Origin of the sequence: Mesorhizobium sp. L2C084A000 (assembly GCF_000502875.1) — a bacterium.
Lineage (GTDB): Bacteria > Pseudomonadota > Alphaproteobacteria > Rhizobiales > Rhizobiaceae > Mesorhizobium.
The window spans coordinates 1-55077 of sequence record NZ_AYWX01000005.1; the positions used below are offsets into that span (position 1 = coordinate 1).

Genomic DNA, 55077 nt, shown 5'->3' on the forward strand with positions numbered 1-55077 from the left:
GCCGGCCAGCACGCCGACCGCGTGCGCGGCGTCGGCATGCAGCGAGGCGGCGCTGCGCCCAAGTGACGGACGCCCTTGGCCGGCAAGCACGGCAAGTTGCGCGAAAGCCGAGGCCCGGCCGGCTTGATGGGGCGCATCCGGCGACGGTGCTTGGAAAGCCACCGGTTCCGGCAGAGCCCAGAGCACTGCGGCGGCTTCTTCCAGTGTGGCGTGCCCGGAGAGCACCGCGGCGTCCTGCCCGCGATAGATGAGCCGACCGTGCGAGACGGTCGAGATCGCCGTTGCGATCGAGGGCTCGCCCCAGGCAATGGCGCTTTCAGCGATGGCTGATGGGCTCCGTCCGCGCGCCCTCCGCGTTGCCAGCGCTTCTATGTCGTCGGCACGATACTGGCTGCGGCGCGGATCGGCGCGGTCGGGCCGCATGCCGATGCGCCCACGGCTGACATAGGCGTACAGCGTCTGCGCCCGCACCTTGAGCCTCTCCAGCGCTTCTTCCCTGGACAACCACTCGGACATATCGAACCCTGATATTGATTCTATTGATCAAGATTGATGGAAACGTTGCCCATCTCTATCTCCGATCCGGAAATGCTTCAAGGAGACAAGGCTATGGCGAATGGGCTCGATGACGTGGTGGCGGCGGAAACAATACTGTCGGACGTGGATGGTCTTGGCGGCCGTCTGACGATCCGGGGTCATTCGCTGCCGGAGTTGGCCGGCCGGTGGAACTATGCCCAGGTGGTTGGGCTGCTGCTCGATGGCTTCTTCGACGACCTTCCCGATGATGCGCAACTGACGCGGGCGCTGGGCCAGGCGCGTGCGGACGTGTTCGAACGGCTCTTGCTCACGCTGCCCTTGTTGGCGTCGCTCGATGTCTACAGCGCCATGCGCGCCGGCATGGCGCTGCTGCCGGACGGCGACACATCGACGAACGCCTTGCTGCTCATCGCAGCGCCCGCCGTGCTGACGCCGGCCCTGTTGCGCCTGCAGCGCGGCGAGGAGCCGATCGCGCCGGACAGCCGGGCCGATCATGCCGCCGACATGTTGAGGATGCTGAACGGCAGCGTCGCCTCGCCGGCGCTGGCGAAGGCGCTCGACACCTATCTGGTGACCGTCTGCGACCACGGCCTCAACGCATCGACCTTCGCCACCCGCGTGGTCGCTTCGACACTGGCCGGCCTGACATCGTCCGTGCTGGCCGGGCTTGGCGCGCTCAAGGGGCCGCTGCATGGCGGTGCGCCAGGCCCGGTGATCGAGATGCTGGATGCGATCCAGGCGCATGGCGATGCCGCCGGCTGGCTGCGCGACGAGATCGCGCATGGCGAGCGCATCATGGGTTTCGGTCATCGCATCTACCGCGTGCGCGATCCGCGCGCTGATGTGCTGAAGGCGGTCGTGCGGCAACTCGGCGGCGAGGGCGAAACCGGCCGCCGGCTGGCCTTCGCGGAGACAGTGGAGCAAGCCGCACTCGACGTGCTGCGGATTGCCAAGCCGTCGCGCTCGCTGCAGACCAATGTCGAGTTCTACACCGCGCTGCTGCTGGAGGCGGCGGGCTTTCCGCCACAAGCTTTCAGCAATGTCTTTGCCACCGGGCGCGTCGCCGGCTGGATCGCGCATGCGCGCGAGCAGCAGACGATCGGGCGGCTGATCCGCCCGCAGTCGCGCTATGTCGGGCCTGTGCCGGAGCTGGCTGCCTGAGGCTTATCGGCGCCTGGCGAGCGACCGGCGATCCAAACGATATCCTCCTGGTGAGCGGCCGTGTGGCCGCTTATGACGAAAATTTCATCTCGCCCACAAATCTGGCCGCTGTTATTGCGTCGTATTGAGCATATATGCTGCACTGCAACATAGATGCATTCTTGCCGTAACCAGAGGATTCCGCCCTTGGCCGCCAGAAAAACCGCAGTCATCACCGGCTCCACATCGGGCATTGGCCTGGCCATCGCCCAGGCGCTGGCGGCCGAAGGCCGCAACGTCGTCGTCAACTCTTTCTCCGACACGACCGCCGACCACGCCATGGCCGACGCAATTGCCAAACAGTATGGAGTGAAGACCGCCTACATCAAGGCCGATATGTCGAAACCGGCGGAATGCCGGGCGCTTGTCGCCAAGGCGGCCGAAACATTCGGTTCGGTCGATATCCTGGTCAACAATGCCGGCATCCAGCATGTCGCGCCGGTGGAAGAGTTCCCGATCGAGAAATGGGACGCCATCATCGCCATCAACCTGTCGTCGGCATTCCACACCATTGCAGCCGCCATTCCGCTGATGAAAAATGCCGGCGGCGGGCGGATCGTCAACATCGCCTCGGCACACGGCCTGGTCGCGTCGCCGTTCAAGTCGGCCTATGTCTCGGCCAAGCACGGCATCATGGGATTGACGAAGACCGTCGCGCTCGAACTGGCGCGCGAAAAAATCACCTGCAATGCCATCTGCCCGGGCTATGTGCTGACGCCGCTGGTCGAGGCGCAGATCCCCGATCAGATGAAAGCCCATCAGATGGACCGCGAGACCGTCATCCGTGAGGTCATGCTGGACAAGCAGCCGACCAAGGAATTCGTCACGGTAGAGCAGATCGCGGCAGCGGCGGTGTTCCTGTGCTCGGACGCGGCAGCGCAGATCAACGGCACGCATCTCTCGGTAGATGGCGGCTGGACCGCCGCGTGAGGCGCGAAATCTTCTCATCTACCCAAAACGCACCAAGGACGACGCCATGACCAAAAACGGCAAGGCGGAGGAGACGAAGAAGACGATCAACATCGCGCTTCAGGGCGGCGGCTCGCACGGGGCCTTTTCCTGGGGTGTGCTCGACCGCCTGCTGGAGGACGGACGGCTGGAGATATCAGCAGTGTCCGGCACCAGCGCCGGCGCCATGAACGCGGTGGCGCTGGCCGACGGATATGTGCGCGGCGGTGTCGAGGGAGCGCGGCAAAAACTTGAGGATTTCTGGCGCGCGGTGGCGGCCAAGGGCCGGTTCAGCCCAGTGCAGCGCATGCCGTGGGATGTCGCCTGGGGCAACTGGTCGATCGAGAATACGCCTGGCTATGTCTTCTTCGACACCATGTCGCGGGTGTTCTCGCCCTACGTCGCCAATCCGCTCGGCCTTAACCCGCTGCGCGACGTGGTGGAGCAGGAGATCGATTTCGACAATGTCCGCGCCTGCAAGTCGATGGAACTGTTCATCTCGGCGACCAATGTCGAGACCGGACAGTTGCGCGTTTTTTCCGACGGCGAGATCGACCTCGACGTGGTGATGGCTTCGGCCTGTCTGCCGCAATTGTTCCGCGCCGTCGAGATCAAGGGCGTGCCCTACTGGGACGGCGGCTATGGCGGCAACCCGGCGCTCTATCCGTTCTTCAAGACCGCGGCGACCGAGGATGTGCTCCTGGTGCAGATCAATCCGGTGGTGCGGGAGGGAACGCCAAGGAGCGCCAACGAGATCCAGAACCGCATCGACGAGATCACCTTCAACGCCGGGCTGCTGCGAGAATTCCGCTCGATCGCCTTCGTCAAGGAACTGATCGCCGCCGGCCGTCTGCCGCATGGCGAATATCGCGACATCCGCATGCACCGCATCGATGCCGACGAGGCGTTCAAGGACCTGTCGGCGTCATCAAAGGTCAATGCCGAATGGGCGTTCCTGACGTATCTCAGAGACCTCGGCCGCACAGCCGCCAGCGACTGGCTGGAAGAGAATTACGACGCCGTCGGCAAGCGACCGACGCTCGATCTCTCCGGCGAACTCGATGACGGCTTCAAGCCGGTGCGCGGTCCGGCACCCGGCCGGCGGGTCAAGGAATTCCTCGCTGTGCGCAAAAATCCGGAGGTGGTTCGCCGTCGGGCCTGAACTGAAACCCGATACAGCTGGTTTCATCGAGCTTTCAAGGCGAGGTCGATCACCCTGATCAGGGCAGCGGCCGCCTGCCGCTGTCCCTCCGGATCTCTGATCCGCGCCTTCATGCCTTCCAGCCCGTCGAGCAGCATGTCGGTGAGCAGTTGCGCCGACAGGCCCCTGGCCGCCAGGTCGACGCCGTTCCTGGCTGCCTCCCCCTGGATCGCGGCGGCAATATGTTCGCCAAGCCCGCCGCGCCAGCAGCCGACCAGATCGCCAAGGCTCGATTTCATATCCAGCAATTCGGCGCCGTGCGGCGAGGCAACGACCGCGCCCATCATCGAGATGAATGCCTCATCGATGGCCCGCATCATGCGCTCGGTGAAAGGGCCATCGCCGGATAGGGCAATCTTTGCCGCCTCGACCGAGCGCGACAGGATCATCATGGCGATGGCGCGGAAAATGTCGGTCTTGTTCTTGAACAAGAGATAGAGCGCCGGGCGCGACATGTCTGCGGCGCGGGCGATGTCGTCCATGGTGGTGCGGGTGAAGCCATAGGCCAAAAACACCTTCATCGCGCCATCCAGGATACGGACGCGTTTGGGATCTGTGGCGGCGATGTCTTCGATCTGGTTCATGGAGCAATTCTATCCTGCAAAATCCTATTTGACAAAATGACGAAATTTGTCAATCTGTATTGGGCCAAACGGCCGAGGGGACGCTTCGCCCTTGGCAGTGGACGACAACAAAGGGTATCCCCATGCGCCTTACCGTCGACGGTCAGTCTTTCGATATCGATGCCGATCCTGACATGCCGCTGCTGTGGGCGCTGCGCGATCTCATTGGCAAGACCGGGCCGAAATTCGGCTGCGGCATCGCCGCCTGCGGCGCCTGCACGGTTCATGTCGACGGTCAGCCGGTGCGTTCCTGCTCACTCCCGGTTGGCCAGGTCAGCGGCGCTGTCACGACCATCGAAGGCATCGGCACAGCAGGCGGACTGCATCCGGTGCAGCAGGCATGGCTGGAGGAACAGGTCGCGCAATGCGGCTACTGCCAGGCCGGCCAGATCATGAGCGCGGTGGCGCTGCTCGACGAAGTCGCCAGCCCAAGCGACGCCGACATCGACAACGCCATGGGCGGCAATCTCTGCCGCTGCGGCACCTATCCCAAAATCCGCTCGGCCATCAAGAAGGCCGCGGCGCTCAAGACGGCGGGGCTCTGACCATGGCCAGTGTCGGAAAGATCGCCCGCCGCACGTTTCTGATCGGCGCTGCCGCCGTCGCGGGCGGCGTTGCCGTCGGCTACTACTATTATCGCAAGCCTTTTCCGAACCCGCTCGAGGCCGAGCTCGGCAAGGGCGAGGCGACCTTCAACCCCTATGTGAAGATCGGCGCCGACAACACCATCACCATCGTCGCGCCGCGGGCCGAGATGGGGCAAGGCATTTCGACGACGCTCGCCGTCATGGTCGCCGAAGAACTCAATGTGAGCCTCGACCGGGTCAAGGTCGAGCACGGCCCCGCCTCCCATGCCTATTACAACGCCGCGATCCTCGAAGAGGGCGGTCCGTTCGCCTTCTTCGACGAGAGCATGACCGCGCAGGCGGTGCGCTCGGGTCTCGGTGTGGTCGGCAAGTTCCTTGCCCTGCAGGGCACCGGTGGTTCGGCTTCGACACGCGACGGTTTTGACAAGATGCGGCAAGCGGGTGCAGTCGCCCGGCAGATGCTGATCGCGGCTGCGGCGCAAAAACTCGGTGTCGCCGCCGCCGATCTGGAAACGGCCGACGGTTCGATCCTGCACAAAGCGTCCGGCAAGTCGCTGACCTATGGCGCGGTCGCCGCGGCCGCCGCCGCGATGGCGCCGCCGGCCGAAGTCAGGCTCAAGGACCGGGCCGACTGGAAACTGCTGGGAAAGCCGCAAAAGCGCATCGACATGCTGGCCAAGGTGACCGGGGCGCCGATCTTCGGCATCGATGTCAGGCTGCCGGACATGGTCTACGGCACGGTCAAGATGAGCCCGCGCTTCTGGTCGGCGCCGATCAAGGCGGACCTCTCGAAAGCCGAGAAAATGCCCGGTGTGATCAAGATCGTGCCGCTGGAGACGAATTACGGCCATGGCTTCGGCATCATCGCCGACAACACATGGGCGGCATTCAAGGCGGCCGAGGCGATCGATGCCCAGTGGTCCGATCCCGAATACCCGCTCAGCAGCGCCGCTATTTCAGATGTCCTGAAGCAGGCGCTCGGCACCAAGGGGTCGGTGATGCGCGACAATGGCGACGTCGACACCGCCTTTGCCGACGCGCCGCGTGAAAGGATCGTCGAGGCCGACTATGCGGTGCCCTATCTGGCGCATGCGACGATGGAGCCGATGAACGCCACGGCGCAGCTCAGGGACGGCGCGCTCGACATCTGGTGCGGCAACCAGGCGCCGACCCTGGTGCGGCAGCTTTGCGCCAACGCGGTCGGCATCGAGCAGGACAAGATCACTGTGCACACCACCTTCATGGGCGGCGGTTTCGGCCGGCGCGTCGAGGTTGACTACGCGCTGTGCGCCGCGCTGATGGCGAAGGAGACGGGCGGGCGCCCGATCAAGGTGACCTGGACGCGTGAAGAAGACATGCGCCACGACGCCTACCGGCCGGCCGCTATCGGCAAGTTCCAGGCGCGGCTCGGCGACGATGGCATGCCGGTCGCCGTCGACATGAGGATGGCCTCGCCATCGGTGATTGCCGGCATGCTGCGCCGGCTGTTTCCTTCGATATCGCCGCTCGGTCCCGACAAGAGCATCGTCGACGGTGCCTATGACCAGCCCTACACCATTCCGAACTACCGGGTCAGCGGTATCGCGGCGCCGGTCTCCATCCCTGTCGGCTCCTGGCGCTCGGTCGGCAGTTCGGTCAACGGCTTCTTCCATGAGGGTTTCATGGACGAGATCGCCATTGCCGGAAAAATCGATCCGGTCGAGATGCGCAAGAGACTGATGGCCGCTTATCCCTCGGCGGTGAAGGTGGTGGAGAAAGTCGCCGCGATGGCGAAATGGGGCGAGGCGCTGCCCGCCGGCAAGGCCAGGGGTATCGCCTTCACGCTGTCCTTCGGCAGTTGGGTCGGCGAGATCGTCCAGGTGGCGGACACGCCGGCCGGCATCCGCATCGAGAAGGTGTGGATCGCCGCCGATGTCGGCACCGCGCTCGATCCCGGCATCATCGAGGCGCAGCTGATTTCGGCCGCCATCTACGGACTCTCCGCAGCTATGGGTCAGGAAATCACCTTCGCCGACGGCATGGTCGAACAGTCGAACTTCCACGATTTCGACGCCATGCGGATCTTCCAGTGCCCGGTCTTCGAAGTCGCCATCCTGGAAAACTTCCACAAGATGGGCGGCGTCGGCGAGGTCGGCACACCGCCGGCGGCTCCGGCGCTCGCCAACGCCATCTTCGCGCTCACCGGAAAGCGCGTCCGCACGCTGCCGCTGTCGAAAACGGTGGCCTTCGCATGAAGAAGCTCCTCATCATGCTGACGCCTGCTGCCATGCTCGTGCTCGCAGCGCCGTTTGCGATCGCGCAAGAGAGCCAGATGCCGGCGCCGGCGACCGTCGACGCGGCGAAAGGCCTGTCCGAATGGGACAAGGTCTATGCGGTGTTCTCGCATCCGCGCTGCGCCGACTGTCATGTCGCGGACGAGCGGCCGCGCTGGTCGGGTGCGCATTACGGCGGTACGCGCGTTCACGCCTTCAATGTCCAGCGGGGTGCTGACGGGTCGGGCTTCGGCAATCCGGGCCTGCGCTGCACGACTTGCCATTTCGCCAGCAATTCCAAGGCATTGCACGGTCCGCCCGGGGCCGAGAACTGGCATCTGGCGCCAGCCGAGATGGCCTGGTTCGGCAGATCCTCGGCCGAAATCTGCGCCCAGATCAAGGATCCCCTGCGCAACGGCAACCGTAGCTTGAAAGATATCGCGCTGCATGTTCGCGACGACAGATTGGTCGCCTGGGGCTGGGCGCCAGGATCGGGTCGTGAACCAGCCCCGGGCTCCGCCGAAGCAACCTATCAAGCGATCGAAAACTGGGCAGCGGCCGGCGCATCTTGTCCGCCGGCGCAATGATCTTGCAACTTTCAGACTATATTGCGGTGCAACTTTGATGTAGAAGCGCGCTTCGCCGATCACGGCAAATTGAACACGGCTCGGCGCGCACCCATATCGGCGACGCGCCCGCGTTATGAGGACGCTGGCCGAACCCGCAGTGGAAAAAACGACGATGAGAATCAGGTTTCACAAGCTTGCAGCCGTTGTTGTGCTCATTGGTTTCGCGGCGTGGATGGCGACAGGCGAGTTTTCGTCGGTCGGCAGCGTAGCCGCCAACAAAGCCAAAGCAGCCGAAGCCGAACAGGCCAAGGCGCCGGACGCGAGCAAGCCGAAGACGGCGGAAGCCGAGCCGAAGGCACCGCTGCGCACGGTCGCGGTGGTGACACCGCCTCGCAAGACCTATGCACGCGCCATCCGCATTTCCGGGCTGACCGAAGCCGACAAGCGGGCGGTGCTGGCGACGCGCGTCGCCGGTGTCATCGACAAGCTACCTGTCAAGCAAGGCGATCACGTCAAGACGGGGGATCTGGTGCTGATGCTTGCGGCGGAAGAAAAGATCTCGATGGTCGACAACGCCAAGCAGTTGGTGGTGCAGCGCCAGGCCGAGCTGGACGCAGCCTTGCGGCTGATGAAGACCGGCAATCTGCCGAAGCTGCAGCTCGACACCGCGCGCTCGAACCTGACCTCGGCGCAGTCGCTGCTGGAAACGGCACAGGCCGAACTCGACCGCAACGAGGTGAAGGCGCCTTTCGACGGCGTTATCGACCGGGTGCCGGTGGAACTTGGCAGTTCCGTCATGCAAGGCGGCGAGGTGGCAACCATCCTCAAGCTCGATCCGGTGATTGCCCGTGGCGAAGTCAGCGAGCGCGATCTCGGCTATCTCAAGCTCGGCGACAAGGCCACCATACGGCTGGTCAGCGGCCAGACGGTCGAAGGCACCGTGCGCTACATCAGCCGCGACGCCTCGTCGGCGACCCGCACCTTCCGCGTCGAGGTTGCCGTCCCCAATGCCGACGGCTCCGTGCCGGCCGGCATGACGGCGGAAATCGCGCTCAACGCACAGCCGACCGACGCGGTGCTGCTGCCGCGCTCGGTTGTGACGCTCGGCGACAAGGGCGACCTCGGCATCCGTGCCGTCGGCAAGGACAACAAGGTGGCGTTCTTCCCGATCGACCTCGTTGACGACACGCCGACCGGCCTCGTCCTCGGCGGCATACCGGCCGACGCCCGCATCATCGTCGCCGGCCAGGAACTGGTGAAGGAAGGCGATCTGGTCAATCCGGTCGAGGCCGACCAGGCGATCATCAAGAAGCTGCTCGGCGAGGCGACGACCGGCACCCAGTAGCGTAGCACAAGTCGCGACGGACTAGCCCTGGGCGGGGACAATCGGCTGCGACGCAGCTCGTGGAAATTCAAGAACAGGCGTTAGCCATGGATATCGTCAGACTCGCAATCAACAATGCCCGCCTGACCATTTCGGTCCTCGTCTTCCTTCTGCTGGCGGGCTGGGTCGCCTATCAGGCGACGCCAAAGGAAGCGGAGCCCGACGTTCCGATTCCGATGATGTATGTCAGCCTGATCTATCAGGGCATTTCGCCCGAGGATTCGGAGCGGCTTCTGCTGCGGCCGATGGAAAGCAAGCTGAAAAGCCTGAAGGGCCTCAAGGAGATGCGTTCGGCCGCCTTCCAGGGCGGCGGCTACGTGCTGGTCGAGTTCCAGCCGCAGACCAATCTGGCCACCGCGCTGCAGGACACGCGCAGCAAAGTGCAGGACGCCAAGGCCGACCTGCCGCAGGCGGCGGAAGAACCCGTCGTCACCGAAGTCAACATTTCCGAATTTCCCGTGCTCGTCGTCACGCTCTCGGGAAATCTGCCCGAACGCGTGCTGACCGCCGCCGCGCGTGAACTGCGCGACCGCATCGAGGAGGTTCCCGGTGTTCTCGAGGGCTCGCTGCAGGGTGCGCGCGATGATCTCGTCGAGGTCGTCATCGATCCGATGAAGCTGTCTTCCTATGGATTGCAGCTCGATCAGTTGATCGGTGCGGTCGGCAACTCCAACAGCCTGGTCGCCGCCGGCAACATCGAAGGCTCGGAGGGCAAATACGCCGTCAAGGTGCCGTCGCTGATCGAAACGCCGGAGGATGTCGCCGCACTGCCTGTGGTCGCCGGCCCCAATGCCGTGGTGCAGGCCAAGGACATCGCGACGATCCGTTCGACCTTCAAGGATGCCGAGACGGTGACCCGTCTCAACGGCAAGCCGGCCATCGCCATCGAAGTCAAGAAGCGCATCGGCTCCAACCTGATCGACACCGTCGCCAAGGTGCGAACGGTGTCCGACGAGTTCGTCAAGTCGATGCCCGAGGGCATGAACGTCACCTACACGCAGGACAAGTCGGTCTTCGTCAACCAGCTGCTCGGCGACCTGCAGAACCATGTGATGATCGCCGTCATCCTGGTGTTCATCGTCATCCTCTACGCGCTGTCCGGCCGCGCCTCGCTGCTCATCGGGCTTGCGATTCCGTCGTCGTTCCTGATCGGCATCCTGCTGCTGGCGATGATGGGCTACACGATCAACATGATCGTGCTGTTCAGCCTGATCCTGGCCGTCGGCATGCTGGTCGACGACGCCATCATCGTCACCGAGTTCGCCGAACGGCGGATGAGCAAAGGCATGCCGAAGGAGGAAGCCTTCGCGCTCGCAGCCAAGCGCATGGCCGGTCCGGTCATCGCCGCGACGATGACGCGCATCGCCGCCTTCTCACCGCTGCTGTTCTGGCCGGGCATCATCGGCGACTTCATGAAGTACATGCCGATCACGCTGATCGTCACGCTGTCGGCCTCGATGCTCTATGCGCTTGTCTTCGCGCCGACGCTGGGTGCGATCTTCGCCAAGGCGCCGCCGCATCATGAGGATGACAATCGCGACGGCTGGTACATGGCGATCGTCAAGCAGGCGGTGCGCTTCCCCATCACCGTGCTGGTGCTGACCGTCGCGCTCTTGTTCGGCGTCGGCTTTGCCTATTCGAAATACGGCGCCGGCGTCGAGTTCTTCCCGAATGTCGAACCGGATTACGGCCTGCTCTACGTGCATGCGCGCGGCAATCTTTCGCTGGCCGAAATGGATACCGCGACCAAGATCGCGGAAGACAGGCTGCTCGGCTGGCCGGGCGTGAAGTCGGTCTACACCCGCGTCGGCAAGACGCAAGGCGGCGGCCAGGATATCCCCGAAGACGTCGTCGGCGTCATCCAGTACGAATTCATCGACTGGCGCGAGCGCAAGGCGGCGAACCACATCCTGGACGATCTGCGCGGCGTCATGGCCGGCATTCCCGGCGTCGATGTCGAGGTGCGCGTGCCGGAAGCCGGTCCGCCGACCGGCAAGCCGATCCAGATCAGGCTTTCGGCCGTCGACCCCAAGGGGCTCGACGACAAGGCCCGTGAGGTTGCGGCGCGCATCGGCAAGGTGCCCGGCGTCATTGATATTTCCGACGGCCTGCCGCCGCCCGGTGTCGACTGGGCGCTCGAGGTCGACCGTGCCAAGGCGGCGCAGTACGGCATCAGCCCAACCTCGGTCGGGACGGTGGTGCAACTGGTGACCAACGGGCTGAAGCTCTCGGAATACCGGCCTGCCGGAGCCGACGACGCGGTCGACATAAGGCTGCGGCTGCCCGAAGACCGGCGCACGCTGTCGACGCTCGACGAACTCAGGGTGCAGACCTCACAAGGCTCGGTGCCGATCTCGAACTTCGTCGTGCGCAAGCCCGAGCCGACGGTCGGCATCCTCAACCGCATCGACGGCGCGCGTACGGTGGTCGTCCAGGCCAACGTCGCCGCCGGCGCTCAGGTCGCGGCTGTGCAGGAGCAGGTCACCAAAGCCGTCTCCGACATGGATCTCGGCAGCGGCATCCGCTGGAAGCTGGCCGGCTCGAACGAGGACAGCGCCGAAGCCAGCGCCTTTCTTAGCAAGGCCTTCGGGGCGGCGATCTTCCTGATCTTCCTGGTGCTCTTGGCGCAGTTCAACAAGTTCACCAGCGTCTGGCTGGTGCTGTCCTGCGTGGTCATGGCGACGATCGGCGTGTTCCTCGGCCTGCTGATAACAGGCGAGACGTTCGGCATCGTCATGTCGGGCATCGGCGTCATCGCTCTGGCCGGCGTGGTGGTGAACAACAACATCGTGCTGATCGACACCTATGACCGGCTGCGTGAAGAAGGCTGGGACAAGGTCGAGGCGGTGCTGCAGACTTGCCGCGAGCGCGCCCGTCCGGTGGTGCTGACGGCTGTTTCGGCCATTCTCGGCGTGCTGCCGATCGCCTTCGGCCTCGGGTTGGAAATCTTCCATCACGAGACGACGATCAACGCGCCGTCGACGCAATGGTGGATTTCGCTGTCCTCGGCGATCGTCTTCGGCCTGTCCTTCGCCACCGTGCTGACGCTGGTGGTGACGCCGTCGATGCTGATCGTGTTCACCCGCGCCAAGGTCAAGCCGGGCGCACGGCGCGGTTGGTTCAGCCGGCTGTTCCGGCGTGGCAAGGGCGAGATTTCCTCGACCGATGCGCAGGGGCAGGATACCGGAGCCGAGCCGGATATCGCCTTTCCGAAAGCCGCCGAATAGACCAATGCCGATTTGACCGCAAAAGGCCGCCCGGAACAACCGGGCGGCCTTTTGCATTGTTCTTGGGCGAAACGTCGAATTGCGGGGTTCTCATGCCGATCACCACCATCGTCATCATCGTCCTGGTCCTTATCCTCATCGGCGCGGTGCCGGCCTGGCCACATTCGCGCTCCTGGGGCTATGGGCCCTCGGGTATTGTCGGCGTGGTGCTGGTGGTGCTTATGGTGCTGCTGTTGATGGGACGGCTCTGAGGCGCCCTCTCAGTCCGCGGAGATTGTCAATGTGCGGAGGAGCATCGCCCGCCATCGCGGACGTCAGGCAGCTTTCGCAACGCCGGTCACGGTGGCAATGCCGATATCCCCGAGAGCTTCAGTGACGGCCTGATCCAGCGGCGTGTGCGGGATCGCACCGATGATGCCTTCCAGCCTTGCCGACGCCAGTTGGTGCGGTTCGAAGCGCAGATAGGACATCGACACGATCTCACGCCACATCGCCACGAACGGGCTACCGGCGCGCAGCACCCACCAGGCCATCGAGGTCATCTTGAGCGGACGCCCAAGCGCCTTCTCTGCGGCTGCCTTGATCTCCAGGTCGGTGACGGGATGGCCGGGGAAGTTGAAGGCTTCATAAGCGCCGAGCTTGTCCAGGTTCTGCGCCAGTCCGACGAAAGCCCTGGCCAGATCCGGTAGGTAGGCCCATTCATGTACGAGGTCGACCGGGCCGGGCGCCGTATAGATACCCTTGTTGATCTTGGCAGCGACGACCAAGTCGAACCACGAGCCGCTGCCGGTGCCGCCGAAGAAGTCGCCGGCCCGCAAAATGATGGTGCGGACGCGGCGTGCTTCGGCCTCGCGGTGAAACAGGTCCTCCATGGCGACGCGGATGCGCCCCTTGTCGGTCGTCGGGCGGAACGGCGTGTCTTCCGTGATCACCTCCGGCATCGGCGATCCGTAATTGTATACGGTCCCGGGAAAGAGATGCAGTGCGTTGTTGGCATGGCAAGCGGCCATGACATTCTCGGCGATCGGCAGGCACTTGACCCATTCGGTGTAGATCGGGTTGAGGCCGTTGAAGATGATATCGACACCTTCCGTGGCGCGGATCAGCGCTTCCCGGTCGAGCGCGTCACCGGCAACGGCCGTAGCGCCTTCAAGTTCAGTTGGCAGTTTGCCGTTGCGGGTGACGGCGCGGACCTCGTAGCCCACGTCGATGAAGGCCTTGGCGACCACGCGGCCGAGCCGGCCATTGGCACCGAGAATTGCGATACTGGTCATTGGAAGCACTCCTGGGTTGGGATTTGCGTGGCCGGTCTGGACGCGCGATCGGGATCAGCGACAAGCGCGATCGAGATCAGCGGCTGCCGAAGAGGTCGCGGTTGCTGCCTTGCGTGACCGGCTGCCGGACGGCCGCATCCGGGTTGTGGATCGAAGCGGTGGTCGTGTTGTCGGTGCTGGTGACAGTCGGCTGGCTGGCGTCGTTCGACCCAAACTTGTCGCTGCCGGCAAAAGCGGCGCTGACGGAAATGAGGATGGCGGCGGTGGTGAGAGCGATCTTGGTCATCTGAGTTCTCCTGGTTGGTGTTTGCAGTCCGTGTTGGTGTCTGCAGCCGGAATATGGTCGCTCCGAACGCGAATGGAAATTGACTACAGATGGCGATCTGATATTCATAAATGAATGGCTGAAATCGACTGGAACCTGATCAAGAGCTTTGTCGCCGTGGCGGAATCCGGCAGCCTGTCGGCCGCCGCGCGAAAGCTTTCGGCCAGCCAGCCGACGCTTGGCCGTCACATCGGCGAGTTGGAACAGGCGCTGGGCGTCACACTGTTCCGTCGAGGACGGCACGGCTACGAACTGACGGAGGCCGGCAGCACGCTGTTCGAACGCGGCAAGGCGGTCAGTGAGCAGGCAAGCGCCTTCTCATTGCTGGCGCTGGGTTCGGTAGAGGCCATCGAAGGCACGGTGCGCATCGCCGCCAGCGAGGTGGTGGCGGCCTATGTCCTGCCTGAAATGACGATGCGGCTGGGGATCGAGGAGCCCGGCATCGAGGTCGAGATCGTCGCCTCCAACCAGGTCGAAAACCTGCTGCGTCGAGATGCCGACATCGCCATCCGCATGGTCAAGCCGGCGCAGAACGAGCTGATGGCACGCAAGGTCTGCGATATCGAGCTCTGCGCCTGCGCCGCCAAATCCTATCTCGACAGGCGCGGCCCTCCGCTGAAGCCCGCCGACCTTGTCGACCACGACCTGGTCGGCTTCGACCGCGGCGACGAGATCATCAGGGGCTTTACCCAGCATGGTATCCCCGTCACCCGGAGCAGCTTCCGCTTCAGGGCCGACAACCAGATCGTTTTGTGGGAAGCGGTGCGGGCGGGAAACGGCATCGGCCTCGGTCAGGAGCCGCTGGCCGACAGGGATCCTTTGATAGAGAAGGTGCTGCCTGACCTGCCGCTGCCAGTTCTGCCGGTGTGGCTGGCGATGCATCGCGATGTGCGTACCAGCGTGCGCATCCGCCGGGTGGTGGATTTTCTGCATGAGGAGCTGAAACGCTATTCGGCGGGTGCTGGCGCGAATTCGGCGCGGTGAGCCAGCCCGGCCATCAGCAACACGATGATCAGCAGTCCCGACATGGTGATGAAGATCGGGCCGAAGCTGGAATGCTCGGCAACGAAGCCGATCGCCGACGGCGCCACCAGTATGCCGCAGTATCCGATAGTGGTGACCACGCTCATGCCGGTGCCGGAAGACATGCCTTCCTGGTTGCCGCCGGCCGAAAAGATGATTGGCACCATATTGGCGATGCCGAAGCCGCAAAAGGCAAAGGCTGCAATAGCGAGCCAGGGCGAGGGCGCCAGGCCAGCCACCAGCATGCCGACCGCGGCTACGAGGGCCGACACGCGCAGCGTCGTCACCGCGCCGAAGCGATTGCGTATGCCGTCGCCGAAGAACCGCGTAACCGCCATGACGCCCGAAAATCCGGCGTAGGCGAGGCCGGCAACGGCGAGATCGGCGCCGAGTTCCTGGCGCAGATACAGGGCTGCCCAGTCGAGCACCGCGCCTTCGGAGATCATCGCCAGCAGCGCCATCAGTCCGATCAGATAAACCAGCGGGTTTGCCGGCAGTGCGAATTTGTGGTGCTCGGCTGCCTGCGGTCTGTCTTCGGTGAGGAGATGGCGAACGGCCACCGCGATCACCGCGAAGGCAAACACCGTTACCGCCACCGCGTGGGCGAGGTGGCCGTAGTGCTGGATGGCAAAGCCGCCGAGGCCGCCGCCGGCGAAGCCGCCGAGACTCCAGAAGCCGTGCGAGGACGACATGACGGCGCGGGAGAGCCGCCGTTCGACCACCACGGCATTGGCATTCATGGCAACGTCCATGCCACCGATCGAGCCGCCGAAGATGATCATGGCCGCGGCCGCCAGCGGTACGTTGGGCGCCAGCGCCACGACCATCAGACCGAGGCTGCCGCACAGGGCGAACCAGCGCAGTACGGTGCGCGAACCATGTCTGGAGATCAAATGGCCGCACCAGGTCATCGCGACGACGGCACCGACCCCGAATAGGAGAATCAGCAGGCCGAGCGTGAACTTCGAAATTTCCAGCCGCGTCAGGAACACCGGAATCTGCGGCGCCCAGCTGCCCGTCAGGAAGCCGTTGGCGAGGAAAATGGCCGCGAGCGCCCATCGTCCGCGAATGGCAGTCAGCTTGGCAGTTGACGCGTTCATGAGGCGAATCCCGCTGAAAATGGCTTCGCGCGGCAAATTAGATCGATTCAATTTTCAGTCAAGGCTCTTTCGGGAAGCGTTTTGGGCCAAACACAGCCTTAAGCGATCGCTGGGGCGACGGCGTCAATGGTCGTGGGGGCGCCTTGCCTCGAATTCGGCCTTCTTGGCGTCGGAGGCCTCGGTCTGGTTGAGCGCCTGCCACTCCCCATAAGGCATGCCGTAGACGATCTCGCGCGACTGATCCTTGCTGAGTTCGACGCCCTCGGCATTGGCTGCCTCGCGATACCAGTTCGACAGGCAGTTGCGGCAGAAGCCGGCGAGGTTCATCAGGTCGATGTTCTGCACATCGTTGCGCTCGCGCAGATGCTCGACCAGCCGGCGGAAGGCGGCCGCCTCGAAATCGCGTTGCTGCTCGTCGCTGAGTTCGTTCATCGAAACCTCCGTCATAGCGGCCCGGTGCGCGAGCCGAACATCTTCACCACATGTATATCGGGACGGCGGTCTATCGCGTCAACGATCGGCGCCAGCCGTTCGGCCCAGGCGAGCGCGCCCTTCTGGTCCGATATCAGATCCTGTCTGATCTCGATCAGCGCATGGGCGAAGCCGTTGACGATGGCGTGCTTGTACATGGTGTCGCCGCGCAGCGCGCCGTCATAGGGTTCGTTGTCGCCGACGACGAGGTTCTTGTCCTGCGCCAGCATGTCTATCAACGGCCGCGCCACGCGGTCGTCGAGGTCCCACAGGATGCCGACGTGCCAAGGACGCTGGATTCCTTGCATGGCAGGGGTGAAGGAATGCACCGAAAAGATGAAGGGCGCCTGGGCGGAAGCCTGTGCGACCGAGGCGATCATGGCGCCGACGGCGTCGTGATAGGGTCGGTAGAACCCGTCGAGCCGCCTCTCGCGCTCATCGGCAGCGATGGGGTAATTCCCAGGTACGACAGTGCCGTCATAAAGCTGGCGAATGAGCGTCGGGTCGTCTTCGCCGCGATTGGGATCGATCAGCAGCCGCGAAAAATTGGCAAGCACCGCCGGCACGCCGAGCAGGGCAGCCAGTTCGCGCGTCACCGCCTCGACGCCGATGTCATAGGCGATGTGCCGGTCGAACTCGGCCGAGGGCAGGCCGAGGCTGCCGTAGTCGTCGGGCAGGTCGCGACGGGCATGATCGCCCAACAGCACGATGCCTCGCTTGCGGTCGCCCTCGATGACGTCGAAAGGCGCGAAAACTGTGGATCGGGTCATTGGCGGGAAATGGTCTGTTCGCGGGCTTCCGGGGAGGGTGCTATCGTCATTCCACGAAGACGACGCTTGCGCAATGCCGTTGTTTGGCCAAGGTTTCCCGGGAAATCTGGCACACGTCGGCGAATTGTGCGCCGGAGCCTTTCTAAATCGATTGGAATTGGACAAAACGGTGCGTTGACATGCGCCCGGACTTTTCCGAAAAGGGCGCAGAGAGATGCTGATGTGGTTTTTGAGGGGTTTTCGGATGAGTTCCGCCGGCGGGCAGCGCATGCGTGCTGCCTTTGCCATGCCGCTCCTCACGCTTGCCATCGGCCTGTCGGCGGTGGTCGTGGCTTCGCCGGCGCGTGCCGATTTCCGCGTCTGCAACGCCACGCAGAACCTGGTCGGCGTCGGCATCGGCTATCGCGCCAAGGCCGGCTGGATCACCGAGGGCTGGTGGCACATCGAGGGATCGAGTTGCAAGACGCTGATCGAAGGGCCGCTGTCATCAAGGTTTTACTATCTTTATGCAGAAGACGCCGAACGCGGTGGACGCTGGGACGGCCCGATCAACATGTGCGTGGCTGAAAAAGAGTTCAAGATCGCAGGCGTAACCGACTGCGTCGCCCGGGGCTTCCAGCGCGCCGGATTCCAGGAATATGACACGGGCGAACAGGCAAGCTGGATGGTCCAGCTGACCGATGAGTCCACAACGGGAGGCGCTCCAGCCGCCCCGGGAACAAACAGTCAATGAGACGTAGCCGCAAGGTCAAGATCCTAGCCACCATCGGTCCAGCCTCCTCCTCGGAGGAGATGCTGAAGAAACTGTTCGAAGCGGGCGCCGATGTGTTCCGCATCAATATGAGCCATACCGATCACGAATTGATGCGCACGCTGGTCGGACGCATCCGCGCTGTCGAGGAAGCCGTTGGCCGGCCGATAGGCATCCTCGCCGATCTGCAAGGGCCAAAGCTGCGCGTCGGCAAGTTCGCCAACGGCAAGGAAGTGCTGACGCAAGGCCAGACCTTCACCCTCGATGACAATCCCGAGCCCGGCACCTCGACCAGGGTCTATCTGCCGCATCCGGAAATCCTGAGCTCGGTCGAAGCCGGCCATCGCCTGCTGATCGACGATGGCAAGCTCGAGCTGAAGGCGGTGAAGAGCGACGGCAAGTCGATCGTCTGCACCGTCGTCGCCGGCACCACGATTTCCGACAAGAAAGGCGTCAGCCTGCCCGACACCGATCTGCCGGTCGGCGCGCTGACCGAGAAGGACCGCAAGGACCTCGATGCCGTGCTGGCCACAGGCGTCGACTGGGTGGCGCTGTCCTTCGTGCAACGGCCGGAGGATCTGGCCGAAGCGCGCAAGATCGCACGCGGCCGGGCGCTGATCATGGCCAAGATCGAGAAGCCGCAGGCTGTCGCCCGGCTGGCCGAAATCATCGAACTGTCCGACGCGCTGATGGTCGCCCGCGGCGATCTCGGCGTCGAGATGCCGCTCGAGGCGGTGCCCGGCATCCAGAAGCAGATCACGCGCGCCGCACGCCGCGCCGGCAAGCCGGTGGTGGTTGCGACGCAGATGCTGGAATCGATGATCACGGCACCGGTGCCGACCCGCGCCGAGGTGTCCGATGTTTCGATCGCCGTCTTCGAAGGCGCCGATGCCATCATGCTGTCGGCGGAATCGGCGGCGGGTGCCTATCCCGTCGAGGCCGTGGCAATGATGAACCGTATCGCCACCAAGGTCGAAACCGATCCGACCTATGCCGGCATCATCAACGCCCAGCGCTCCGAGCCGGAGGCGACTGGCGCCGATGCCATTTCGCTGGCCGCGCGCGAGATCGCCGAAACGCTGAAGCTGGCGGCGATCATCACCTACACCGCATCAGGCACCACAGGCCTGCGCGCCGCCCGCGAGCGGCCGCAAGTGCCTGTTATCGCGCTGTCGCCGATCCTCAACACGGCGCGGCGGCTGTCGCTTTTGTGGGGCACGCATTGCGTCGTCTCACCCGACGCCGTCGACCTCGACGACATGGTCAATCGCGCCTGCCGCATCGCCTTCGACGAAGGCTTCGGCAAGCCGGGCGACCGCGTCATCATCACCGCGGGCGTACCGTTGCGGACACCGGGTTCGACCAACATGCTGCGCATCGCCTATATCGGATCGGACACACAAGTCAGCCGCTAGATTCCTAAAGCGTGTCGCCTCTGAACGGATTCAGGCGATCCGCTTTAGGTCGGCGCGAGTTCGGCCTGCGGTACCTTGATATCGGCGCATCTGCCGGCGCCGTAGGCGTCGCCGGCGATGCGCGCCTCCACTGCCGTTGCCATCGCCTGCAGGTCTATACTCTTCCCGGCGACCTTCTCGATGGCGCCGACGGTCAGGTCGGGCGCGATCCAGTCTGGCTTGTGGCCGAGATTGTGCACCCAGACGAGTTCGGCACCGGCAATGTCGCGCGCCAGGCCGACCGAATGGATATGTGCATAGACCACCTTGTCGCGATCGCCTGAAATGACCACGGTTGGCGCCTTGATCTCGTTGTAGCGCGGTGCGGCGCCGAGGGCATAGCGATAGAGCCCGGCGACATCGGTGGCGTTGGCACGAAAGGCTGTTGGTCGCAGCACCAGCGGGATAGAGGCCGAGCTGAGATAATTGTCCGGCACCTTGTTGGGCGAAAAGACGCAGGTGGTGGCGTCAGCCATCTGCAGTGTACCGGCCGGATAGGTCAGCATCTCGGAAAACAACCAACCGAGCACCGGCATGGTGGTCAGATTGTAGTACCAGGCGGTTGCGCCGCCCGGCCATGGGTGGGTCGCCGGTGCGAGGAAGACCAGCCCGAGCGTCTTGTCGGGATGCTCCCGGCCAAAGGCCGATGTCACCACGCCGCCGAAGGAGTGGCCGACGATGATAGCCTTCTTAATGCCGAGATGGTCCATCAGTGCGGCAATGGTGTTGGCCTGCGCCGACGGGTTCTCGTTGTTGGTGCCGCGACCCGACCAGCCATGGCCTGGCCGGTCGAAGAACAACATTTCGGCGCGGCCTTCGAGCAAGGGGCGCAGCGGCAGCATCTGGTCCCTGAGGTTGGCGCTGGCGCCGTGGATGAAGACGATCGGCGGCAGCTCGGCATTGGCGGGTGCCGAGACATGGACATAATGGATGCGGGCGCCGTCGATTTCGGCGAACTCGCCGATCGGCGGATTGCGGCGCTCGATCAGCCATGATCCGACGCGGGTGACGCCGACAAAGCCGAAGACAAGCGCCATCAGGAAGGCAAGGGCGGCGTAGATCAGGTTCATGGGGGGAGATACGGAGGTGGAGGGGGATGAGTTGTAGGGGAGTAGGGGAGTAGGGGAGTAGGGGAGTAGGGGAGTAGGGGAGTAGGGGAGTAGGGTGTGTGTTCCGCAGGTACAATCTGCCCCTACTGCCTTATTCTCCCCACTCCCCTAGAGCAATCAAATGCCTTCACCGGCAAGTTCCTCCGAAATCGTGCCGACCTGGTCCTGGGCGCTGCGCATCATCGGATAGATGGCCAGCACCTTTTGCCAGGCCTCGAGCGCCGATTGCTTGTGGCCGGTCAACGCCATGATCTGCGCCAGGCCGGACAGCGCACCGAAATGGCGCGGCTCGAGCTGCAGCGTATGGTCGATGTCGGACATCGACTTGCCGTAGTTCTTCATCATGAAATGCACGGTGGCACGCCGGTTCCAGCCTTCGGCATAGGTCGGCTGCAAAGTCACCACTTGGTCGAGGAAATCGAGCGCGACGTCGAATTTCTGGCTTTCGACGGCTTTTTGCGACCATTGCATCATCAGGCCGATCGAGGCGCTGCCGGATTGCGACCACTCGCTCCAGATGTTGCCGGCGATGCGCTCCGCCGCCTTTTCGTTGCGCTCGCGTTTCAGATCGCTGAACAACTGGTCGAGGCGGGCTTGTTTCGTCGTTGCGGCGGGCGGGGCGTCCTGAGTGGCCGGCGGCGCGACAGCATCATCCGCCCATGCCGGGCCATAAATGGCGCCGGAAACAAGCAGAGATGTCAAAAATGCAAAAAGAATCCGCATCACCGGACTCTAGTCCCGGGCGGCGGAACGTCAAACTGAATTTGGCGTGAAAGGCCGGCAGGCGGCAACAAGCATCAAATGGGCGGAGGCAACAGCCTCCTGCCCGAAAGCTCAGCCCTGGCGTGCCTTGTAGCGCGGGGCGGTCTTGTTGATGATGTAGACGCGGCCCTTGCGGCGAACCAGCTGGTTGTCGCGGTGACGCGCCTTCAGCGCCTTGAGCGAATTCTTGATCTTCATGGTCTTGCCTGTCGGTGTGGACCCGGTCCGGGTCGAAATTTTAAGGCGCGCCAGAAGACGCGCCTTTGAACTGTGGGTGGCTCATAAACGAGGAGCCTTGTCCCTGTCAACCGCAAGCGTGCTCCATTGCGGCTGTGAATCATCCCTGTCATCAATTATCCGCCATATCGGCCTGGCGCATTGCGCGGCCCTGGGCCGGCTGGGATGATGCGGTCGCCGTGAAGTGATTTGGAGAGAACCATGCGCCGAATGTTCCTGTCCGCCTGCCTTGTCCTGCTGGCGGCAGCTTCGGTTGCGCGCGCGCAGGAATGCGACCGCAGCGATGATAGCCAGCAGATGATGAACATCTGTGCCGGCGAAGACTATCAGGCCGCCGACGCTAGGCTCAACAAGGCCTATCAAAACCTCACCAGCTCGGATGGTGCCGACGGCAAGAGATTGCTGCAGGTGGCGCAACGCGCCTGGATCACTTTTCGCGATGCCGAGTGCGCGCATTCCACTGCCGCCAGCGACGGCGGATCAATCCATTCGATGGAAGTCTCGCAATGCCTGACCAGATTGACCAATGATCGCGTCAAGCAGCTCGCTGCCGCGGCCAATTGCGAGGAAGGCGATGTGAGTTGCGCCAATCCAGGCGAGGACGAGAGCGACGACGTGCAGTAGGCAACCTTATGAGGCGCGACGGCTGATCCGAGTGAAGTGGCCCATCTTGCGGCCGGGCCGCGCTTCGGCCTTGCCGTAGAGATGCAGCATCAGATCGGGCTCGGCGAGAAGCTCAGGGACGCGCAGCACATCGTCGCCGATCAGGTTCTCCATCACGCAGTCGGAGTGGCGGTCCGGGCTGCCGAGCGGCAGGCCGGCGATGGCGCGGATATGCTGCTCGAACTGCGAAACGATACAGGCGGCTTCCGTCCAATGGCCGGAATTGTGCACGCGCGGCGCGATCTCGTTGGCCAGCAGCGAGCCGTCCGCCAGCACGAAGAACTCGACACCGATGACACCGGCATAGTTCAGCGCCGACAGGACCTTCGATGCCGCCGTTCGTGCCGCTTGCGCCGTTTCGAGCCTTACGCGGGCCGGCAAGGTCGACGTATGGAGAATGCCGTTGCGGTGGACATTCTCGGCCGGATCGTAGGCGACGACCGCACCGTCCAGCCCACGCGCCGCGATCACCGAGATCTCGCGCTCGAACGGCACGAAGGACTCCAGGATCAGCGGCACATTGCCCATCGCCTCGCAGGTGCCGGCAAGACCGCCGGCTTCCATGTTGCTGAAGACGCGCTGGCCCTTGCCGTCATAGCCCATGCGCCGAGTCTTCAGGATGCCGCTGCCGTCGAACGCTTTCAGCGCCGCCGTCAGCTCGTCATCATTGTCGACGGCGTGGAAATTCGCGGTGGCAATGCCGATGCCGTTGAGGAATGTTTTTTCGTCCACCCGGTCCTGCGCCACTTCCAGCGCACGCGCCGGCGGATAGACCGGAACCTTGGCGGCCAGAGCGCTGGCGGCCGCGACCGGGACGTTCTCGAACTCGTAGGTGATGACGGAACTCGACGCTGTCAGTTCGGCAAGGGCGGCCGAGTCGTCATAGGCAGCTGTTATTTGCCGGTTGGCGACCTGTGCCGCGGGGCAATCCGCTTGCGGCTCCAGCACCACGGTGCGGTAGCCGAGGCGGGCGGCGGCAACAGCCAGCATGCGGCCGAGTTGGCCGCCGCCAATGATGCCGATGGTCGATCCGGCGGGCAGGCTCACGGCGTATCCGTCGGTTCTGCCGCGACCTTAGCGGTCTGCGCGGCGCGCCAGGCATCCAGACGGACGGCAAGGCTATCATCGTTCAGGGCCAGCACGGCAGCGGCCAGAAGGGCTGCGTTGGCGGCGCCGGCCTTGCCGATGGCCAGCGTGCCCACGGGAATGCCGGCCGGCATCTGGACAATGGACAGCAGCGAATCCTGCCCGGAAAGCGCTTTCGATTCCACCGGCACACCGAACACCGGCAGCGGCGTCATCGCCGCCGTCATGCCGGGCAGGTGCGCCGCACCGCCGGCGCCGGCGATGATCACCTTGTAACCGGCCGCCTTGGCGCCTTTGGCGAAATCATAGAGCCGGTCCGGTGTGCGATGCGCGGAAATGATCAGCCGCTTGTGCGGGATGCCTAGTGCTTCCAGCGTTTCGGCGGCATGACGCATCGTCGCCCAGTCGGACTGGCTGCCCATGATGATGGCGACGTCGGCGCGTTGATCGTCCAAGTCCGTGTTCCCCGGCGACAAAGGCGCGCCTTAGCGGAATTCGCGCGAGGCCGCAAGGATAGGCGGCCGCCGCTTCGGTCCGGCAAGACGGAAACCAGCCGTTCAGATGCCGTCGCGCTCGGCCTCTGGCGTCGAGACCAGCAACGCCGAAGCCGCGTTGGCAGCGGTGACCGCCGCGTGCATGGTCTCTCCTCGGGCAAGTCCCGCGGCCAGCGCGCCAACGAATTCATCGCCGGCGCCATGCGTGCTGGCGACCTTGACCGGGACGGCCAGCAGCGCAAAGGCCTCGCCGGTCTGGTCGCAGGAGGCGACGCCCTCGCCGCCCGCCGTGACAATCGCCACCGGATAAAGATCGGCCAGCAATCGTGCGGCTTGCGCGGCCCCGTCCTGCGTCTCCACCACTGCTGTGCCAGCCAGGAATTCCGCCTCGATTGCGTTGACCACCAATATGTCGACCAGGGCGATCAACTCGTCGGAGAGTTTGCGCGCGGGGGCCGCGTTGAGCACGACGCGGCCGCCCTGTGCTTTGACGGCGCGTGCGGCGGCAATGTTGCCGGCTTCCGGCACTTCGTTCTGTAACAAAAGCACTGCCGTTTGGGCCATCACATCGGAAGCAGAGGCAATGTCGGCATGGCCCAGTGTCAGATTGCTGCCTGAGACGATCACCGCGCCATAGTCGCCGCCCGCGTCGAAGATCGCCACGCTCATGCCGGAGCTGGCGCCAGCGGCCACCCGCACGAAGCGGTGGTCGACCAGCGCGCGATCGAGATTGGCCAGCAACGCCCGCCCGAAATCATCGTCGCCGACGGCGCCGATCATCGCCGCGCGCACGCCGGCCCGCGCCGCCGAGACAGCCTGGTTGCCGCCCTTGCCGCCGCATTTCGGGTGCCAGGCATGGCCGGTCACCGTCTCGCCCTTGCGTGGGCGGTCGGGCGCGTCGACCATGATGTCGTAGTGCAAGCTGCCGAACACGGTGACCAGCGGCGATGTCGTCATGAGCCCCGGTCTTTTCGTTTCGATGTCACCGCCGACATGGTGCGGCCGAGGTTGCGCTCCGCCGCCTGATAATCGCGCTGCGCCACCGCCACGAACAGCGCGTCGAGGATGTTGAGCTGGGCAATGCGCGCCGCTGCGTTCTCGCCCATCAGCGGCGAGCCTTGCGCGGTCGAGCAAAGCACGATGTCGGCGACCGCAGCCAGCGGCGAGTTGTCGTAGTTGGTGATGGCCAGCGTGCGGGCACCGTTCTTGCGGGCCAGCTGGATGGCGTCGATGACGGCCGACGTGTTGCCCGAATGCGAGAAGCCGACGGCGATGTCGTCGCCGCCGAGCAGCGAGGCCGACATCAGCATCATATGCGAATCGTCATAGACCGATGCGCGGATGCCGATGCGCAGAAACTTGTGCGAGACATCGCGGGCAATCTGCGCCGAGCCGCCGACGCCATAAAAATCCCGGCTCTTCGCACGGTAGAGAAGATCGGCGGCGCGGTCGAAATCCTCGATCTCGAGGATCGCCAGCGTTTCCTCCAGCGCCTGGATGGAGGTGCGGAACACCTTCTGCACGATCTCGGCCGAACTGTCGTCGGACGACAGTTCCTGATGCATCTCGGCGGTCGGCAGGCGACTGTATTCATAGACGGCGGTGCGGAAGTCGCGATAGCCGGAAAAGCCTAGCTTCTTGGCGATCTTGACCACCATCGCCTCGGACACGCCAGACTCTTCGGCGATCTGCTTCAGCGGAATGCTCTCGTCGAAGCCGCGCCGGCCGAAGACGGTTTCCACCACCTTCGCCTCCAACGGGGTGAGATGCGGCATCATCATGCGGATGCGTGGTCCTACCGCTTTCAGGTCCAGCCCGCTCAAGGTCATCCACGCCCCCTCGTCACGCGATCGATAAGCATCGCGGCGAGGATTATAAGACCAGTTGCCAGAAGCTGATAGAAGGACTGGACGTTCATCAGCGTCAAACCGTTGCGCATGGCGCCGAGGATGATAGCGCCCAGGATGGTGCCGACGATGCTGCCCTTGCCGCCCATCAGCGAGGCGCCGCCGATGGCGGCAGCCGCGATGGCGTCGAGTTCCCAGAGATTGCCGAGGATGGGCTCGGCGGCGCCGAGCCGGCCGATCAGGATCTGCGCGGCAAGCGCCGCCAGCAGGCCCGAGATCATGTAGGCGGCGATCTTGGTGCGGGCAATCGGCACGCCGGCGATGTAGGCCGCCTCCTCGTTGCCGCCGACGGCAAGCAGATATTCGCCGAAGGGCGTCTTCTTCAAAACGACCCAGGCGACGACAGCCACGCAGGCGACGATGACGACCGCCAGAGGCAGTCCAAACAGCGATCCGTTGAAGATGGCGCGGAACCCCGCGGGCAGGCCCAGAACCGGATTGCCGCCGGTGTAGATCAGTGCTAGCGCCCGGTAGGTGCTGAGCGTCCCCAATGTGACGATGAAGGGCTGCAGCCCGACATAGGCGACGAGCACGCCGTTGACGAGGCCGCAGGCAAGGCCAATGGCGAAGCCGGCGGCGATGGCCAGCGGAAACGGCACGCCGGCGACCATCATAGAGGCCGAGATGACGGCCGAGAGCGCTGCCGTCGGCCCGACCGACAGGTCGATGCCGCCGGAGATGATGACAAGCGTCATGCCCAGCGCCAAACAGGCATTGATGCTCGACTGCTGCAGGATGTTGATCAGGTTGCGCTCGGCGAAGAAGCCAGGCACCAGCGCGCCGAAGACGGTGAGGATCACGACAAGACCGATCAGCGTGCCGGCGTCGCGCATGGAAACCCCGCGCACGAATTCGGCCCGCGGCCGCACCAGAGTGGTATCCGACATATCCGTCACCTACTGCCTTGCCTGCTGTGCGGCCGGCGTTTGCGTTTGCGGGATGGCGTGCGCCGCGATCGCCTGTTCGCTGATATCGTCTCTGTGGAGTTCGGCCGCGATCGTGCCGTCGCGCATGACCAGCACGCGGTCGGCAAGCCGGATCACTTCGGGGAGCTCGGAGGAGACGACGATCACGGCATGGCCCTCGGCGGCGAGTTCCTCGATCAGATGATAGATCTCCGCCTTGGCGCCGACATCGATGCCGCGCGTCGGTTCGTCGAACAAGAGGATGCGGGTTCCCGCCGCCAGCCAGCGGCCGATGATCGCCTTCTGCTGGTTGCCGCCGCTGAACAGGCGAATCGGCCGGTCGAGCAGAAACGGCCGCAGGTTGACACGGCTCATCTTCTCGACGGCCACGTGTTTCAACCTGGCGTGATCGATGAGACCGCGCGGCGCGAACACGGCCATCGAGGCCAGCGCCATATTGCAGGTGATCGAGCGCAGCGGCACGATGCCTTCGCGTTTGCGCTCCTCCGGCACCAGTCCGACGCCGGCGGCAATCGCATCGCGCGGGCTGGCGAAGCGCGCCGCCTTGCCGTCGATTGCAATCGTCCCGGCCGTGGCGCGATCGGCGCCGGCCAAGAGCCGCAAAAGTTCAGTGCGGCCGGAACCGACCAGGCCGGCAATGCCCAGCACCTCGCCGCGATGCAGATTGAACGACACGTTGCGCACCTTTGTCGCCGAAGAGAGGCCACGCGCGCTCAGCATGACCTTGTTCGTGGCATGGGAATTATGGTGTTCCCGCGCCAGTTCGCGGCCGACCATCATCGCTACGACCGCTTTCTCCGACAGGTCTTTCAGATCGACGGAATCGACGACGACGCCATCGCGCATGATGGTGGCGCGCCGGCAGATACCGAACACCTCGTCCAGCTTGTGCGAGACATAGACGACCGCGACGCCGTCGCGGGCGAGGCCGGTGATGACTTGCGCCAGCCGTTCGAATTCGCTCGGCGTCAGGCTCGATGTCGGCTCGTCCATGGCGACGATGCGGGCGCGATCGAGCAGCGCGCGAGCGATCTCGACGATCTGCCGCTGAGCCACCTTCAGGGTACCAAGGGGTGCCGCCGGATCGATGGAGGGATCAATGGCCGCAAGAGCATCCGCAGCACGGCGCTCTTGCTCGCGCCGGGCGACGAAGATACCGCCGCGCGTCAGCGGATGGCCGAGGAACATGTTCTGGGCGACGCTGAGGCGCGGTACCTGCTGCAATTCCTGATGGATCATGGCGACGCCCGCAGCGCGTGCGGCGACCGGGTTGGCGAGTGTAACCGGCTTGCCGTCGATGAGGATGCTTCCCGCTGTCGGCCTGTAGACCCCAGACAGGACGCGCAGCAGCGTCGACTTGCCGGCGCCGTTTTCGCCGAGCAGGCCGTGGATTTCACCGGCCCCGACCGAGAGTGACACCTCGTGGAGCGCCCGTACGGCCGGAAACAGCTTGGAAATGCCCTTGAATTGCAGCCGGGGTGACATCGGGTTCTATCTCCGAGCAAGAGTGCCGGCCGGCAGCGAATTGCTCTGGCCGGCACCCGCCGATTAGCCTTATTGGCCCGCTGCCGCGTCATCGAGCAGGGCCTTGCGCGCGCCGGTGCCGGAATAGCGGTCGGCATTGTCCTTGGTGATCAGCGCCTGCGGCGTGGCGACAACGCGCGGCAGCTTCTGTCCCGCGACGAGACGCAGAGCTGTTTCCAACGCCACTTCGCCGGTCAGCACCGGGAAACTGTCGACCGTGCCGGTCAGTTCGCCGGCCCGTATGGAGGCGTAGGCATCGGAAATGCCGTCGGTGCCGAAGACCGCAACCTTGTCCTGCAGGCCGGCGGCCTTGACAGCCTCGACGATGCCGAGCGCCATGCCGTCATTGTTGGCATAGAAGCCGATCAGGTCGGGGTGCTGCTGCAGGATGTTGGTGGCCGCGTCATAGGAGGTTTGGCGGTCCCAGTTGCCGGGAACGCTGGCGACAACCTCGAAATTGCCCCCCTCGGTGATGGTCGACTTGAAGCCGTCGGTGCGCTGCACGGCGGCATAGACGCCAGCCTGACCTTCGACGATGGCGACCTTGCCGCCATTCGGACGATTCTTGATGAACCATTTGGCGACGCGCACGCCATTGTCGCGTTGGACATTGCCGACATAATGCTCGGCCTGCGGGATGACGGCGTCATTGACGTTGACCACCGGCACGTTGGCGGCCTTGGCCTGCTCCATGATCGGCTGCAGATTGGCATCCGTCTGCGGCGAGACGAGCAGCACGTTGTAGCCCTGCGTCACCAGGCCTTCGGCGATGGTGAGCTGGCCGAGCTGGTCGCCCTCGCTCTGCGCTGCCTGATAGACGACGGGAACGCCGACCTTGGCGCCGAATGCCGTGTAGCCCTCGCCCAGCGAGCGCCAGTATTCATTGGTCAGCGTCTTGGAGACCGCGCCTGCCTTGGTGCCTTCGGGCAGCTTGGGGAACGCGCCGAATTTAGCCTCGACCTGCGACCAGTCGATGCGGTCCTTTTCCGTGTCGGAATTGAGCGGCGCGAGGTCGGCGGCAAAGGCAGAGCCGATCGAGAGCGCCATCAGTGCGGCGGTAGCGGTGGCAAGCAGAAGTTTCATTGTATTCCTCCCTGGTTGAAAACGGTGATGGCGCGGATGCCTCAGCTATCCGGCCCGAGCATGATTTCCTGGATGATGGCCTGCGACGTCACCGCGTCCTGGCTGTCCATGGCGGCGGACAGGCGATTGTCCTGCTCCAGCCGGTCGACGACGCGCAGCATGCGCTTGACGGTGGCGATGTTGACTTCGCACTCGCGCACCGGATCGAGCCCGGTCATATCGGGGAACGTGTCGAAATAGATGGCGCCGGCGTAACCGTCGCGGCGAATCTGCCTGAGCAGCTCGATGGTCTGCAGCGTGTGCACCGCGCCGACCATCAGGCCGTCGTCGCGCTTGGCGTAGCCGTCGTTCAGGTGCACGCCGAGCAGCTTGCTGTGACGCGCCACCAGGGCCGCGGCAAAGGCCGGCTGTTCGTCGGCGTAGAGCACATGAGCGAAATCGAGCGTGACGCCGAGATTGGGCAGGCCGACATCGCGGATCGCCAGCAAGGTCGTCGCCGCATCCGGCATCAGGCTGTAGGAGCGTGGTTCGTTCGGTTTGTATTCAAGGCTGATCTGACAGTCGGGATCATGTGCCGCAACTTCACGAATCCCATCAATTTCGTGTTGCCAAAGTGTTGAATAGTCGGCCTGGAAGGCGTAGTCGAAGCCATCCTGGCCGAGCCACAGCGTCATCAGGCTGGCGCCGGCCTCACGCACGGCATCGATGCCGGCCTTGGTCAGGTCGATGGCCTCGCGGCGCACCGCCGGATCCGGATTGGTGAAGGCGCCGAGCTTGAAGGCGGGGTTGGAGTAGTAGCGCATGGCAAAGCCATTGATGGAAAGCCCGAGATCGCCCAGTTTCAGGGTGATTTCCGGGGGCTTTTCACCGACGTGGTCAGGAAAGTTGAGGTCGAGATCGGTAAGCCCCTCGACCTTGGCGGCGCGCGCCGCCATCTGCAGCAGCGACGGCTTGCCGGTAAGATCGGGCCACTCGGCCTGCGGTCGCGAGGCAAAGGAATTCAGGCGCGTGGCGAAACGGTTGGCTGTCATGAGCGATCCTTCATCGTCATGACTTCACATAAATATAGATATTTGTAAAGTTATTGTTGAGAAGTTGTGAAGCAGCCGCCAAGCTGGAACCGCCAAGGCGCGCAGAGGGAGCCGGCAGTTTCCTGGCCGGTGCCCTGGAGAGCCCGTCAGGGCAGGAGGCGCATGATGGCGCGTGCCGGTTACGGCCGACGCATTTCAGGTAGCGATTCGCCGGGTGTTCAATCTGGCCAGCTTAAGACGCCGGACGAATCCTTGCGGGAGACTTTCATCGCATCGGCCGGGCGGTCCTTGGCGGTCAATATGGCGCGCAGCCGTTCGGCGACGATCTCGGCCTCGCCGGGATGAAGATTGCAGGGGTCGAGGAAGAAATGGCCGCGCTCCACCTCATGGTTGCGCACGATGATCGGTGGCGAGCCAGTCGCCAATGCCGAGGTGAGGCCGGCCGCCGTGAACTGGCTTTCGGGCAGTACAAAAATCTGAAGCCGATCGAGAGGGTTGGCGGTCGGATCGGGAATGATCTGCGCGACAATGCCTGGCAGTCCCTGCAACGCGTCCTTCCACAAATTGAGCGCCGCCTCTTCGCGGCGGCGGATGCCGGCATGGTCGCGCTTTTCCCAGGCTTCCAGTGCGGCCATGGTGCCGGCGATGCTCTCCTTGCCGACTTTCATGGCGCGGGCGACGCCGCGGTTCTGCAGATAGGCGGCGCGCACCAGGTCCTTGCGCCCGGTGACGATGCCGCTGGTCGGCCCACTCAGGAATTTGTGGCCGCTGTAGATGACAATGTCGGCGCCGCGCGCGAGGAAGTCGCGCAGATCATACTCTGAAGCCGCATCCACGATCACCGGGACACCCCTGGCGTGGCAGATCTCGCAGAATTCCTCCAGCGACAGCATGCCATACTGCACGGTGTGGTGCGCAACGACATAGAGGCCCGCCGCCGTGCGGTCGTTGATCGCGTCGCGCACATGATAGTCCTGCGTCACGCTGACCGTGCCGGCCGGAACGACCCTGGCGCCCGCCAGCCGGACCGACTGGTCGATCGGCGCACCATAGTTGACGATGTGGCCGAGCTGGACGATGACCTCCGACTTGAGGCCTTCCGTGTTATCAGGCAGCCGCTCGATGGCGAGCAGATTGGTCCCCGTCATCGCACCGGCGATCGCCATAGTAATGCCGCTGGCGCAGCAGGCAGTGATAAAACCGGCCTCGCCGCCGGTCAGGCGCGCGACGATCGTGCTTGCGGCACGTTGCAGGTCATCCATTTCCACCCATTGCGAGGCCATTTCCGCCATGGCGCTGATCGCTTCGGGGACAATGATCGACGCGCCGAGCGCGGTCATCGTGCCGGAGACATTGATGATCGGGCGAAGGCCGAGCCGTTCGCGGATGGTGGTGTTGGAGCCGTCGGTGGAAGTGGTTTTCATCTCTCGGATTCCATTCTTCTAAGGTCAGGCGGCGATCTCGACAACCGCCTCGATTTCAACGGTGATGTTTCCAGGCAAGGAGCCGACGCCGATCGCCGAGCGGGCATGGCCGCCGATTCTGTCGAACACATCGGCAAACAGGTCGGAACAGCCATTGACCACTTTCGGATGGTCGCTGAAAGTCGGTATGGCGTTGACGAAGCCGAGCAGCTTGACGATGCGCACGATCCGGCCAAGGTCGCCGGTGGCTGCGTGCATGACGGCGAGCAGGTTGAGGCCGGTGAGGCGGGCATGGCCATAGGCCTGCTCGACGGTGACATCGTCTCCTACCTTGCCGGTGAACAGTGTGCCATCGGTGCGCAGCGGTCCCTGGCCGGACAGGAAGATCAGCCGGCCGCTTTCGGCATGGGTGACGAAGTTGGCGATCGGGGTCGGCGGCTCGGGCAGCGTCAGGCCCAACGCGGCGAGCCGGATATAAGGCGTCATGAAAGAAGGCTCCTTGCGACAGCGTTCGCTGTCCCGTTCTAGAAATGCGAGGCGCGGAAGCGTGCCAGGAAGGTGCGCAGGCGCTCATTGTCGGTGTCGGCTGCCAGGATTTCGGCGGGTGGACCCGCCGCGCTGACGCCGCCATCGGCCATGAAGATGATGCGGCTCGAAGCATCTCGGGCAAAGGCCATTTCGTGCGTGACCATGACCATCGTCATGCCGTCCTCGGCCAGGCTGCGCACGACCTCGAGCACCTCGCCGACCAATTCCGGGTCGAGCGCGGAGGTTATCTCGTCGAGAAGCAGGATCTTCGGCCCCATGGCCACTGCGCGGGCAATGCCGACGCGCTGCTGCTGGCCGCCGGACAGTTCGGCGGGCAGGCTGTCGGCCTTGTGGGCTAGACCGACCCGGCCGAGCCAGTGTTCGGCGATGGTGCGCGCTTCGGCGTTGCTCTTGCCGCGCACCTTGGTGAGGCCAAGCATGATGTTGCCGGCGGCTGTCAGGTGCGGAAAGAGGTTGAAGCTCTGGAACACCATGCCGGTCTCGGCGCGCATCGCGGCGAGATCGCGTTCGCTGCGACGCTGGCGGGTTCCGGCTTCGCGAAAGCCGACCTCCTTGCCGTCGATGCGAATCGAACCACTGTCATAGCTTTCGAGAAAGTTGACGCAACGCAGCAGCGTGGTTTTGCCGCTGCCGGAGGGGCCGATGACCGTCACCACCTCCCCCTTCGCCACCTGCAGGCTGACCGAACGCAGGACCTGGACGGTCCCAAAGGCTTTGGAAACGTCCAGGACGTCGAGAAGGGCCGGGGTGTTTTTCGGACTTGTGGACATTGCTATTCCCGGATGAAGGAGAAACGCCGCTCGAGCCGCCGGCTGGCGAGCGAAAGGGCATAGTTGACCGCGAAGTAGATGAGCGCGCCGAGAATATAGAGCGGCATGGCCTCGTAGGTGCGGCCGATGACCTGGTTGATGGCCTGCATCAGGTCGGTGATGCCGAGCAGCGATACCAGCGCGCTGCCCTTGACCGCATCGGTGACGCCGTTGATCCAGGGCGGCAGGAAGCGCCTGAACGCCTGTGGGAAAATGACGTAGGCGAGCCGCTGGCGAAAGGTGAGTCCGATCGCCATCGCCGCCTCGGACTGCCCTTTCGGAATGGAGCCGACAGCACCTCTGAAATATTCGACGACCTGGGCTGTCTTGAACAGGGTCAGCGCCAGCACGGCGGCCCAGAACGACGGCAGATGAAGCCCGACGGCCGGCAGTCCGTAATAGACAAAGAAGATGAGCACCAGGATCGGGATGCCGCGTATGGTGTCGCTGAAGATGCGCACGGCCCATTGCAACGGCACCGGGCCATAGACCAGACCGACGCCCATGATCACGCCGGCAATCAGCGAAAACACCACGACCAGCAGGGATACCCACAGTGTCAGCGCAAAGCCCTGGGCGAGGAAAGGCAAGGCATAGGCGATCTGGGTCAGCATGTCAGCGCGCCGCCCTGAACCGGCGCTCGACAAGCCGAAGCGCAAAAAGCAAGATGTAGCCGGTCACCAGATACATCGCCGTGACCACGAGATAGACCTCGACGATGCGGAAGGTGTTGAAGTTGATCCACTGGGCGCCATAGGTCAGCTCCGGCACCGAAATGACCGAGGCGACGGAGGTGTCCTTGAACAGCGATATGAAGGTGTTGGACAATGCCGGCAAGGTGATGCGCAGCATGGTCGGCAGGCGCACGTTGAGCAGCCTTTGCCAGGGCGTCAGGCCGATTGCCTTGCCGGCGTCCAGCTGTCCGCGCGGAACGGCTTCGAGCCCGGAGCGAAACACCTCGACCAGATAGGCGCCGCTATAGAGCGACAGCGTGACGACGAACGAGGTCGGCGCGCTGTAGGCGATGTCGACCACTGTCGGCAGGCCGTAGAAGACGAGGTAGACGAGCAGGATCAGCGGCACGTTGCGGATGAATTCGACGTAGGCGGCGATGATGGTGCGCACGATGCGTCCGGCAGACACGTACCAGACCGCCAGAACCAGGCCGATGACGGTGCCGATGGCGATCGATATGACGGCGAGCTCGAGACTGAGCAGCAGTCCTCCCCACAGCTTGTCGAAGTGCCGCCAGATCAGGTTGAAATTAAGGGCATAGCCCATGCGTCCGCCTCAGTGCCGCAGGCTTAGAGCAGTTCACCGTTTCACGGAAACGGCGACCCGCTCTAACTCTTTGTTTTGACGCAATTCCGGGCGGAAAACCGTTTCACACTTTTCCTGGAATTGCTCTAGGGAGGCGGAAGGGCGCTGGATACGCCCTTCCGCCCGGCAGGTCAGATGGCTGGGAAGCCGGGATGGCGCGCCGGCGGCTCCTGTCCGAAAAAGTCCTTGAAGGCGGCATCGTAGAGTGCGTTTTCGTGGCCGAACATGGCGATGGTGAAGGTCGAGTTGACGAAGGTCAGCCAGTCAAGGTCGCCTTGCCGGAGTGCCGCGCCATAAAGCATGCTCAGCCAGCTCTTGCCGGCGTCGAAATATCTGTCCGGATTGCGCGAGGCGAGCCAGCGCACCGTGGACAGATCGACGGCAGCGGCGTCGACGCGTTTCGATTCCAGTGCCTGCAGCACGTTGGCCTGGGTATCGATCTGCATGACCTGGCACTCGGGCAGCACCGAATGCACCTGCGCCTCGGCATCGACATTCTGCAGGATGGAGACGCGTGTCGCCGAGCCGCCGGCAAGCAGCTTGTCGAAGGTCTTGTTCTCGGCGGTCGGAAGGCTCAGCAGGGCGACGCCCTCGACGTAGTAAGGCCGGGAAAAATTGACCAGCTGCGAGCGCTGGGCGCTCATCGTCATGAACTGGATGGTGATGTCGACCTTGTTGGTGGTGACGTTGGGGATGCGCTGTGCCGGATCCTGCATCACGAACTCGACCTTGGTCGGATCGTCGAAAAGGCCCTTGGCAAGGATGCGCCCCATGGTGATGTCCATGCCGACGAGTTCGCCGGCATCGTTCTCGAAGTGCCACGGCGCATTGGTGCTGCCGGTGCCGACGATCAGCTTGCCGCGATCGAGCACGGTGCGCAGCAGGCTGTCGGGTGCTGCCTGGGCAGCGGCCTTTTGGGCATCGACGGTTACCGCCGCACCCACGACGCCGGCCGTGGCCAGTCCCGCCATTCCCAATTTCAGAAAATCACGTCTTCCGGATGTGTCGTTCACGGCGACCTCCTTTCGTTTGTGTTCCCCTTGCACAGGCAATACACGCGTCAGTGACGTCGAAGCGATTGTCTCTTACAAGAGACGCGTGTATCCTGTACAGGACAGATACTAACACCGGGAATCAACAATGCAAGATGGCAATGCCTCGGCACTTTCAGCCGGCGAGAAGATTTCGGGCTCCCGAGAAAAGGGGCTCAACCGGGTGCTCGAGATTCTGGAGTTTCTTCACACGACCCAGCGCGCGATCGGCATTGGCGACCTTGCCAAGGGCGTGAACGCGCCCCGCTCGACGACCTATACGCTTGTGCGGTCGCTGGTCGATGCGGGACTGCTGGAAATGCAAGGCGACGACAATCGCGTCTATTTCGGCAAGAAGCTTTATCTCTACGGAATGGACTATGTGCGGGGCAACGACCTGTTGAGGCGGGGGCGCCAGGAGGTCGACAATCTGTCGCGCGAGACCGGCGAGACTTCCGAACTGTGCATGCTGCAGAGCGGCCGCTATACGATCGTCCATGCGAGTCCCGGCACCAGGCCGTTCCGCATCAGTTCCGCCACCGGCCTGCAGATACCGCTGCCCTGGACGGCCTCGGGGCGGCTGCTTCTGGCGGGGCTGGAGAAGGCTGAGATCGAAGGCATGGTGTCAAACGACGATCTCGTGCTGCCCGACGGGCGCAAACTGCGGCTCGACGATTTCGTCGCCGACATCGCAAAAGCGCGGATCACCGGCTATTGCGTCACTTCAGGCCTTGTCGATGCCTATACCAAGTGCCTTGCCGCGCCGGTGTTTTCAGCGCCGGGCAAGGTCGAGGCGACGATGTGCCTGGTGGTCCCCATCGATACATCCGAGGGGCGGACCGGCGAACTTATCGGCCTGCTGCGTGATCGTGCCGCGAAGCTTTCGATCGCCGTGTAGCGCGAGCGAGCGAACGCCAACTCACGCAATGATGTCGGGAATGATCTTGTCTTCCAGTGCCATCAGCCGGTCCTTGAGGAACAGCTTCTTCTTCTTCATGCGCTGGATCTGCAGCGGATCGCAGGCCATGGCGATCATCGCGTTGATGGCCGCATCGAAATCGGCGTGTTCCTGCTTCAGGCGGGAAAATTCTAGGCGAATATCGGCCTGTTCCTGATCGGACATTCTCTACCGTCTGCACGTCTGCGGCGCCCAAAACTGGGCCTGATTGGGCGGGACCGGGTGTTTTGTCACCGGCGTGCAGCCCATATCACATTTCAAGGTGTCGTGGAATGCTACCACGGATCATTCGACATCGCGGCCGGATGGTGGCACAGTGTCATTGTGCCGTCACAGAAGCGAACCTGCGGTGGACGCGCCGTGACGGTTGCAATCGAGGAAAACCATGAAAGGGAGAACCAATCATGTCTCTTGCATCCCATCTTGATGAGTTGCAGCGGAAACACGGCGACATCGAACGTGAAATCGATGACGCGATGAATCATCCATCGGTAGACGACCTCGAAATCGTGAATCTCAAGCGACGCAAGCTGGCACTCAAGGACGAGATTGAAAAACTAAGAGGCAAACCGACCACGCATTGATGCCCTCCTGACATAGCCGCCCCATATCCGCGGCCTCTTTTCCCGGCGGCACCCCGCCGCCGGCGTGGAGGGTTTTGATTTTCCAGCACCGGTCTGTCAGCCGAAGCTGGACTTGCACCCGGCTCAATCTCCGCTTCGGCCGTCGCCCGTTTCGCCAGATCATCGATTGTTTCTGGTCGCCGGCGGCGGGCGATTCCGGCCAGTGGCGACCTGTCGCCATTGACAAGCCATCTTTGCTCCTCCACCTCATGCCCGGACCTCAGCGCATCGGCCCGGGGCGTCGTTGTGCGTCCATGCAGGACACAAGATGCTCCAGAGACAAAAGGCTGCCGGCATGACCGGATATTTTTCCTCTCCTTTTCCCCGCCGTACGTCGGTCGGCGTCGATGTCGGCGGCGTGATCGTCGGCGGCGGCGCGCCTGTCGTCGTCCAATCGATGACCAACACCGACACGGCCGATATCGACCAGACCGTTGCGCAGGTCGCAGCCCTGCACCGGGCCGGGTCGGAGATCGTGCGCATCACCGTCGATCGCGACGAGAGCGCCGCCGCCGTGCCGCGCATTCATGAGCGGCTTCAGCGGCTGGGTATCCACGTGCCGCTGGTCGGCGATTTCCACTATATCGGCCACAAGCTTTTGGCCGATCATCCGGCCTGCGCCGAGGCGCTGGCCAAATACCGCATCAATCCGGGCAATGTCGGCTTCAAGGACAAGAAGGACCGCCAGTTCGCCGATATCGTCGAGATGGCGATCAAGCATGACAAGCCGGTACGCATTGGTGTCAACTGGGGCTCGCTCGACCAGGAGCTTTTGACCCGGCTGATGGACGACAACCAGGACAAGGGTTTCCCGCTGACGGCCCAGGAGGTGATGCGCGAGGCGATCGTGCAGTCGGCGATCCTGTCGGCCGAGATGGCGGAAGAGATCGGCCTTGGCCGCGAGAAAATCATCCTGTCGGCCAAGGTCAGCGGCGTGCAGGACCTGATCGCCGTCTATACCGAGCTCGCCACCCGCTCCAACCACGCGCTGCATCTCGGCCTGACCGAAGCCGGCATGGGCTCGAAGGGCATCGTCGCTTCGTCGGCCGCCATGGGCATCCTGCTCCAGCAAGGCATCGGCGACACCATCCGCATCTCGCTGACACCGGAGCCGAATGGCGACCGCACGCGCGAGGTGCAGGTGTCGCAGGAATTGCTGCAGACCATGGGGTTCAGGCAGTTCGTGCCGATCGTCGCCGCTTGCCCCGGCTGCGGCCGCACGACCTCGACCGTGTTCCAGGAACTTGCCCAGAACATCCAGGCGGATCTCAGGAAGAATATGCCGGTGTGGCGCGACAAATATCCCGGCGTCGAGAACCTCAAGGTCGCGGTGATGGGTTGCATCGTCAACGGCCCGGGCGAGTCCAAGCATGCCGACATCGGCATTTCGCTGCCCGGCACCGGCGAGACGCCGACCGCGCCTGTCTTCGTCGACGGCAAGAAGGCGGCGACGCTGCGCGGGCCGTCGATCGCCGCGGATTTCGAGAAAATGGTCGCCGACTATATCGAACAGCGGTTCGGTCGCGGCGGCAAGGCCGCGGCAGAGTAAGTCAAATGCAGCGTTTCCTATGGGCGACGCTGATCCTGCTGTACGGGCTGACCTGGTCGGCCCTTGTGCAGGCCGATCCGCCGCAATCCGCTAAGCAGCGGCTGATCGACAAAGTCTGCAATCTGATCCAGGCGCATGCCGACCAGAACGGCCTGTCCAGGGATTTCTTCGCCCGGCTGATCTGGAAGGAAAGCCGTTTCGATCCCAACGCCGTCAGTCCGGTCGGCGCCGAAGGCATTGCCCAGTTCATGCCGGGCACCGCCAAGATGCGCGGGCTTGCCAATTCCTTCGACATCAACCAGGCGATTCCGGCTTCGGCTAGATATCTCGCCGAAATGAAAACCGGCTACGGCAATCTCGGCCTGGCCGCCGCCGCCTACAATGCCGGCGAGAGCCGGGTGTCGCGCTGGCTCAGCTCCGGGGGGTTCCTGCCAATGGAGACCGAAAGCTATGTCTTAGACATCATGGGCGAACCAGCCGACAAGTTCACGGACCGGGCCTATGCTGGAAAAGTCGAGCCGCTCGACGCAAAGACGGATTTTGCCGTCGCTTGCCGAAAACTGCCGGTGATCATGTCGCGGACGGTGGCCATGGCTTCGATCAACATAAAGCCATGGGGCATCCAGGTGGCCGGCAATTTTCGCCGCAGTGCCGCGATCAACCAGTGGCTCAGGGTAAGGAGCCGGTTCCCGGCCCTGCTCAACGGGCATGATCCGGTGGTCAGCCGGGTGCGCACGCCGATCGGCCGGCGCGGCATCTACGCGGTCAGGATCGGTGTCGACCGCCGCGCCGATGCCAACGTTATTTGCCAGAAATTGCAAAGTGTCGGTGGGGCGTGCGTGGTGGTGCGCAACCGGTAATTTGGCCGCTGCCGGCGCGATGTTCTGTCTGAGAAAGGCATTTATAAGCGACAGCCGGAACGTCGCATCCAGCAAAGATTTCAGCTATAGCGGCCGCCATCTTTACTGGGCGGCGGCCCTGTCTTTGACGAGCAGCATGGGTCTCAACATGTTCGATGGATACATTATCTGCGGCACGCCGAGGACCGGAAGCACGCTGCTGTGCAAGCTTCTGGCATCCACGAAGACGACTGGCGATCCGCACTCATTCTATCGGCGGCAGGATGTGCTGGAGTGGGCTGAAGAGTGGAAGCTGCCCGATCGCGACACGATGAGTGAGCTCGACTTCAATGTCGCCTATCTCAACGCGGCGATCGCTGCGGGCAAGGGTGGAACCGGCCTCTTCGGCCTTCGCTTGATGCGCGAAAATCTGGATGAGCTTTCGACGATCCTCGACCGGATTTTCCCGAAACTGCCGTCGGACAGAGCGCGGTTCGAAAGAGCATTCGGCAATGTTCTCTACATACACCTCTCGCGGGAGGACAAGCTCGCGCAGGCTGTCTCCCTGATCAAGGCAGAGCAGACCGGTCTTTGGCATATCGCTCCCGACGGCACCGAGATCGAAAGGGTCGCGCCGCCGAAAGAGCCTCAATATGATTTCGAGCGGATCAAACGAGAGGTCACGGAACTCGAGACCTATGACGCGGCCTGGAACATTTGGTTCGCAGAGCAAGGCATATCCCCGCTGCGTGTCGGCTATGAGCGCCTTTCAGGCAATCCGGCCGCGACATTGCTAGGCATCTGCGAAGCCCTGAGGGTCCGAGCGCCTGACGAGGAGGATGTAAGCCCCGGCGTTGCAAAGCTTGCTGACGCGACAAGCCTCGACTGGATGCGCCGCTATCGTCTGGAGGCAGCAGCCGTCTGACGCATCCCATGGATGCAGCCTAGGCGGTCTTCGCCACCACCGTTTCGCTGAGCCAGGTGCCGATCTTGGTGCCCAGGCGGTCGGGCGAAACTGGCTTCGGCAGATAGTCGTCCATGCCTGATTCGATGCACTTGTCGCGATCACCCTTCAGCGCGTGCGCGGTGACGCCGATGATCGGGATGTGGGCGCCCGTCGAGACCTCCATCGCCCGGATGGCGCGGGTCGCCTCATAGCCGTTCATTTCGGGCATCGAGACATCCATCAGGATCAGCTTGGGGCGCAGCGCCCGGTACATCTCGACCGCCGTGCGGCCATTGCCGGCGATGCGGTAGCTCAAGCCCAACCCGTTGAGGATTTGGCCGAACACCAGCTGGTTCACGTCATTGTCCTCGGCAATGAGGATGTCGATCGGTCCGTTCGGCGCGGTTGTCGATTCCGGCGCTGCCGCGACCGGCATTGCCGGGCCGCGGATGACGGTGAAGGCGGGCGGCGCCGCCGGGGGAGCCTGCACGATCGGTTCGCGGACGAACCGCGCCTTGCCGACCTGCGAGCGGGNGGAGTTCAGACGTGTGCTCTTCCGATCTGGTCAGCAACACCACCGGGATGGAGGACAGCCGGCTGTCGGAAGCAATGGCTCTGGCGACGTCGGCGCCGTTCATGCCCGGCATTTGGTAGTCGAGGATGATGCAGTCGACGGCGGCGCCCAATTGAAAGGCGCGGTCGAGGAAAGCAAGCCCAACCGCGCCGCTTTCGGCGGCGGCGCAATCGAAGCTCCAGCTTCTGAGCTGCTCGAGCAGGATTTCGCGGTTGACCGGATTGTCGTCGATGACCAGCACGCGCGCGCCGGTGACGTCGACCGGCACGATCTCGTCGCGCGCCGCCGCCTGATGCGCGGCCAGCGGCACCGCGAACCAGAACACCGAGCCGCGGCCGATCTCGCTTTCGACGCCGATCTTGCCGCCCATCAGGTCGATGAGGCGGGCGNACACCGATCTTGCCTGCCATCAGGTCGACGAGGCGGGCGGCGATGGCGAGGCCCAGCCCCGTGCCCTCATGACGGCGGGTGGACGAGCCGTCCACCTGCGCGAATTTCTCGAATACATTCTGCAGTTTCTCGGCCGGTATGCCGATGCCGGTGTCTTCGACGCGGACCTTGAGCTGGACCACGTCGTTGACGATTTCGCCGCCGACATCGATCAGCACATGACCCTTTTCGGTGAACTTCACGGCATTGCCAAGCAGGTTGGTGATGATCTGCCGGAACCGGCCGGCGTCGCCGACGACATGGGCCGGCAGGCGCGGGTCGACACGCACGATCAGTTCGAGGTTCTTTTCGGCGACGCGCGCCGAGACCAGCGTCGCCACATCCTCGACCGCCTCGGAAAGGCGAAAGGGAGCAGGGTCGAGGGTGAGCTGGCCGGCATTGATCTTGGAGAAATCGAGGATGTCGTTGATGATGGTGAGCAACGCGTTGCCGGATTTGACGATGACGTCCGTGAAGGTCTTTTGGCGCGGGGTCAGATCGGTCTTCGCCAGCAGTTCGGCCATGCCGAGCACGCCGTTCATCGGCGTGCGGATTTCGTGGCTCATATTGGCCAGGAATTCCGATTTGGCGCGGTCGGCGGCCTCGGCCTTGAACAGGGATTCGGCGGATTCGGCAAAGGCGCGGCGGATTGCCACTTCCATCGGGCGGAAGATCCAGAAGGCGACGATGGCAAGTGCCGCGAACAGGATGCCGCTCGCCCACAGCAGCAGTCTGTCGCTTGAGGCATCGGCCAGGTGGCGCTCATCATCCATGGCGGTGCGGACGCGAACCAGCATAGGCTGGGCAAACAGGTCGTTCTGGTTGCGGATTTCGCGATAGCTCCACTCGTCGACCTTCTGCGCCACCGACATCAGGTTAAAATTGCGCACCATGTCGCGCGGCGACCAGAACAGATCGCCGTTGACGGAAGCGGACTGGAGTTCGTTGACGGTCTTGATCGACAGCCGCGGCTTGATCGCCGCAAGCTGGGCGGTCAGCGTCTCGATCTCGCCGGTCAGACGCTCCGAATGGCCGCGCGCCGATGTGGTCAGGGCATCGCGTGTCTCCGCCCGCCAGGCTGTGCCGGTCGTCTCGGCAAAGCTGGTCGCGTTGCGCAGGTCGCGGGTGAAGATGACGAGATTGCTGCTCAGCGCATCGATGTCGCGGCGAAAGGAATTGACGCGGTCAAGCGCAATCACGATGCCGGCGGAAGCCAGCGCGAAGATCAGCAACCCTGAAATATAGCGGATCCGGACCGACCGGATGAAGGACGAATATTCAGGCATGCGCAACCCCAACACATACGCACCATTTTAATGGCCGGGATTACGCTTCATTTACATTAAAATTTCGTTCGTGCGGGTAGGCAGGCCGTGCGAGCCGCCGGATGGACAGCACGCCTAGGCCGCTTCCACGACGAGGGCGCGGATGCGGCCACTCACCGGACCTTCCCCGAACCGTTTCCCAAGGGCATTCGCCACGTATCGCGTCGCCTCCTCCAGCGAGCCACCGCGCGCCTCGATCTCGGCCCGCAGGGGCGTGCCCTGGCAATAGGCCGCGGCCGCCTCATATGGCGAGGAAGCGGCGCTGACGGCATCCAGCGGCTCTATGGTGATGTCACGGAAGCCGGCGGCATGAAGGTCGGCGCGGATGACGTCCGCATCGTGATAGCCATGCGGCGTCCTTGCCATGAAGCGAGGCGGATCGGCCGGAAAGAAATGGCCGAGTGCCCGCGTCACTTCCTCGGCGAACTCGTTGTCTTCGATGGCACCCCAGACGTTGAACAGGAAATGCCCGCCCGGCCGCATCATCCGCCGCGCTTGCCCGTAGGCGCCCACCCGATCGGGGAAGAACATCGCGCCAAATTGGCAGACCACGGCGTCGAACCGGGCGTCCTCGAAGGGCAGTGCCTGGGCGTCGGCCTGCTGCCAGATGATACGAGGATCGTCCGACATCCGCGTGCGCGCGTGGTCGAGCATCGGCTGGTTAAGGTCGGTGGCCACGATGCGTGTTTGCGCCGGCAATCTTGCTGCCAGCGCACGCGTCACCACACCGGTGCCCGCCGCCACTTCGAGCACCGATTGCGGCCCGAGCTTCGACACTCTCTCCGCCAGATCCTGCGCATAGGGCTCGAAGATCAGCGGCACCATCGCCCGGTCGTAGACTTCGGGAATGGAACCGGTGAACAGCTTGTCGGTGGTCGACATGGCATCCCTCCAACTCTATCCGCACCGCGTGCTTGCCGTGCGGTGGCAAAGCGATGTCGATCCTCTGCCTCGGCAGGCTTCCGCTCAAGCTCTATTTCAGAACCGGCCGGCGGGGACGTGCGTGCGTCGATCAGCTCGATGTTCCGGCTGGCACAACCTCAGCTGTTACGCGCCGCCACGAACGTCGCCGCTTCCTTCAGCAATTGGGCATCGTCGCCATAGGGCTCAAGCAGTGCATGGGCCTGTTCGACGAGGCCGTGAAGCTGGCCGCGTGCCCAATTCGCACCATGCAAGGCCACCAGCGTCGCCTTGCCGGCGGCGGCGTCCTTGCCGGTCGCCTTGCCCATCTGGCTGGCATCGGCGGTCAAATCGAGCAGGTCGTCGGCAAGCTGGAAGGCAAGACCGATCGCCGAGNCCAGCCGCTCGCGGTCATCGGCTGGTGCACCGGCAATGAGTGCGCCTGCCTCGCAAGCGAAACGGATCAGCGCGCCGGTCTTCATCGCCTGCAGCCGGATGATGCCGGTCTCGTCCGGCGGCGCCTGTTCGGCTTCGAGGTCGAGCTTCTGGCCGCCGACCATGCCACCGGCTCCGGCCGCACGGGCAAGCGCCAGCACCAGGGCTACCCGCCGTTCCGCCGGCAGGGCGGTCGCCTCGCCAGCAATGATGTCGAAGGCCAGCGTCAGCAAGGCGTCGCCGGCCAGGATAGCGGTCGCTTCGTCGAAGGCTCTGTGCACGGTCGGCTGGCCACGGCGCAGATCGTCGTCGTCCATGGCGGGCAGATCGTCGTGTATCAGCGAATAGCAATGCACGCATTCAAGGGCTGCGGCGACGCGCAATGCCGCCTCGCCATCGGCGGAAAAAAGGGCGGCACTTTCCATGACCAGGAAAGGGCGCAGGCGCTTGCCGCCGTTCAGCACGCCGTGCCGCATCGCCGCCATCAAACGCTCAGGCCGCGCGATCTCGCCCGAAAGCGCACGGTCGTCGAGCAGCCGCCGCAGCAGCACCTCGACGGCGGCTGCCCGTCTGATCAGCGCCATTTCGAACGCCATTTGGTCGTCATTCGTCATGGCCCGGACCGGTAGCCGACACTCAGACGTTGCGCAAGAAGCCAAGCGCCATTATGCCGGGGCAGGGAGAAGCACGGGTTGGGCGGCTTGGCGGAACCGATCGTCGATCATGAAACCGAAAGACTGGACATGGCGACGAGATCGCGGGGCGTAAACCGCCGTGGTCTCAAGCGCTGGGTCCGGCGCGGCATCGTCGTGGCCGCGGTGCTGGCTTTGATTCCGGTCGTGCTGACGTTTCTGTACCTGCCATTCTTCGTGCATCCTGTCTCGACGCTGATGCTGAAGGACCTGGCGACGTTCTCCGGTTACGACCGCCGCTGGGTGTCGATCGACGACGTGTCGCCGGTGCTGGCCAATTCCGTCATCATGTCGGAGGACGGGCAGTTCTGCTTTCATCGTGGCGTCGATCTCGGCGAATTGCGGGGCGTCGTCGACGATGCGCTGGCCGGCGAAGCAACGCGCGGCGCCTCGACCATCACCATGCAGACGGTCAAGAACCTGTTTCTCTGGTCGCGGCCGCTGGGCTCGGTGCGCAAGGTGGTCGAATTGCCGCTGGCCGTCTATTTCGATGCGGTGATGTCGAAACGGCGCATTATGGAAATCTACCTCAACATCGCCGAGTGGGGGCCGGGCATCTACGGCATCGAGGCTGCGGCACAGCACCATTTCGGCGTTTCGGCAAAACAGCTGTCGCGACGGCAGGCCGCCTTGCTTGCGGTCTCCTTGCCAAATCCGATTGCCCGCAATCCGGCCAAACCCGGGCCTGGCTTGAGGCGGCTCGCCAATCTGATCGAGCGGCGCGCCGGCCGCTCCGGCGCCTATGTCGGTTGCCTCCGCTAGCCGATCCAAAAAAATTCGCGCCAGTGCTGGCCAAAACGGCACAGGGCGTGTATAGGCACCCGACTTTCTCAGATTCCGGCCCCGACATGGCCCTTTCACGAGGGCGGGCGGGGCTTTTTGACCATGTAGTGGAGCATATCCATGGCCGTTCCGAAACGAAAAACCTCTCCGTCCAAGCGCGGCATGCGCCGCTCGGCCGACGCCCTCAAGGCCCCGACCTATGTCGAGGACAAGAATTCCGGCGAAATGCGCCGTCCGCACCATATCGACCTGAAGACCGGCATGTATCGCGGTCGCCAGGTGTTGACCCCCAAGGAAAGTTGAGACCAGCTTTTTCAAAGGTTTGAATTTCCAAAAGGACCGGCCGGTGGCTGGTCCTTTTGCGTTTGGGCGGGCCGGCAGCGCAGGCGTGCACCGCCGACGTTGCAAATCCTTCGGCCGGCAATCGGCTGACATGGTTGTTGCGTGCGGTCTTCGACCGTGTTCAGCGCTGATGGCGAAACATCTTGACGACGTGGCTATGGCGCATTCTACAAAGGATCGCCCCCACATGGAGACGCCAGATGTTCGGTGCCATTCCGCTGCTGATCGTGCCTTTCGTGCTCTACAACCTCGGACTGCTGGGAATTTTCGGCAGCGGTGACGATCCGTGGGCGAGCGAGGTCTTCTCCTTCAGCATGATGTCGGGCGGCGTGTTCTCGATGACGCTGGGCGACCTGATGATACTGATCGGGCTGGTCTTCCTGTTCCTCGAAATGGCGAAGTCGGTGCGCACGACCAACGCCTCGATCATGGACCATCTTCTGTCGACGCTGGTGTTCGTGGCCTTCCTGGTCGAGTTCCTGCTGGTGAAGGGCGCCGCCCATTCCGTCTTCTTCACGCTGATGGTCATCGCGCTGTTCGATGTGCTGGCCGGATTCGCGGTGTCGATGCGATCGGCCAGCCGAGACATCAATCTGAATTAGTTCCTCAGCGAAGCGATTGGCAGAAACGCGCATCGCTTCGTCATCCCAGGGCCTCCGCGACGGAGCTTCGCTCCTACTTCGCCAAGCGATGACCAAAGTGGAGAGGATTCAGCCCGGATCGGCGGTGAAGCCGGCGGCCTCGATGCCGGCGATGGCCGCGGCTTCGTCATTGTCCGACGTGTCGCCTGAGATGCCGACGGCGCCGATGATGGCTCCGGCCTTGTCGCGGATCAGCACGCCGCCGACCACCGGCAGCACGCGTCCGCCCGAGACGTCCGAGATGCCGGCGACGAGATGCGGACGCTCCTTGGCGAAGGCCTCGACTTTGCGTGAGCCCATGCCGATGGCGAGCGCACCGTAGGCCTTGCCGGCCGACATTTGCGGGCGCAGGAACGAGGCGCCGTCCTGGCGCTGGAAGGCGACCAGATGCCCGCCGGCATCAAGCACCGAAACGCCGAGCGGCTTGAGCTTGAGATCGGCGCCCTTGGCAAAGGCGGCATCGATGATTTGCCTGGCTTTTTCGAGCGGCAGTGCGGTCATGGCAGTCTCCTGTTTGAAAACGCGTCGATCATCGACCGTCGACGGGCGAGATAACATCCCCGTTTCGGTTGAAATTGCTTCGCGTGAAGGGGCGGGATGGAAGCAGCTTTCACCGATACCATCAGGACAGGCATTAGCGCTTATGGCTCAAAGGGGTGGCTGCTATTTTTTCTTGGCGCGGGCCGGCTTCTTGGCGGGTGCCGCCGGCGCATTGGCTAGGTCTTCGGCTTCCTTGGCGAGACGCAGCGCCCGCAGCTTGTTGGTCTTGGCCTGGCGGGCGTCGCTCTCGGCGACGTATTCGGCCATCGCCTTCTGGCGGACGGTTGCCGCCTCTTCCTGCTTCTTGAAACGCAGGTCGGCGCGCGCGCGGGCAGCATCCCGAGAGTTTTCAACCAAGACCTTATCCAATCCCGTAAATTGTGATTTTCCGCCTCTTCTAGCAGAGTCGGCCCCAAAACGGGAAAATAAGTTAATTACGCGGCTGTGCTGGCGGCGGGGGCCTTGCTGGCAACCACGGCCTCATAGGCGGCCTGCAAGGTCGCGCGGACAGAAGGACCCGCTGCAGTATCGAGCGGCATGCCGAGATGTTCATGGCGCAACTCGTCCATGAATTTGTCCCACATCGGCTGTCCGCCCTTTTCCAGAAGTTCGGCGCGGATCGACAGTTCTTCGCTGACCGGCAGCCAGACGCGGCCCCAGGCGCCGAGATGGGCCAGGATCGGCACCAGCGTGATCGCCATTTCGGTCAGGCTGTAGATCGCCTTCTGCTTGTGCGAGGGGTCGTCGGCTTTGGTCAGCATGCCCAGCTCCATCAGCCGCTTCAGCCGGTCGGCGAGGATGTTGGAGGCGATGCCTTCCATCGATCCGTTGAGCAGCTCGCGAAAATGACGCCTGCCGCCGAAGATCATGTCGCGAAGGATGATCAGGCTCCAGCGATCGCCGAAGACTTCCAGCGACAGGTTGATCGGACACCCGGACCGGCGATCCATGCTCATGAGATTTTTCTCCAAAACCGGTTGCATTATCGTATCGGTTTTATTATCGTGCAACCGATTGCAGAATGCAATCGGTATTGCAGGAGAGGAGGCCGCACCGTGACGACGACCGAACGCCCCGAAATCATATCCGAAACCTTTGGCGATCCGGCGAACCCGCCGCTGTTGCTGATCATGGGAGCGATGGCTTCGATGCTGTGGTGGCCGGAGGCGTTCTGCCGGAAACTGGCCGGTGCCGACCTGTTCGTGATCCGCTATGACAATCGCGACACCGGCCGTTCGACCAAATACAAGCCGGGAGAGCCGCCCTACACGTTCGATGATATGGCCGACGATGCAATGCGCGTTCTCGACGACCACGGCATCGGCAAGGCGAATGTCGTCGGCATGTCGATGGGCGGCATGATCGCGCAGCTTGTGGCGTTGAAACACCCGTCCCGTGTCGCATCGCTGACCGTCATCAGCAGCTCGCCCGTGGGAACCGACACTTCGCACCTTCCGCAGACGAGCGATGCCTATATCGAGCATTCGGCCGAGGGCGCCAAAGTCGATTGGTCGGACCGTGGCCAGGTGATCGATTTCACCGTCAGGGATGCGCGGGCGATCGCCAGCATCGCACATCCATTCGACGAGGCCCGGATGCGTGCCTTTGTCGAGCAGGATCACGACCGCTCCGGCGGCTTCCTGAGCGCGACCAACCATTTCATGCTCAAGGGCGGCGACGCCTGGAAGGGCCGCCTGCACGAGATCGCGGCGCCGCTGCTGGTCATCCATGGCACGGCTGATCCGATCTTTCCGGTCGAACATGGCGAGGCGCTGGCCGAGGCGGTCACCGGCGCGAAAATTCTCCGGTTCGGAGGCGGCGGCCACGAGCTGCACCCGGACGACTGGGAGGTGATTGTCGCAGGCATCGTCGCCCAGGCCCATGTCGCTTGAAGCGGCAAGCGGGCCTTGACGGGCCATGCTTGCCGCAGTGTCTGACCCTTGATGAGCAGCACGGCACCGGCCATCGATGAACCACGAAACAGATAAGCAAAAAATGTCCCTGACGCTTCATTTCCATCCGTTGGCCTCTTTCTGCTGGAAGCCGTTGATCGCGCTGTATGAGAACGTGACGCCGTTCACGCCAGTCATCGTCGATCTTGGCGATGCTGAATCGCGCGGGGCCTTCCTGAAGATTTCGCCGGCCGGCAAGATGCCGGCGCTGCGCGACGATGCGCGCGACCGCACGGTGCTGGAATCGACCATCGTTGTCGAATATCTGGCCGCGCATTATCCGGGGCCGATCGACCTCGTTCCCGCCGACATCGACTTGGCGCTGGCCGTCCGCCAGGCCGATCGCTTCTATGATTTTTATGTGCAGGAGCCGATGCAGAAGATCGTCGGCGACCGGTTGCGGCCACAGGACAAGACCGACCCGTTCGGCGTCGAGCAGGCCCGCGACCAGTTGCGCAATTCCTACGCCATCATCGAACAAGACATGCAGTCGAAGATCTGGGCGATGGGCGACACCTTCACCATGGCCGATTGCGCGGCGTCCCCGGCGCTGTTCTATGCCAACAAGGTCGAGCCGTTCGGCGACAAATACCCGGCCGTGAAGCGCTATCACGACCGGCTGGTGCACCGGCCGGCTTTCGCCCGGGTGATCGAGGAGGCGCAGCCCTACTTCAAGTTCTTCCCCTACAATAATGGCTGATCGGGATGCTGCACGATCTCGCCCCAGACGCTCGCCGATACGGTCGGTCAACTGACCGAGCCGCTGGCAATGACACTGAGAAGCTCAGGCTTCCCAGAACTGATCGAGCCAGATGTTGAGTTTGAGGAAGCCGGTGCCGCTCACCGTATAGACGCGCCTTGTTCCTTCCGGCTTGGCGTGGACCAGGCCGGCATCGAGCAGCACTTTCAGATGCTGCGAAACGGCTGGGCGCGACACCGGCAAGCCGGCGGCCAGTTCGGTGACGGTTTTCGGGCCGCGGCGAAGTTCTTCCAGAAGATGGCGCCGGTTGGGATCGGCAATCGCCATGAAGGCGTCGGAAAACATCATGCCTGTATTAGTGCGGCAAAGCCTTTCGAATCTCAACCGTCTGCTTCTGCTTTTCTTCTGGGATCAAGCCGCAATGCTTCCGGTGTCACCGAACGGTCGGCCGGCTGCGTCTTGAAGGCGTCACGATCGCCGATCGGCACCGGAGCGCGGCGGCTGATGCGCAGCAGCGTATAGCCCGCCAGGCAAAGATGCGCGAAGGCGGTCGCCAGGAACAGGCCTTCCGGGCGCATCCAGCCCATCAGGGCGGCGGCCAGCAAGGGTCCGATCATCGTGCCGAAGCCGTAGAGCAGCAGCAGGCCGCCCGACACCTTGACGAAATCCTCCGAGCGCGCGTGGTCGTTGGCATGCGCCACGGCGATCGAATAGAGCGTGTAGGCGAAGGCGCCATAGGCTGCGGTGAAGACGATGACGAAGACGCCGGAGCGTGGCTCGAACAGGAAGATCAGGAGCGCGAACAAGGCCGCGCCGAAAGCAGCGCCCGCCAGCACGAAACGCCGGTCGGTCTTGTCGGACATGCGCCCGGCGGGAAGCTGCATGGCGGCACCGGCAACGACCACAAGGCTCATCATCAGGGCGATCTCGGCCGTGGAGATGCCGATACGGGCGCCGTAGACCGCGCCAAGCGTGCCCCAGGCCCCGTTGGCGATGCCGATCAACACGCAGGCGACCGCCGAAACCGGCGAATTGGCATAAAGGCCTTTGACGTCGAGCGAGACATCCTGCAGCGGCTTGGGGTGGGAGGCGCTCGAGACCGCGGTCGGAATGAGCGACAGGCAAAACAGGATGCCGGTGATCATGAACAGCGACGCCGATTTCACGTCGCCGCCGGCGACGATCATCTGCCCGCCCATGATCGAGGCATAAGTGACCATCATGTAGAGGCCGAAGACGGTCCCGCGGTTCTCGTTGGTGGCCTTCTCGTTCAGCCAGCTTTCGATGACCATGAAGGCACCGGCCATGGTGAAGCCTGTGAAGGCGCGCAGCAGGATCCAGACATATTCGTTGATGATCAACCCGGTGAGCAGCGCCACGATGGCGCCGGATGCGGCAAAGGCGCCAAATGCGCGCACGTGGCCTGCGCGGCGCACGATGCGCGGTGCGAAGAAGCAGCCAGTGACGAAGCCGCCGGCCCACGCCGTGCCCATCAGGCCGAGCGATGCGGTCGAGAAACCTTCCAGTTGACCGCGCAGGGGCAAGAGCAGCCCATGCAATCCAGATGCCGCCAGCAGGAAAGCGGTGCCGCGAAGCAGCGAGAGGATCGGTCTGTAGGTTGCGAACATTGTTTGATCCGGCTCAGGTTTGGCGGGGACGCTGGGTCTGAAGACAGTCGCATTCGGGCTTTTCGGCGGCGGGCTTTGCGCCCGCGCGGCTATCCGCGGCGGAACAGTGCTTCGGCCGCGGATTTGGTGGTGTCCTTGGCCTTGAGTTCGGCTTCCAGGCGGGCGATTTCGTCGCGCAGGATGCCGATCCGCTCGGTCAAGTCGCTGACGGAAAGCAGTGACAGGTCCTGCCCGATCTCGTGCGGGCGCGCCTTCTTCTTGGGTTCGTCGTCGAAGATCGCCATCGTCGCTCCTCCTCCGCCAAGACCAGATTGGCCATTTGCCTGATTTGGCAATCAGCATACATAGGGCAGGGGCGTCGATGCAAACAGCCGATCGGATAACGGCGAGGAAAGACGGGAAATCTCATGGCGAGCGGACAGAAAATTCCGGCAAGGATGACGGCCATCGCGATCTCGGAGCCGGGTGGCCCTCGGGTGCTGAAGCCGGAAACACGCGACGTGCCGCAGCCCGGGCCCGGCGAGATCCTGATCAAGGTGCATGCCGCCGGCGTCAACCGGCCCGACGTCCAGCAGCGCAAAGGCGCCTATCCGCCACCACCCGGCGCATCCGACCTGCCGGGCCTCGAGGCGTCGGGTGAAGTGGCGGCCCTTGGCGACGACATATCACGCTGGCGCATTGGCGACCGCGTCTGTGCACTGACGCCCGGCGGCGGCTATGCCGAATATGTCAAGGTCCATGCCGGCAGCGTGCTGCCGTTGCCCGCCGGCTTCACCCATACCGAAGCCGCGGCAGTGCCGGAGAATTACTTCACCGTCTGGCACAATGTGTTCGAGCGTGGCGCCCTCAAGAAAGGCGAGACGCTGCTCGTCCATGGCGGCTCGTCCGGCATCGGCACGACAGCAATCCAGCTTGCCTCGGCCTTTGGCGCCTATGTCATCACCACCGCGGGCAGCAAGGAGAAATGCGACGCCTGCCTGAAGCTCGGCGCAGACCGGGCGATCAACTATCGCGAGGAGGATTTCGTCGCCGCAGTCAAGGAGGCGACGGGGGGCAAGGGCGCCAATGTCATCCTCGACATGGTCGGCGGCGACTATGTGGGGCGCAACTACGAGGCTGCTGCGGTTGAGGGCCGGATCGTCCAGATCGCCGTGCAGGCCGGTGCTGTCGCAAGCGCGGATTTTTCGAAGATCATGGTCAAGCGGCTTACCCACACCGGGTCGACGCTGAGGCCACGCACCGTCGAGTTCAAGGCGGCGATCGCGGCGGCGCTGGAAGCGCAGGTGTGGCCGTTGCTCGGCACGCGCAAGGTTGCTCCTGTCATGGACATGATCTTCCCGCTCAGCGAAGCATGGCGGGCGCATGAGCGGATGGAAGACGGCGAACATATCGGCAAGATCGTGCTCGACGTCGGCTAGGCCGTATCGATACTCGGCCGGCCTGCAGGCCGGCCGAGCGAGGTCCGCGCCCGTGGCTGCCTACAAGATGAACAGAAGCTTAATGCTGCAATGCAGCATTTGCATCATTGCTATGCAAAATCAGCCATTCAAGTCCTCATCGATGACGCCTATTTGAGCACCATCGAAACGAACATCATTTTGGAGGACTACCATGAACCCGATCCGCGCTTTCCGTAACTGGCGTATGTACACCGAGACCGTCCGCGAACTGAACCGTCTCAACGCACGTCAACTCAGCGATCTCGGCATCAACCGCGCCGACATCGAAAAGATCGCCCGCAGGGCCATCTGAATTCGAGCATGGTTCGCTGTAGGGTGGCTCACCGTTTCACGGAAACGCTGAACCGCTCTAGCTCCTGCCGATGCGACTCCGGACGGAAAACCGTTTCACGCTTTTCCCGGAATTGCTCTAAGGAGCGGACCTTGCCGTAGAAGCAAGAGCCGGAGCTGACGGTTTTGCCGTCGCCGGTTCCGAGCCCGCTGGACCCCGTCCGGCGGGTTTTGTCTTTTTGGGGCCATCAACCGCATGCGCTCGACAGCAATCTGAGGTTGACCTTCAACGGCCGCCCTTGCGCAAGGGAGGCCGCCAGCCGCGCCTCTGCGGGGTCGATCGAGAAACCTACTTCGACAAGTGGTTCAACTACAATGGACGGTGGACGCTCACCCAACTCTACGATCATGCCGTGACCGATCCGGTACCGCTCTCAATGGATTTCGTCAGTGCCAACAATCTGGACCCATACGATTCTGATGGCCTGCGCGCCACGAGCGAGACCGGCATCTGGTTCACCTATGTGCCGGACATGGACGGCTACGTAACGGTTTTCTGGCTATCGGACCGCGTAACCTATCGCCTGTTCAGACAATACCATCCGCGCGATGCGGACGGCTGGGCGAATGGTTGGCTCTCGGTGGAAGGGGTTGTCGGCATCTGGACGAACAATTCATTCGCAGGTCGCGACTACGTCGAAATTTCGAGCAGCAACGGCAATGCGCACGACACGCTACAAGCGAGCGGGGTCCTTTTCATTCACAACAGTACATACCCCGTCCAGGCAGGAAAACCGGTCCATGTGCTGATCGGAACGCGGTCGAAAATCTTTAGTGTTTGCGACGGAACGGGCATCAACTTGGGGGCCGGCGTTGTCGCGCGAATTGATCACCCCATTTCCATCTTCACGCGAGCGGGGCTGGAGCCATATTCGCCGTTCTACTGAACCTGGATGACAACTGGGCCGCTACCGTTTCGAGGCATTCGACCTCGGGTAAGGTGGAGCTGTCGGGCCGATACCGACAGGCCGGAAAGCCGACGCGCGATTTTTTGCGCCATCCGTCGAACAAGGGACGGCCGCGCTCCGGGCGATCTGACGGTCTTGGGAGCGCGCAGCGCACGCGGTGCGGTCTTGGCTCCAAAAACGTTGCGAAACGACCCGAGAGCGGTTATACAGACCGCGAATTTCCCATTTTGGTGGCTCTAAACCACCGCCCGCGCGGGAACGCGGGCGAACGAGAAGGATTTGTAAAATGGCCAATACGCTGCTGATGCCCAAGGCGACCGCTGTCTGGCTGGTCGACAATACCGCACTTTCCTTCGAGCAGATCGCGCAGTTCTGCGGGCTGCACCCGCTCGAGGTCAAGGCAATCGCCGACGGTGAATCGGCGCAAGGCATCAAGGGCATGGACCCGATCATGACCGGACAGCTGACCCGCGACGAGATCGCCCGTGCCGAGAAGGACCCGAACCAGCGCCTGAAGCTTTCGGACCCCAAGGTCCGGGTGCCCGAATCCAAGCGCAAGGGGCCGCGCTACACGCCGCTGTCGAAGCGCCAGGACCGGCCGAACGCGATTCTGTGGCTGGTGCGCAACCATCCCGAGCTCAAGGACGCGCAGATCTCGCGCCTCGTCGGCACCACCAAGTCGACGATCGAACAGATCCGTGAGCGCAAGCACTGGAATTCGGCCAATCTGCAGCCGATGGATCCTGTCACGTTGGGCCTCGCCTCGCAGATCGACCTCGACATGGAAGTCAATCGCGCCTCGCGCGGCCGCGAACAGGCGCAGCCGGTCGGCGACACGCTGCTGCCGGCGGCCTTGACCGAGCGGCTGGTGC

General features: G+C 63.5%; 59 protein-coding genes and 1 pseudogene (1 of these 60 only partly in view). 27 read left to right on the forward strand and 33 right to left on the reverse strand.

Annotated elements, in window-relative coordinates; all coding sequences use genetic code 11:
- Positions 1-516, reverse strand: a pseudogene (locus tag X735_RS153265) (citrate synthase); the annotation flags it as partial.
- Positions 517-609: 93 nt separating this feature from the next.
- Between X735_RS153265 and X735_RS153260 the strand changes: the two are divergent.
- The 3 genes from X735_RS153260 (at position 610) to X735_RS153250 (ending at position 3847) form a co-directional block, all read left to right on the forward strand.
- Positions 610-1698, forward strand: coding sequence for a citrate synthase/methylcitrate synthase (locus X735_RS153260; RefSeq protein WP_023810905.1), 1089 nt, complete (start codon positions 610-612; stop codon positions 1696-1698).
- Between the two features lie 177 nt (positions 1699-1875).
- The gene (locus X735_RS153255) at positions 1876-2667 is read left to right on the forward strand and encodes a 3-hydroxybutyrate dehydrogenase (protein ID WP_196815324.1); all 792 of its coding nucleotides are present in this window, start codon (positions 1876-1878) and stop codon (positions 2665-2667) included.
- A gap of 46 nt (positions 2668-2713) precedes the next feature.
- Positions 2714-3847, forward strand: coding sequence for a patatin-like phospholipase family protein (locus X735_RS153250; protein WP_031213140.1), 1134 nt, complete (start codon positions 2714-2716; stop codon positions 3845-3847).
- Between the two features lie 23 nt (positions 3848-3870).
- Here the strand turns inward: X735_RS153250 and X735_RS153245 are convergent, their stop codons facing one another.
- A complete protein-coding gene (locus X735_RS153245; protein ID WP_023810908.1) occupies positions 3871-4470 on the reverse strand; it encodes a TetR/AcrR family transcriptional regulator in 600 nt (199 codons plus the stop codon).
- 122 nt (positions 4471-4592) lie between these two features.
- Between X735_RS153245 and X735_RS153240 the strand changes: the two genes are divergently transcribed.
- The 6 genes from X735_RS153240 to X735_RS1000000167455 all read left to right on the forward strand — a co-directional run bounded on the left by X735_RS153240 (position 4593) and on the right by X735_RS1000000167455 (position 12779).
- Positions 4593-5054, forward strand: coding sequence for a (2Fe-2S)-binding protein (locus X735_RS153240; RefSeq protein ID WP_023810909.1), 462 nt, complete (start codon positions 4593-4595; stop codon positions 5052-5054).
- Positions 5055-5056: 2 nt separating this feature from the next.
- Positions 5057-7330: a xanthine dehydrogenase family protein molybdopterin-binding subunit gene (locus tag X735_RS153235; RefSeq protein WP_023810910.1), complete on the forward strand. Its 2274-nt coding sequence runs from the start codon at positions 5057-5059 to the stop codon at positions 7328-7330.
- Complete coding sequence (locus X735_RS153230; RefSeq protein WP_023810911.1) at positions 7327-7935, forward strand: hypothetical protein; 609 nt, start codon at positions 7327-7329, stop codon at positions 7933-7935. The genes X735_RS153235 and X735_RS153230 overlap by 4 nt, the downstream gene beginning before the upstream one ends.
- Before the next feature lie 154 nt (positions 7936-8089).
- Complete coding sequence (locus X735_RS153225) at positions 8090-9262, forward strand: efflux RND transporter periplasmic adaptor subunit (protein ID WP_031213157.1); 1173 nt, start codon at positions 8090-8092, stop codon at positions 9260-9262.
- 86 nt (positions 9263-9348) lie between these two features.
- Complete coding sequence (locus X735_RS153220) at positions 9349-12528, forward strand: efflux RND transporter permease subunit (protein ID WP_023810913.1); 3180 nt, start codon at positions 9349-9351, stop codon at positions 12526-12528.
- A gap of 92 nt (positions 12529-12620) precedes the next feature.
- The gene (locus X735_RS1000000167455) at positions 12621-12779 is read left to right on the forward strand and encodes a DUF3309 family protein (protein WP_023810914.1); all 159 of its coding nucleotides are present in this window, start codon (positions 12621-12623) and stop codon (positions 12777-12779) included.
- Positions 12780-12842: 63 nt separating this feature from the next.
- Here the strand turns inward: X735_RS1000000167455 and X735_RS153215 are convergent, their stop codons facing one another.
- Both X735_RS153215 and X735_RS153210 read right to left on the reverse strand, forming a co-directional pair.
- A complete protein-coding gene (locus X735_RS153215; protein WP_023810915.1) occupies positions 12843-13802 on the reverse strand; it encodes an SDR family oxidoreductase in 960 nt (319 codons plus the stop codon).
- A gap of 76 nt (positions 13803-13878) precedes the next feature.
- Complete coding sequence (locus tag X735_RS153210; protein WP_023810916.1) at positions 13879-14088, reverse strand: DUF680 domain-containing protein; 210 nt, start codon at positions 14086-14088, stop codon at positions 13879-13881.
- A 114-nt stretch (positions 14089-14202) separates the two neighbouring features.
- On the opposite strand from X735_RS153210, the gene X735_RS153205 reads away from it, so the two are divergent.
- Positions 14203-15111 (forward strand): LysR family transcriptional regulator, encoded by a 909-nt coding sequence (locus tag X735_RS153205; RefSeq protein WP_023810917.1) that lies wholly within the window; start codon positions 14203-14205, stop codon positions 15109-15111.
- Here X735_RS153205 and X735_RS153200 read toward each other — a convergent pair.
- The 3 genes from X735_RS153200 to X735_RS153190 all read right to left on the reverse strand — a co-directional run bounded on the left by X735_RS153200 (position 15075) and on the right by X735_RS153190 (position 17491).
- Positions 15075-16250, reverse strand: coding sequence for an MFS transporter (locus X735_RS153200; RefSeq protein WP_023810918.1), 1176 nt, complete (start codon positions 16248-16250; stop codon positions 15075-15077). The two genes, X735_RS153205 and X735_RS153200, sit on opposite strands and share 37 nt — an antisense overlap.
- A gap of 123 nt (positions 16251-16373) precedes the next feature.
- Positions 16374-16682: a DUF1244 domain-containing protein gene (locus X735_RS153195; protein ID WP_023810919.1), complete on the reverse strand. Its 309-nt coding sequence runs from the start codon at positions 16680-16682 to the stop codon at positions 16374-16376.
- Between the two features lie 11 nt (positions 16683-16693).
- Positions 16694-17491 (reverse strand): N-formylglutamate amidohydrolase, encoded by a 798-nt coding sequence (locus X735_RS153190; protein WP_023810920.1) that lies wholly within the window; start codon positions 17489-17491, stop codon positions 16694-16696.
- A 244-nt stretch (positions 17492-17735) separates the two neighbouring features.
- Here X735_RS153190 and X735_RS0134130 point away from each other — a divergent pair, with 244 nt between their 5' ends.
- Positions 17736-18224, forward strand: a complete 489-nt coding sequence (locus X735_RS0134130) for a DUF1036 domain-containing protein (RefSeq protein WP_032909125.1) — start codon at positions 17736-17738, stop codon at positions 18222-18224.
- Positions 18221-19657 carry a pyruvate kinase gene (gene pyk / locus X735_RS153185; RefSeq protein WP_023810921.1) on the forward strand — a complete coding sequence of 479 codons (1437 nt, stop codon included), beginning with the start codon at positions 18221-18223 and terminating at the stop codon, positions 19655-19657. The genes X735_RS0134130 and pyk overlap by 4 nt, the downstream gene beginning before the upstream one ends.
- Before the next feature lie 44 nt (positions 19658-19701).
- Here the strand turns inward: pyk and X735_RS153180 are convergent, their stop codons facing one another.
- From X735_RS153180 to ykgO, 3 genes are all read right to left on the reverse strand, one after another.
- On the reverse strand, positions 19702-20766 hold the full coding sequence (locus tag X735_RS153180) for an alpha/beta hydrolase (protein WP_023810922.1): 1065 nt from the start codon (positions 20764-20766) through the stop codon (positions 19702-19704).
- A 156-nt stretch (positions 20767-20922) separates the two neighbouring features.
- Positions 20923-21528: a hypothetical protein gene (locus tag X735_RS153175; protein WP_023810923.1), complete on the reverse strand. Its 606-nt coding sequence runs from the start codon at positions 21526-21528 to the stop codon at positions 20923-20925.
- A gap of 111 nt (positions 21529-21639) precedes the next feature.
- On the reverse strand, positions 21640-21765 hold the full coding sequence (ykgO, locus tag X735_RS153170) for a type B 50S ribosomal protein L36 (protein ID WP_006327841.1): 126 nt from the start codon (positions 21763-21765) through the stop codon (positions 21640-21642).
- A gap of 240 nt (positions 21766-22005) precedes the next feature.
- Between ykgO and X735_RS153165 the strand changes: the two genes are divergently transcribed.
- On the forward strand, positions 22006-22428 hold the full coding sequence (locus tag X735_RS153165; protein WP_023810924.1) for a lysozyme inhibitor LprI family protein: 423 nt from the start codon (positions 22006-22008) through the stop codon (positions 22426-22428).
- 6 nt (positions 22429-22434) lie between these two features.
- On the opposite strand, the gene X735_RS153160 is transcribed toward X735_RS153165, so the two are convergent.
- The 14 genes from X735_RS153160 to X735_RS153095 all read right to left on the reverse strand — a co-directional run bounded on the left by X735_RS153160 (position 22435) and on the right by X735_RS153095 (position 35633).
- Positions 22435-23514, reverse strand: coding sequence for a 5-(carboxyamino)imidazole ribonucleotide synthase (locus X735_RS153160; protein WP_023810925.1), 1080 nt, complete (start codon positions 23512-23514; stop codon positions 22435-22437).
- Entirely contained in the window at positions 23511-24008 is a 498-nt protein-coding gene (gene purE, locus X735_RS153155) for a 5-(carboxyamino)imidazole ribonucleotide mutase (protein ID WP_023810926.1), read from the reverse strand. The genes X735_RS153160 and purE overlap by 4 nt, the downstream gene beginning before the upstream one ends.
- A gap of 102 nt (positions 24009-24110) precedes the next feature.
- On the reverse strand, positions 24111-25004 hold the full coding sequence (locus X735_RS153150) for a ribokinase (RefSeq protein ID WP_023810927.1): 894 nt from the start codon (positions 25002-25004) through the stop codon (positions 24111-24113).
- Complete coding sequence (locus X735_RS153145) at positions 25001-25876, reverse strand: MurR/RpiR family transcriptional regulator (RefSeq protein WP_023810928.1); 876 nt, start codon at positions 25874-25876, stop codon at positions 25001-25003. Before X735_RS153145 ends, X735_RS153150 begins: the two co-directional genes overlap by 4 nt.
- The gene (locus tag X735_RS153140; protein ID WP_023810929.1) at positions 25873-26841 is read right to left on the reverse strand and encodes an ABC transporter permease; all 969 of its coding nucleotides are present in this window, start codon (positions 26839-26841) and stop codon (positions 25873-25875) included. The genes X735_RS153145 and X735_RS153140 overlap by 4 nt, the downstream gene beginning before the upstream one ends.
- A gap of 9 nt (positions 26842-26850) precedes the next feature.
- Complete coding sequence (locus X735_RS153135; RefSeq protein ID WP_023810930.1) at positions 26851-28365, reverse strand: sugar ABC transporter ATP-binding protein; 1515 nt, start codon at positions 28363-28365, stop codon at positions 26851-26853.
- Positions 28366-28434: 69 nt separating this feature from the next.
- Complete coding sequence (locus X735_RS153130; protein ID WP_023810931.1) at positions 28435-29487, reverse strand: substrate-binding domain-containing protein; 1053 nt, start codon at positions 29485-29487, stop codon at positions 28435-28437.
- Positions 29488-29528: 41 nt separating this feature from the next.
- Complete coding sequence (locus X735_RS153125) at positions 29529-30518, reverse strand: TIM barrel protein (protein WP_023810932.1); 990 nt, start codon at positions 30516-30518, stop codon at positions 29529-29531.
- A 218-nt stretch (positions 30519-30736) separates the two neighbouring features.
- Positions 30737-31942, reverse strand: coding sequence for an aminotransferase class V-fold PLP-dependent enzyme (locus tag X735_RS153120; protein WP_031213161.1), 1206 nt, complete (start codon positions 31940-31942; stop codon positions 30737-30739).
- 24 nt (positions 31943-31966) lie between these two features.
- Positions 31967-32428, reverse strand: a complete 462-nt coding sequence (locus X735_RS153115) for a RidA family protein (protein ID WP_023810934.1) — start codon at positions 32426-32428, stop codon at positions 31967-31969.
- Between the two features lie 38 nt (positions 32429-32466).
- Positions 32467-33261, reverse strand: a complete 795-nt coding sequence (locus X735_RS153110; protein WP_023810935.1) for an amino acid ABC transporter ATP-binding protein — start codon at positions 33259-33261, stop codon at positions 32467-32469.
- A gap of 2 nt (positions 33262-33263) precedes the next feature.
- Complete coding sequence (locus X735_RS153105) at positions 33264-33914, reverse strand: amino acid ABC transporter permease (protein ID WP_023810936.1); 651 nt, start codon at positions 33912-33914, stop codon at positions 33264-33266.
- 1 nt (position 33915) lies between these two features.
- Complete coding sequence (locus tag X735_RS153100) at positions 33916-34581, reverse strand: amino acid ABC transporter permease (protein WP_023810937.1); 666 nt, start codon at positions 34579-34581, stop codon at positions 33916-33918.
- Positions 34582-34751: 170 nt separating this feature from the next.
- Positions 34752-35633, reverse strand: coding sequence for a transporter substrate-binding domain-containing protein (locus X735_RS153095; RefSeq protein WP_031213162.1), 882 nt, complete (start codon positions 35631-35633; stop codon positions 34752-34754).
- Between the two features lie 127 nt (positions 35634-35760).
- On the opposite strand from X735_RS153095, the gene X735_RS153090 reads away from it, so the two are divergent.
- Positions 35761-36549, forward strand: coding sequence for an IclR family transcriptional regulator (locus tag X735_RS153090; protein ID WP_023810939.1), 789 nt, complete (start codon positions 35761-35763; stop codon positions 36547-36549).
- 21 nt (positions 36550-36570) lie between these two features.
- On the opposite strand, the gene X735_RS153085 is transcribed toward X735_RS153090, so the two are convergent.
- Complete coding sequence (locus X735_RS153085) at positions 36571-36774, reverse strand: DUF465 domain-containing protein (RefSeq protein ID WP_013529216.1); 204 nt, start codon at positions 36772-36774, stop codon at positions 36571-36573.
- A 239-nt stretch (positions 36775-37013) separates the two neighbouring features.
- Between X735_RS153085 and X735_RS153080 the strand changes: the two genes are divergently transcribed.
- The 4 genes from X735_RS153080 to X735_RS153065 all read left to right on the forward strand — a co-directional run bounded on the left by X735_RS153080 (position 37014) and on the right by X735_RS153065 (position 40545).
- A complete protein-coding gene (locus tag X735_RS153080; protein ID WP_013529217.1) occupies positions 37014-37193 on the forward strand; it encodes a YdcH family protein in 180 nt (59 codons plus the stop codon).
- 334 nt (positions 37194-37527) lie between these two features.
- Entirely contained in the window at positions 37528-38781 is a 1254-nt protein-coding gene (gene ispG / locus X735_RS153075) for a flavodoxin-dependent (E)-4-hydroxy-3-methylbut-2-enyl-diphosphate synthase (protein ID WP_023810940.1), read from the forward strand.
- Between the two features lie 5 nt (positions 38782-38786).
- Positions 38787-39641 carry a lytic transglycosylase domain-containing protein gene (locus X735_RS153070; RefSeq protein ID WP_023810941.1) on the forward strand — a complete coding sequence of 285 codons (855 nt, stop codon included), beginning with the start codon at positions 38787-38789 and terminating at the stop codon, positions 39639-39641.
- 1 nt (position 39642) lies between these two features.
- A complete protein-coding gene (locus X735_RS153065; protein WP_245273206.1) occupies positions 39643-40545 on the forward strand; it encodes a Stf0 family sulfotransferase in 903 nt (300 codons plus the stop codon).
- A 2424-nt stretch (positions 40546-42969) separates the two neighbouring features.
- Here the strand turns inward: X735_RS153065 and X735_RS153060 are convergent.
- Entirely contained in the window at positions 42970-43776 is an 807-nt protein-coding gene (locus X735_RS153060; RefSeq protein ID WP_023810943.1) for a class I SAM-dependent methyltransferase, read from the reverse strand.
- 158 nt (positions 43777-43934) lie between these two features.
- A complete protein-coding gene (locus X735_RS153055; protein ID WP_023810944.1) occupies positions 43935-44843 on the reverse strand; it encodes a polyprenyl synthetase family protein in 909 nt (302 codons plus the stop codon).
- A gap of 78 nt (positions 44844-44921) precedes the next feature.
- On the opposite strand from X735_RS153055, the gene X735_RS153050 reads away from it, so the two are divergent.
- The 3 genes from X735_RS153050 to X735_RS153040 all read left to right on the forward strand — a co-directional run bounded on the left by X735_RS153050 (position 44922) and on the right by X735_RS153040 (position 46648).
- Complete coding sequence (locus tag X735_RS153050; protein WP_031213164.1) at positions 44922-45683, forward strand: transglycosylase domain-containing protein; 762 nt, start codon at positions 44922-44924, stop codon at positions 45681-45683.
- Between the two features lie 141 nt (positions 45684-45824).
- On the forward strand, positions 45825-46007 hold the full coding sequence (gene rpmF, locus X735_RS153045; RefSeq protein WP_008834724.1) for a 50S ribosomal protein L32: 183 nt from the start codon (positions 45825-45827) through the stop codon (positions 46005-46007).
- Positions 46008-46246: 239 nt separating this feature from the next.
- Complete coding sequence (locus X735_RS153040; RefSeq protein ID WP_023810946.1) at positions 46247-46648, forward strand: hypothetical protein; 402 nt, start codon at positions 46247-46249, stop codon at positions 46646-46648.
- Between the two features lie 108 nt (positions 46649-46756).
- On the opposite strand, the gene X735_RS153035 is transcribed toward X735_RS153040, so the two are convergent.
- The 3 genes from X735_RS153035 to X735_RS153025 all read right to left on the reverse strand — a co-directional run bounded on the left by X735_RS153035 (position 46757) and on the right by X735_RS153025 (position 48183).
- On the reverse strand, positions 46757-47188 hold the full coding sequence (locus X735_RS153035) for a heme-binding protein (protein WP_023810947.1): 432 nt from the start codon (positions 47186-47188) through the stop codon (positions 46757-46759).
- A 162-nt stretch (positions 47189-47350) separates the two neighbouring features.
- Positions 47351-47584, reverse strand: coding sequence for a hypothetical protein (locus X735_RS153030; RefSeq protein WP_023810948.1), 234 nt, complete (start codon positions 47582-47584; stop codon positions 47351-47353).
- Between the two features lie 77 nt (positions 47585-47661).
- Positions 47662-48183: a helix-turn-helix domain-containing protein gene (locus tag X735_RS153025; protein ID WP_023810949.1), complete on the reverse strand. Its 522-nt coding sequence runs from the start codon at positions 48181-48183 to the stop codon at positions 47662-47664.
- A 99-nt stretch (positions 48184-48282) separates the two neighbouring features.
- Here X735_RS153025 and X735_RS153020 point away from each other — a divergent pair, with 99 nt between their 5' ends.
- Both X735_RS153020 and X735_RS153015 read left to right on the forward strand, forming a co-directional pair.
- Entirely contained in the window at positions 48283-49119 is an 837-nt protein-coding gene (locus tag X735_RS153020; protein WP_023810950.1) for an alpha/beta hydrolase, read from the forward strand.
- A 103-nt stretch (positions 49120-49222) separates the two neighbouring features.
- Complete coding sequence (locus X735_RS153015; RefSeq protein WP_023810951.1) at positions 49223-49879, forward strand: glutathione S-transferase family protein; 657 nt, start codon at positions 49223-49225, stop codon at positions 49877-49879.
- Positions 49880-49963: 84 nt separating this feature from the next.
- On the opposite strand, the gene X735_RS153010 is transcribed toward X735_RS153015, so the two are convergent.
- From X735_RS153010 to X735_RS153000, 3 genes are all read right to left on the reverse strand, one after another.
- Positions 49964-50227, reverse strand: a complete 264-nt coding sequence (locus X735_RS153010; protein WP_013529232.1) for a metalloregulator ArsR/SmtB family transcription factor — start codon at positions 50225-50227, stop codon at positions 49964-49966.
- 32 nt (positions 50228-50259) lie between these two features.
- Positions 50260-51507, reverse strand: coding sequence for an MFS transporter (locus X735_RS153005; RefSeq protein WP_023810952.1), 1248 nt, complete (start codon positions 51505-51507; stop codon positions 50260-50262).
- Between the two features lie 89 nt (positions 51508-51596).
- Positions 51597-51791: a DUF1192 domain-containing protein gene (locus X735_RS153000; RefSeq protein ID WP_023810953.1), complete on the reverse strand. Its 195-nt coding sequence runs from the start codon at positions 51789-51791 to the stop codon at positions 51597-51599.
- A 123-nt stretch (positions 51792-51914) separates the two neighbouring features.
- Between X735_RS153000 and X735_RS152995 the strand changes: the two genes are divergently transcribed.
- The 4 genes from X735_RS152995 to X735_RS152985 all read left to right on the forward strand — a co-directional run.
- Positions 51915-52925: an NAD(P)H-quinone oxidoreductase gene (locus tag X735_RS152995; protein ID WP_032909131.1), complete on the forward strand. Its 1011-nt coding sequence runs from the start codon at positions 51915-51917 to the stop codon at positions 52923-52925.
- Between the two features lie 193 nt (positions 52926-53118).
- Positions 53119-53259: a DUF1127 domain-containing protein gene (locus X735_RS1000000167460; RefSeq protein WP_013529236.1), complete on the forward strand. Its 141-nt coding sequence runs from the start codon at positions 53119-53121 to the stop codon at positions 53257-53259.
- 277 nt (positions 53260-53536) lie between these two features.
- Positions 53537-54184, forward strand: a complete 648-nt coding sequence (locus X735_RS152990; protein ID WP_023810956.1) for a hypothetical protein — start codon at positions 53537-53539, stop codon at positions 54182-54184.
- 307 nt (positions 54185-54491) lie between these two features.
- Positions 54492-55077, forward strand: the 5' portion of a protein-coding gene (locus tag X735_RS152985; protein ID WP_023810957.1) for a DUF1013 domain-containing protein. Its footprint extends 110 nt past the window's final position; the window shows 586 of its 696 coding nt (coding positions 1-586); its start codon is at positions 54492-54494; its stop codon lies beyond the right edge, outside the window.

Excerpts from the sequence above, each read along its gene's own strand:
- X735_RS153260 (WP_023810905.1), top strand. The coding sequence starts at position 610 with ATGGCGAATGGGCTCGATGACGTGGTGGCGGCGGAAACAATACTGTCG.
- X735_RS153250 (WP_031213140.1), top strand. The coding sequence starts at position 2,714 with ATGACCAAAAACGGCAAGGCGGAGGAGACGAAGAAGACGATCAACATC.
- X735_RS153245 (WP_023810908.1), bottom strand. The coding sequence starts at position 4,470 with ATGAACCAGATCGAAGACATCGCCGCCACAGATCCCAAACGCGTCCGT.
- X735_RS153240 (WP_023810909.1), top strand. The coding sequence starts at position 4,593 with ATGCGCCTTACCGTCGACGGTCAGTCTTTCGATATCGATGCCGATCCT.
- X735_RS153235 (WP_023810910.1), top strand. The coding sequence starts at position 5,057 with ATGGCCAGTGTCGGAAAGATCGCCCGCCGCACGTTTCTGATCGGCGCT.
- X735_RS153230 (WP_023810911.1), top strand. The coding sequence starts at position 7,327 with ATGAAGAAGCTCCTCATCATGCTGACGCCTGCTGCCATGCTCGTGCTC.
- X735_RS153225 (WP_031213157.1), top strand. The coding sequence starts at position 8,090 with ATGAGAATCAGGTTTCACAAGCTTGCAGCCGTTGTTGTGCTCATTGGT.
- X735_RS153220 (WP_023810913.1), top strand. The coding sequence starts at position 9,349 with ATGGATATCGTCAGACTCGCAATCAACAATGCCCGCCTGACCATTTCG.
- X735_RS1000000167455 (WP_023810914.1), top strand. The coding sequence starts at position 12,621 with ATGCCGATCACCACCATCGTCATCATCGTCCTGGTCCTTATCCTCATC.
- X735_RS153215 (WP_023810915.1), bottom strand. The coding sequence starts at position 13,802 with ATGACCAGTATCGCAATTCTCGGTGCCAATGGCCGGCTCGGCCGCGTG.
- X735_RS153210 (WP_023810916.1), bottom strand. The coding sequence starts at position 14,088 with ATGACCAAGATCGCTCTCACCACCGCCGCCATCCTCATTTCCGTCAGC.
- X735_RS153205 (WP_023810917.1), top strand. The coding sequence starts at position 14,203 with ATGGCTGAAATCGACTGGAACCTGATCAAGAGCTTTGTCGCCGTGGCG.
- X735_RS153200 (WP_023810918.1), bottom strand. The coding sequence starts at position 16,250 with ATGAACGCGTCAACTGCCAAGCTGACTGCCATTCGCGGACGATGGGCG.
- X735_RS153195 (WP_023810919.1), bottom strand. The coding sequence starts at position 16,682 with ATGAACGAACTCAGCGACGAGCAGCAACGCGATTTCGAGGCGGCCGCC.
- X735_RS153190 (WP_023810920.1), bottom strand. The coding sequence starts at position 17,491 with ATGACCCGATCCACAGTTTTCGCGCCTTTCGACGTCATCGAGGGCGAC.
- X735_RS0134130 (WP_032909125.1), top strand. The coding sequence starts at position 17,736 with ATGAGTTCCGCCGGCGGGCAGCGCATGCGTGCTGCCTTTGCCATGCCG.
- pyk (WP_023810921.1), top strand. The coding sequence starts at position 18,221 with ATGAGACGTAGCCGCAAGGTCAAGATCCTAGCCACCATCGGTCCAGCC.
- X735_RS153180 (WP_023810922.1), bottom strand. The coding sequence starts at position 20,766 with ATGAACCTGATCTACGCCGCCCTTGCCTTCCTGATGGCGCTTGTCTTC.
- X735_RS153175 (WP_023810923.1), bottom strand. The coding sequence starts at position 21,528 with ATGCGGATTCTTTTTGCATTTTTGACATCTCTGCTTGTTTCCGGCGCC.
- ykgO (WP_006327841.1), bottom strand. The coding sequence starts at position 21,765 with ATGAAGATCAAGAATTCGCTCAAGGCGCTGAAGGCGCGTCACCGCGAC.
- X735_RS153165 (WP_023810924.1), top strand. The coding sequence starts at position 22,006 with ATGCGCCGAATGTTCCTGTCCGCCTGCCTTGTCCTGCTGGCGGCAGCT.
- X735_RS153150 (WP_023810927.1), bottom strand. The coding sequence starts at position 25,004 with ATGACGACATCGCCGCTGGTCACCGTGTTCGGCAGCTTGCACTACGAC.
- X735_RS153145 (WP_023810928.1), bottom strand. The coding sequence starts at position 25,876 with ATGACCTTGAGCGGGCTGGACCTGAAAGCGGTAGGACCACGCATCCGC.
- X735_RS153140 (WP_023810929.1), bottom strand. The coding sequence starts at position 26,841 with ATGTCGGATACCACTCTGGTGCGGCCGCGGGCCGAATTCGTGCGCGGG.
- X735_RS153135 (WP_023810930.1), bottom strand. The coding sequence starts at position 28,365 with ATGTCACCCCGGCTGCAATTCAAGGGCATTTCCAAGCTGTTTCCGGCC.
- X735_RS153130 (WP_023810931.1), bottom strand. The coding sequence starts at position 29,487 with ATGAAACTTCTGCTTGCCACCGCTACCGCCGCACTGATGGCGCTCTCG.
- X735_RS153125 (WP_023810932.1), bottom strand. The coding sequence starts at position 30,518 with ATGACAGCCAACCGTTTCGCCACGCGCCTGAATTCCTTTGCCTCGCGA.
- X735_RS153120 (WP_031213161.1), bottom strand. The coding sequence starts at position 31,942 with ATGAAAACCACTTCCACCGACGGCTCCAACACCACCATCCGCGAACGG.
- X735_RS153115 (WP_023810934.1), bottom strand. The coding sequence starts at position 32,428 with ATGACGCCTTATATCCGGCTCGCCGCGTTGGGCCTGACGCTGCCCGAG.
- X735_RS153110 (WP_023810935.1), bottom strand. The coding sequence starts at position 33,261 with ATGTCCACAAGTCCGAAAAACACCCCGGCCCTTCTCGACGTCCTGGAC.
- X735_RS153105 (WP_023810936.1), bottom strand. The coding sequence starts at position 33,914 with ATGCTGACCCAGATCGCCTATGCCTTGCCTTTCCTCGCCCAGGGCTTT.
- X735_RS153100 (WP_023810937.1), bottom strand. The coding sequence starts at position 34,581 with ATGGGCTATGCCCTTAATTTCAACCTGATCTGGCGGCACTTCGACAAG.
- X735_RS153090 (WP_023810939.1), top strand. The coding sequence starts at position 35,761 with ATGCAAGATGGCAATGCCTCGGCACTTTCAGCCGGCGAGAAGATTTCG.
- X735_RS153085 (WP_013529216.1), bottom strand. The coding sequence starts at position 36,774 with ATGTCCGATCAGGAACAGGCCGATATTCGCCTAGAATTTTCCCGCCTG.
- X735_RS153080 (WP_013529217.1), top strand. The coding sequence starts at position 37,014 with ATGTCTCTTGCATCCCATCTTGATGAGTTGCAGCGGAAACACGGCGAC.
- ispG (WP_023810940.1), top strand. The coding sequence starts at position 37,528 with ATGACCGGATATTTTTCCTCTCCTTTTCCCCGCCGTACGTCGGTCGGC.
- X735_RS153070 (WP_023810941.1), top strand. The coding sequence starts at position 38,787 with ATGCAGCGTTTCCTATGGGCGACGCTGATCCTGCTGTACGGGCTGACC.
- X735_RS153060 (WP_023810943.1), bottom strand. The coding sequence starts at position 43,776 with ATGTCGACCACCGACAAGCTGTTCACCGGTTCCATTCCCGAAGTCTAC.
- rpmF (WP_008834724.1), top strand. The coding sequence starts at position 45,825 with ATGGCCGTTCCGAAACGAAAAACCTCTCCGTCCAAGCGCGGCATGCGC.
- X735_RS153040 (WP_023810946.1), top strand. The coding sequence starts at position 46,247 with ATGTTCGGTGCCATTCCGCTGCTGATCGTGCCTTTCGTGCTCTACAAC.
- X735_RS153035 (WP_023810947.1), bottom strand. The coding sequence starts at position 47,188 with ATGACCGCACTGCCGCTCGAAAAAGCCAGGCAAATCATCGATGCCGCC.
- X735_RS153025 (WP_023810949.1), bottom strand. The coding sequence starts at position 48,183 with ATGAGCATGGATCGCCGGTCCGGGTGTCCGATCAACCTGTCGCTGGAA.
- X735_RS153015 (WP_023810951.1), top strand. The coding sequence starts at position 49,223 with ATGTCCCTGACGCTTCATTTCCATCCGTTGGCCTCTTTCTGCTGGAAG.
- X735_RS153010 (WP_013529232.1), bottom strand. The coding sequence starts at position 50,227 with ATGATGTTTTCCGACGCCTTCATGGCGATTGCCGATCCCAACCGGCGC.
- X735_RS153005 (WP_023810952.1), bottom strand. The coding sequence starts at position 51,507 with ATGTTCGCAACCTACAGACCGATCCTCTCGCTGCTTCGCGGCACCGCT.
- X735_RS153000 (WP_023810953.1), bottom strand. The coding sequence starts at position 51,791 with ATGGCGATCTTCGACGACGAACCCAAGAAGAAGGCGCGCCCGCACGAG.
- X735_RS152995 (WP_032909131.1), top strand. The coding sequence starts at position 51,915 with ATGGCGAGCGGACAGAAAATTCCGGCAAGGATGACGGCCATCGCGATC.
- X735_RS1000000167460 (WP_013529236.1), top strand. The coding sequence starts at position 53,119 with ATGAACCCGATCCGCGCTTTCCGTAACTGGCGTATGTACACCGAGACC.